We start from the raw sequence: 57,671 nt of genomic DNA on the forward strand, positions 1-57,671 counted from the left end.
GAAAGGGCATATATGGACCACTCCGATTCGGGTCAAACCCTTTTTGCAGTTTTGTGCGATTCAATTTCCGTCGGCATCTCCTGGCTCCACGGCCTCGGGGATTTCGGCCTGGTGCTAATGATCCTGCAGCAACCGCCCCAGCCCGGACACGCGGTCGTCGATCCCGCAGGCCCGTAGCGCATGCCAATAGGTCGCGGTGTTGATCGCGATCACCGGCTTGCCGCGCGCTGCTTCCTCTTCGGCCGCAAGATCGACCATCGACAGGTTGGTGCCCACCTGGACGATGGCATCGACGTCCGGCCCGTCGAGCTGGTCGATCACCGTGCGCAGCCGCTCGGGCGTTACCTTGGCGATATCGGTCCAGCACCGGCATTGCAGCGGAACGTCGCGCACCACGGTAAACCCTGATTCTTCGAGAAAGCGCCGGACCTCGGCATTGGCGACGGGGTAATAAGGCGAGACGAAGCTCACCCGCTTCACGCCGCGATAGGCGTGCAGCGCCGCTGCAATCGATTCGGCGCCGGTGCTTGCGCCGACACCGGCGACATCCTCGACCTTGCGTTTGAAATCGACCGATCCGCGCACCCCGCCATAAAAGGTGATCGCCGACATCCCCAGCACGAGGTAGTCGGGCCGGCAGGTCATCACCGACCGGACCGCGTCCATGGTGTTCTCGGCAATCGCGGTGGTGCCGGCGATGAAGTCCTCGTTCGACAGCGCGACCGGATCTTCGACATAGATTCGCGCAAAGTGATTGGTCACGCCATCGGGCCGCATCCGCTCCATATCGGGCTGCACCACGGTGTTGGTGGACGGTGCCACAACCCCCAGCAGCCGGCGCCAGCCCAGAACATCGCCCATGGCTCTTTTCCTTTCATGCAGCACCGGCCTTGCGGTGCCGTCAGTTGATCGCGCGCGCCTTGTCGAGGCTGTCGAACATCGCCTGCTTGAGCAGATAGGCCCGGCGCCGCTCGTCATCCTCACGGATCGCCGTCATCGCTTGCCGCCGCATCTCGTGCCCCTCGCCCGCGCCACCTCGGATGAAGGCCATGTTCTCGATTGTCTGCGCCTGAGTGAAAGCGTGCGTCACCTGCCGCCGCTGGCGGTCGAACAGCGCAAGCCCGCTTTCCGACGCGCCGCCTCTGAGCGCGGGCTCGAGCTTCTCGAACAGGTTGAACGCATCATGCAGGCCCGAGTTCATGCCGAAGCCGCCCAGCGGATTGTTGAGGTGCGCCGCATCGCCGATCAGCATCACGCGCCCTTCGCGGAAGGACTTGGCGACGCGCTGATGCACGCGGTACAAGGTGCGGTGAAAGGTCTTCACGCTCGCGCCGTCCCCCATCAGCCGGTCGAAGATCGCGTTCTTGCGTTCGTCCGAGCGCAGATCGTCGTCGCTGGCATCGCCATCGGTGGGCAGCAGCACCCGCCACAGCGACGGCACCTTCAACAGCACCAGCCATTCCTCGGGATCGGAGACATAGTTCACATAGGCGAGGTTCTGCAGATGCGCGGTCAGGTCCTCGTCGGTCGACAGACACAGGAACCGCTCAGGGTAGGTGAACCCGTCGAACTCGATTCCCAGCCATTTGCGCACCACGCTGTTGGCGCCATCGGCGGCAATCAGGAAATCGCAGCGGATCTGCTGGATCGCGGTGGGGCTTTCGACGAACACGGTGACGCCGTTATCGTCCTGATCGAACGACAGCAGGCGGTGGCTGAAGCGCACCTGTGCATTGGCATAGCGCGCCAGCCCCTCGGCCAGCGCCCGCGAGAGATGATACTGCTCGCACTGGATGCGGAACGGATACCGCGTGACATCGGCGAGCTCGCCAAGATCAAAGCCGATGACCTCGCCCGACTGCCGGTCGCGCCAATGGTACACCGGCGCTTTGAGCCCGCGCGCCAGCAGCATCGGAGTCACATCGACCTCGTCGAGCATTTCCAGCGTCGGCGGGTGGAAGGTGGAGGCGCGCAGGTCCTGCGCGCAATCCTCATTGGCCTCGAGCACGATCACATCCGCGCCCTGCTTGGCCAGCAAAGTCGCCATGGTCGTGCCCACCGGCCCCGCTCCAACGATTACAACCTGGCAACGTTCTGTTGCGGACATACGTCCTGCCCCTCATCTCGACTGTGATCTGGCTAGAAAACCCGCGCGCCCGCCGATGCCGGTTTGGCCCAAACTATCCACCGTGCGACCATCGGGCTGTGCAAGGACCTGCGGGCGCAGCGCCGCAGGTCGCGGGTTCGGATCAATCGTCCATTGGGCCGAAGCCCTTTTTCCAGATCAGCATCACCCGGGTGAATTCGCACACCACATCACCGGTCTGGTTCCTGCCGATGGTCTTGATGGTGACGATGCCCTGGGTCGGGCGCTTCTCGCTCTCGCGCTTTTCCAGCACTTCGGATTCCGAGTAGAGCGTATCGCCCGCGAAGACGGGCTTGAGCAGCTTGATCTCTTTCCAGCCCAGATTCGCGACCGCCTTCTGGCTGACGTCGGAGACGCTCTGCCCGGTCATGATCGCCACGGTCAGCGGCGATGCGACCAAAGGCTTGCCGAACTCGGTCTTGGCGGCAAAGTTGGCATCGCAATGCGCCGGATGCTGGTTCATCGTCAGCAGCGAAAACCAGATGTTGTCGTTTTCGGTAATGGTCCGTCCAGGACGGTGTTCATAGACATCGCCCACCGCGAACTCTTCGAAAAAGCGGCCATAGGTTTCGCGGTAACGCTGCGGCCCTACCTCGGTGACACCATCACGCATCGTTCATTCCCCTTGATTTGCATCGCGCCGCATGGAGCGGCCTTCGCCCCCTTGGTGGCAGCGTGGTGGCGAGATCATCGGGCGAGCGGGCGGTTATCCACCATGCGACCAGTTGCCGGCGGTGGTGGCTTTACGGTGCAAGGGATTGGGGTAATCGTCAGGCCATGCGTATCACCCGACACTATCTCACCCTCGCCGGACGGCGCGTCCACTACCGGATGTGCGGCGAAGGCCCGCCGGTTCTGCTGATCCACCAGAGCCCGCGATCGTCCGACGAATACCGCCAGGTCATGGCGCAATGGGGCGAACGCTTCACCTGCATCGCGCCCGATTCCCCAGGCTTTGGCCAGTCCGATCCGCTACCGATCGACCGCCCGACCACCGAAGACTTTGCCGACGCGATCCTGGCGTTCGCCGATGCGGTGGGCTTCCATGGCATCGCGGCCTATGGCTTCCATTCGGGCGGCATCTTCCTGATGAATGCGCTCAGACGGCACCCGGAGCGGTTCGTCGCGCTCGCGGTTGGCGGTTATCCGTGCTTCCGCCCCGAAGAGCTGGACGATGTCGGCGAGGCGTATCTGCCGCCCTTCGTCCCGTCAGCCTATGGCGAGCATCTGGTCTGGGCGTGGAACCGGATGCTGGAACAGGCCTGGTATTTCCCCTGGTTCAAGCCCGAACAGGCGCGCCGAATGGCCAACCCGCATGCCGATGCGCCAGCGCTGCATGCGATGGTGATGGACCTGCTGACCTCGGGCGATGCCTATCGCCACGGCTATCGCGCCGCGCTCAGCGCAGGATACGACGTTCCACCTGCGAGCGCCGATGTGCCGCCCGCGTTGCTCTCCAGCTATACGGGCGATCCGATGACAGCACATATGGCGCGCTTCCCTGCGCTGCCCGCCGGGTGGAGCACTGCCGAACAGCCCGATCCGGCGGCGCATTACAGCGCCAATGCCGACTGGCTGGCACAGTACCCCGCGCGTGGCTTTTTAGCCGCGCAGGACGATGACCAGGGGTTCGTGACCCTCCGCACCCCCGGATTCGACGGGCTGATCCACTGGCGCGGCCAGGGCGATGTGCTGCACCTGCCCGGTCCGGGGCGCTCGCTCGACCTGCTGCCCCAAGGCGTGCTGGCGATCGATCTGCCGGGCCATGGCCTGTCCGACCCATGGCCGGGCGAACCGCCGCACGACTGGGCGCACTGGCAGGCGGTGATCGATGCTGCGGCCGAGCATCTGGGCGCGCGCGAAACCCGCAGCGAGCCCCTGCTCCCCGGCGAGCCGGACCTGCTGTTTCCCGACCTTTCGCCCGATCGCTATGGCAACCATCTGGTCAACGGCTGGGCGCTGCTGCGCGCCGGCCACGCCTTTGCGCCCCGCTACGCGATCACGCGCGATACCATGGTGCCCATGGCACCAGGCGCGATGGACACCGAAACGCTGGCCCGCGAGCATCTGGCGCTGATGCGGTCGAGCGCCGCAACGGCACTGCATCGGGCGCGACTATCCACCAGGTGAACACTCCGCGCGGTTTGCGCTGGTGCGCGGACATGCGCCCGGCATAGTGTCGGCTTCGTTCAGCAGGAGGCCTGTCCCATGTCGCACCCGATCCTCACCGGCACCCGCCGCACGTTCCTCTCCGGAGCCGGCGCGCTGCTGGCGACGTCTGCGGTGGCGCAAACCGCAAAGGGTGGCGGCCAGCCCGAAAAGCTCGATGTCATCGTGGTCGGCGCCGGGCTTGCCGGGCTGAACGCGGCGCATGTGCTCGAAGGCCAGGGGATGAAGGTCGCGGTGGTCGAGGCGAACGACCGCGTCGGGGGGCGGCTGCGCACCGGCCATGCCGAGGGCTATACCGCAGAGCTGGGCGGCAGCGAGGTCGGGCCGCTGTATGGCCGGGTGCGCAACGCCTGCGACCAGTTCGCTGTCGGCCTGACCGATCAGGGCGGCAAGGCGACGCCGTTCGTGCTCAACATCGGCGGGCAGATGGTGCTTCCGCAGGACTGGGCAGGCTCGAACGTCAACCACACCATCGGGGCGGAGCGCGAAATCCTGCCCTTTCTGCTGCAGAACCGGCTGTTCTTCGACTGGCTGCCGTTCAAGGATCCGGCCGACTGGCTGGAGCCGAAATACTTCGAGCACGACATGTCAGCCGCAGCCTATATGCGGGCGCGCGGCGTTTCCGAGGCGGCGATCCGGCTGGCCGATGTCGATCTCAATGGCCCCAGCCTGCATTCGGTCTCCGCGATGAGCATCTTTCGCGACATGGCGCGGATCAAGGTCGAGGGCTATCGCGACCCGACCAAGCCGCAATATGGCGCGGGCAATGCCAACAAGAGCCATTATGTCGTCGGCGGATCGGACATGCTGCCCAAGGCGATGGCCGCCGCGCTCAAGGGCCGCGTGATGCTGAACAGCCCTGTTTCCGCGATCGACCAGACCACCGACGAAGTCGAAGTCCGGTTGATGGGCGGCGAGCGGATGCGCGCACGCTTCGTCGTGATGGCCGCGCCGTTCTCGGCGGTACGCTATATCAACTTCACGCCCGGACTGCCGACGGCGCAGGCAAATGCTGTCCACGGCGCGATCTATTCGGCCACGACCCAGTTCCATTTCCGCGTGCTGAAACCGTTCTGGGAGGCCGACGGCCTGCCGCCCTCGATGTGGTCGGACCGGTTCTTCGAACGCGCCTTCGTGATGGACAAGGGCGGCGAGCATGGATCGCTGATCGTGTGGATGAACGGCGACGGCGCGACCCGGCTCGACGCAATGGACCTGGCTGCGCAGCGCGCCTTCATTCTGGCGGAGCTGGCCGCCGCGCGCCCCTCGACCACAGGCGCGCTCGAACCGCTGTTCGAGTACAGCTGGGAGAAGAACCCGTTCGTCGGCGGCAACAAGCATTGCTTTGCCGCGGGCCAGGTCAGGATGTTCGCCCGCGAGATGGCGCTGCCGCATGGCCGGGTGCATTTCGCCGGAGAGCATCTGCGGCGGATGGAGCCCGGGATGGAATCGGCGATGGAGACGGCGGAAATCGCTGCGCTTGAGATCCTCGAGCGTGCGTAAGGCGTGCGCGCTTGCGGCAATAGCCCTGTTGGCCAGCGCTGCCACGCCCGACGATACCTATCGCGCGCGGTTCGAGGCGTTCATGGCCAACCCCGCGCAGTTCGATTACAGCCCGATGGAGGCCGTGCCCGGCGCGGCCAAGCAAACCCAGCTGCGCGTCGCTGCACAGCCGGCCATCGCCGCCGCCGCACTCGCTGAGGCGGTGCGCTATGCCGAGGCCAACCGGTCGAGCGCGCTGCTCGTCTGGCGCGACGGCGGTCTGGAAGCGGCAAACTACTTTGGCGACGCCACGCGCGACACGCCTTTGGTGGCCAAATCGCTCGCCAAGCCGCTGACCGCTATCGCCATCGGCCGCGCGATCATGCTGGGCAAGATCAAGGGGCTCGACCAGCCGATCGCCGACTTCATTCCCGAGCTGGCGGGCACCCCCAAGGCGGCGATCCGTATCCGCCATCTGCTCGACATGCGTTCCGGGCTGCTCGACCAGGGCTATTCGCCCGACCCCGACCATCCGTGGAACCGCGCCTATCTCGACCTCGATCATGGCGGCTATATCGTACGCGACTATCCGCTGACCGACCCGCCGGGCACGCGCTATGCCTATGCCAATGCGCCGAGCGAACTGATCGCTTTGGTGATCGAACGCGCGACGGGGCGGCGCTATGCCGAGTTCGTCAGCCGCGAAGTGCTTATCCCGCTGGGCGCGGCGGGCGGCGAGGTCTGGCTCAATCGCCCGGGTGGGCTCGCGCATTCGGGGTGCTGCATCAAGCTGCCCGCCGAGACCTGGATGAAGCTGGCGATCCTGCTGCTCGATGACGGCAAGGCGGGGACCAGGCGCCTGCTGCCCAAGGGCTATGTCCGCGAGATGCGCACCGGCACGCCGCAGAACCCGAGCTTCGGGCTTGGTATCTGGCTGGGCGAGCCCTATCGCGAACGCCGTGGCTTCGGCGCGGCGGGCACATTGGGCCCGCAGGTGCTGCATTCGGAGGCCTATCTCGACCCGGAGATGTTCCTGTTCGATGGCAACAGCAACCAGACCGTGCACATCAGCCCGCGCCATCGGCTTATCGTGCTGCGCATGGGCGAGACCCCGCCCAAGACCCCGGAATGGGACAACGCGAAATTGCCCAATCTGCTGATCCGGGGCCTGGGGCCGCGCTGACGCCTGGGCCTAGTTCTGGCGCGTATAGCCTGCTGTTTCGGGCGGAACCTGCTCGGCATAATGCTCGAGCGTGCCGATGACACCCAGATCGGGGCCGTCGACGGGTTCCTCGAACAGATCGGGCCGGTCGCGCTCGACCCGCATGCGCACCGCTGGCGGGACATCGTCCATGCCGCCGGTGATCTTGTAGGTGTGCATCCGGCCCATCAGCACGCCCTCGACCCCGCTCTGCCCCATCCGCATCCACGGCCACCACGGCGCCTGGCGCATGAACCCGCCGGTATAGGGCGCCGAGACCACATCGCGGTCGTCGATCGCCGCGCGCGGGGTGAACAAGGTGAAATGCTCGGACGGATTGACCCGCGTGCCGGTCGAGGCCCTGGGCCAGCCCGCAGGCGTCACCGGGTTGGTGTATTCGTGCGCATAGTCCCAGCCGAGCAGATACTGGTCGCCGATGGTCTGCCAAGGAAGGCGGTAAGGCTCTCCGGCGCCGCCCTTTCCTATGTCGTTGTTGACGGTCTCGCCATCGCCGACCTTGAACACCTTGCGTGTCAGCCCGAGCGTGCCGCGGAACTTGTCGTTGAGGAAGTTGAACACCTCGACCCGCTCGCCGGTCCACGGATTGTCCCAGTGATCGAGGATTTCGCCGGTGGCAAGGTCGGTGAAATAGCCGCACTCCTTGCCGATCACGCGCACCGAGCCATCGGGCTGGATCGCGTTGCGGATGTTGCCGAACCCCGCATAGCCGAACACCGGCTTGGCGCGCTGCTCGCCGACGATGGCATATTGCACGCCCTGATAGCCCGACAGCACCGCCGTATCGCCGATCGTCCCCCACATCTTGGCAAAGCCGTACAGGTTCTCGCGCGGGTCCAGGATGTCGAGCGGGCGGATATTGCCGCTCCTGGCCATCGCCAGCCCCGGCAGCGCCGCCGCGGTGGCGAGCCCCGCCACGCCGCCAAACAGGGTGCGGCGCGAAACGCTCGCGCAAACCGATTCATAGATCATGGCAGTGTTCCTGGTTGGGCAGCGGTCAGATGACCGCGCAGACGGTTTTCCATTCGAGATAGCTGTCGAGCGCCGCGCGCCCGCTGTCGCGGCCGTAGCCCGATTGCTTGATGCCGCCGATCGGCAGCGCCGCGTCGTACATCAGGTGGCAATTGATCCAGACGGTCCCGGCCTCGATGGCATCGGCCATGCGGTGCGCGTGGCTGAGCGACTGGGTCCACACGCTTGCGGCAAGCCCGTAGTCGCTGTCATTGGCTTCCGCGATCACCGCGTCGGCATCGTCGAACGTCTGCGCGACCAGAACGGGGCCGAACACCTCCTCGCGCACGATCGGCATATCGGGGGTGACATCGGTGATCACCGTCGGCTGGACGAAGGTGCCCGCATCGCCGAAGCGCTCGCCCCCGGTGAGCACCGTCGCGCCACCGTCGCGCGCGGCCTGGATGAAGCCCTCGACCCGCTCGGCCTGCGCACGCGAAACCAAAGGCCCCATCTGCGTCGAAGGATCGAGTCCGTGACCGGCAGTCAGCCCAGACGCGTACTTCGCCACGCCCGCGAGCAGTTCGTCGCGCACCGCTTCGTGCACATACAGCCGCGAGCCGGCGACGCAGACCTGGCCGCCATTGAAGAAGATCGCATTGGCAACGCCGGGGATGGCCAGTTCGAGGTCAGCATCGGGCATCACGATCATCGGCGATTTGCCGCCCAGCTCCAGGCTCACCCGCTTGAGGTTGCCCTTGGCGGCATCGATGATCGCGCGGCCCGTCTGGGTCGATCCGGTGAACGCGATCTTGTCGACCTTGGGATGCGCCGCCAGCGCTGCGCCCGCCTCGCCGCCCAGCCCGGTGACGATGTTGAGCACGCCTGCCGGAACGCCCGCCTCCATCAGCAACTCGCCCAGCCGCAGCGCAGACAGCGAGGTGTTCTCTGCCGGCTTGAGCACGATGGTGCAGCCTGCCGCGAGCGCCGGGGCCAGCTTCATCGCGGTGAGCACCAAGGGCGAGTTCCACGGCACGATCGCGCCGACCACGCCGACGGGCTCGCGCCTGGTCCAGGTCGCCATCTTCTTGCCCACGGGCTGATAGTCGATCGACGATTCGATCACCTGCCCCTCGATCGCCATCGCCTGGCCTGCGAAAAAGCGGAACTGGTTGACCGCGCCGGGAATCTCCGCCCAGCGCCCGACGAACAACGGCTTGCCCTGATCGAGCGTCTCGATCTCGGCGAGTTCGTCGATATGTGCCTCGATCAGATCGGCGGCAGCCCACAGGATTTTCGCGCGATTGAGCGGCGTAGTCGCCTTCCAGCCCGCAAGCGCCGCGCGCGCCGCAGCGACTGCGGCATCGATCTCGTCAGCACCGCCGCGCGGCAGCACACCGATCTGATCGCCCATCGCGGGGTCGAGCGTGGCGAACGTCTCGCCAGGGCCGTCCATCCACTCCCCGCCGATCAGCAGTCCGCGTCCGGCCCCTCTGCGGGCAAGGAATGCGGTGACGCTGGCGGACAGCGGGGGGCGGGTAATGGCCATGCGGATTGATCTCCATTCGGTATTGCAGCAACGCTAGAAATTCGTGCTCGCTATGTAATCATTACGCGACCATCAACCGCAAGGCGGATAAATCGGCAGTGTCCCGTGTCGGCCGCGCCGGGATCATGGTCGAACCGTCCTGACCAGCCAGGGAGCCACGAACAGTCTATGGGGGATGATATCATCGGTTTGCCGCAGGCCTTGACCCGCGCGCTTGGGGCAGCCCAGGTCATGACCGGGGCGGACCGGCTCGCGTTCTTCGCGCACGACGTCTTCACCGGGGGCGCAGAGGCGCTGTGCGTCGTGCGCCCGACCGATATCGCGGGCGTCCAGGCGGCGGTGCGGCTGTGTGCGCAAGCCGGGGTCGCGATGGTGCCGCGCGGCGGTGGCGCCTCCTATTCGGACGGCTATCTGATCGACCGCCAGCATGTGCTGTTCGATCTGTCCGCGCTGCAGGATATCGAGATCAACGAACGCGACGGCTTCGTCCGCGTCGGCGCGGGCGTCACCTGGGCGGCGCTCAAGGCCGCGCTCGATCCGCTTGGCTTGCGCACCCCGTTCTGGGGGCCGTTCTCCGGTATCGCCGCGACCATCGGCGGCAGCGTCAGCCAGAACACCATCAGCCATGGCAGCGGCGCGCACGGCATTTCCGCGCAATCCTTGCTGGGGATCGAGGTGGTGCTGGCCGATGGCACGTCGATGAACACCGGCGTCACCACCGGCACCCGGCATTACGGGCCCGACCTGACGGGCATGTTCACCGGAGATTGCGGCGCGTTGGGGCTGAAGGTCGCGGTGACCTTGCCCCTGATCGCGGCGCGGCCCGCGTTCGACACCGCAAGCTTCGCCTTTGCCGATTTCGCCAGCTACCACCGCTCGGTCAGCGCCATCGCGCGCGAAGGGCTGGACGAGGAGCATTTCAGCATCGATCAGGCGCTGTCGCAGGGCCAGATCGCGCGGTCGGAAGGCACGGCGGCGAAGGTTAACATCGCCCGCAACGTGCTGCGCGCCGCACCGAACGTGGCATCGGGGTTGCTTCAGCTGGGCAAGATGGCGCTGGCAGGCGAGGCCGAGATGCGCGAGGCGCGCTACAGCTGCCATGTCATCGTCGAAGGCGTCGACAAGGCCGATGTCGCAGCGCGGCTTGGCCGCATCCGGTCGATCATGACCGCAGAGGGCCAGGAGATCGCCAACACCGCCGCTGCCTTCGTCCGGTCGATGCCGTTTGCGCCCTTGTTCAACATATTGGGGCCAAAGGGCGAACGCTGGGTGCCGCTGCACGGCATCTTCCCGCACAGCGCCGCCGACGCGTTTCACGCTGCCTTCACCGCGTTCATCGCCGAGCAGCAGGCCGAGATGGACCGCCACGGCGTGTGGACCGGCACGATGTTCAGCAGCATCGGCGGGCACGGCCTGCTCTACGAAATCGCGATCTACTGGCCCGACACGCTCACGCCCTATCATCGCGAGATCCTCGGTGCGGACTATCTGGCGGGCATCCCATCCTATCCCGACAACCCCGCGGCCCGTGCCTATGCCCACCGCTTCAAGGCGGAGTTGGTCGCGCTGATGCAGGCGCACGGGAGCGCGCATTTCCAGATCGGCCGTGCCTACCCGTATCTCGAGCGGCTGGACCCGGCGGCGCGTGCGCTGATCACGGCGACCAAGGCCGCGCTCGATCCGCAGAACCTGATGAACCCCGGCGTGCTGGGCCTCTGACCCCTCCACCTGAAAAGGCAGACGATGGACTACGATTATATCCCGCTTCCCCAGCGCCAGCCGCTCAAATGGCCGAACGGCGCGCGCGTCGCGCTGATCCTGACGTTCAATCTGGAAACCTGGGACCTCACCAAGGATACCGACAAGCCCTATTATGCGGGCGGCCCTGCGATCCTGCCCGATGTGCTGCCGGGCAACACGCCCGATTTCCCCAATTTCACCTGGCGCGAATATGGCCAGCGCGTCGGCATCTGGCGGTTGTTCGATCTGTTCGACCAACTGGGCGCGAAGGCCAGCTGCACCACCAACGCGGTGACCTTCCAGCGGCGCAAGGCGATGACCGATGCGGTGCTCGAGCGCGGCTGGGAACTGCTCACCCACAATTGGGAGCAGGGCGAGTTGCTCAGCAACTTTGCGCATGCGCCCGAAAAGGAACGCGACATCATCCTGCGCTCGCTTGCCGAGTTCGAAAAACACACCGGGCGCAAGTCCAAGGGCTGGCTGTCGAGCTCGCTGCGCGGCACGATGCAGACTGCCGACATCCTCGCCGAGCAGGGCTGCACCTTCTACTGCGACATCATGAACGACGATCAGCCCTATCTGCTGCGCACCCCGCACGCGCCGATCGTATCGGTGCCCTACTCCAACGAGATCAACGACTTCACCTTCATCACCCGCAAGAACTTCACCACCGACCAGTTCGCGCAGGCGCTGATCGAGGAGCTCGATGTGCTGCATGAGGAAGGCGCGGTGACCGGGCGGATCATGAATGTCGGGCTGCACCCGCATGTCTCGGGCCGCGCGCACCGCATCCGCGCGATCCGCGAGTTCATCCAGCACGCGCAATCGCTGCCGGGCATATGGTGGGCGACGCGCGAGGAGATCGCCGCCTGGTATCTGGAAAACCACGAATCGCACATTCCGGGGCAGCTCGGATGAGCAAGCCTCGCGTTCTTATCGTGGGCGGAGGCATCGGCGGGCTGACCGCGGCGGCGGGGCTGGCACAGGCGGGCTTCCCGGTCACGGTGCTCGAGGCCGCGCCGGCGTTCGGCGAGATCGGCGCGGGCGTGACCCTGTCGCCCAACGCGATGCGCGGGTTCGATTTTATCGGCTGCATGGAAGAGGTCGCCGCCGCCGGGGTCGAACCGAAGCGTCAGCGGATCCAGCATTGGCAGGACGGCCGCGCGCTGCTGACGCTCGAGCGGGCGGACGCGCGCGAAAAATACGGCGCGCCCTACGTCTATATCCACCGTGCCGATCTGCACGCGATCCTGGTCGAGACCGCGCGCAACGCGGAGGTGACCTTGCGCGCCGATGCCGCGGTCGTCTCGAGCGAGGGCACCACTGTCACGCTGGCGAACGGCGAGGCGGTAACCGGCGATGTGCTCGTCGGCGCCGATGGCCTCAAGTCCGCGATCCGCGACCGGTTCGAGCCGGTCAAGGCGCACTTTACCGGCCATGTCGCGTGGCGCGCGGTGGTCCCGGTGACCGAGGCGCTGCGTCCGCTGGTCGACTGGCCCGGCATCCATATCGGCCCGGGCAAGATGATCACCCGCTATCCGGTGCGCGGGTCGAGCCTGCTCAACATGGTGTTTTTCGCGCGGCAATCCGGCTGGCAGGACGATGGTTGGACCATTCCGGCCGAGCCCGGCGAACTGCGCGCGCTCTACGCCGATTGGGAGCCCGATGTTCAGACGATGATCGCAGCCGCCGAAGCCGTGCCGCATTTCCGCTGGGCGCTGAACGCGCGCCAGCCGCTCAAGAGCTGGATCGCCGATGGGCGCGTGACCCTGCTGGGCGATGCAGCGCACGCGATGACGCCGTTTCTGGGCCATGGTGCGGCGTGCGCGATCGAGGATGCGGTGGTGCTGGCGCGGGCACTGGCGGCGAACGCCACGCCCGAAGCGGGACTGCAGCGCTATCAGGCCGCGCGGATCGAGCGCACGACGTTTATCCAGGCCGAATCGAACGCCAACGCCGACCGGATGCAAGGCCAGGAGACCGACCTTTTCGGTCTTGGCGAACTGCGCAACGAAGAGACTCTGGGTCTGTTCGACTATGACTGCCGCACGGTTGCGGTTTAAGGATTGCCGCTGATGACGACCGCTCCCCTGCCCTTTGACGGCCATCCGGTCAGCGACGCTGCCCGCGCTTTCCTCAAGCGCGACCACCTGCTGTTCATCGATGGCGCCTGGCGCGAAGCCAACGGCGATGGCTGGATGGAAACGCGCGATCCGGCCACCGGGCTGGTCGCGGCACGCTTTGCGGTCGGCGAGGCTGCCGACGTCAATGCCGCGGTGGTCGCTGCGCGCAATGCGTTCGATGGCGGCTGGGGGCGCTCGCAACCGGCCTATCGCGCCGCGCTGCTGCGCAAGCTGGCCGACCTGATGCAGCGCGACGCGCCAATGCTCGCCAAGCTCGAGGTGATCGACAGCGGCATGCCCTTGTTCATCGCTAGCCTGACGGTGAGCAACTGCATCGAGATGCTGCATTACTATGCCGGGCTCGCCGGCACCATCGAGGGCACCACGACCACACCGCCCGCGCATGTCACGCACGACGCCGAGGCGATCACCTACACGCTGCGCGAGCCGGTGGGCGTGGCGGCGCACATCATCCCGTGGAATTGCCCGCTCTCGATGGCGGTGCTCAAGCTTGCTCCTGCGCTCGCTGCCGGGTGCACCAACATCGTCAAGCCCAGCGAGGAGACGCCACTCACCGCGCTGGCGCTCGCCGATCTGATAGCAGAGGCGGGCTTTCCCGCAGGCGTGGTCAACATCGTCAACGGCACCGGCGCGACCGTGGGCGCGGCGCTCGCCGGGCATCCGGGGATCGACAAGGTGGCGTTCACCGGTTCGACCGCGACCGGGCGGCGGATCGTCGAGGCGGCGTTGGGCAACCTCAAGAAAGTGACGCTCGAGCTTGGCGGCAAATCGCCGGTGGTGGTGATGCCCGATGTCGACCTTGGCATCGCCATTCCCGGTGTCGCAATGGCGACCTATTTCCTCGGCGGGCAGAACTGCATGGCGGGGACCCGTATCTTCGCGCATGCTGACATCCACGATGCGCTGGTCGAGGGGCTGGTCGCGTTCTCGCAAAGCATGGTTGTCGATCACGGCCTTGCCCCCGGCTGCATGATCGGCCCGATGGTGTCCGAAGCGCATGGCGCCAAGGTGATGGGCTATATCGAGCGCGGCCTCAGCGAAGGCGCGGTCTTGCGCACCGGCGGCCAGCGGCTCGACCGACCGGGCAGCTTCATCACCCCCACGATCTTCACCGAAACCACGCCCGATATGGGCATCGTGCGCGACGAGATATTCGGGCCGGTGATGGCGGTGCAGCGCTTCGACACGCTCGATGTCGACGAAATCGCGCGGATGGCGAACAATTCGCCTTACGGCCTGTCGGGTAGCGTTTGGACCACGTCTTTGTCAGCCGCACACAAGATCGCCGCGCGCATCCGCTCGGGCCATGTCTCGATCAACTGCCATGGCGCGGTGGCGCACAACATCCCGTTCGGCGGCTATGGCCAGTCGGGCTGGGGGCGCGAGTTCGGGCGCGAGAGCCTCGACAATTATCTCGAGACCAAGGCGGTCACCACCAGGCTTTGACGATGTGGCCCTAGGCTGCGACCGGCTCGGCCACCGCCTTGTCGAGCGCCTCGCCGATGGTGCGGGCGGTGGCCAGCATCTCGGGCAGATAGCTCTCCAGCGCGTTTTCCAGCTTCAGCGCCGAGGCGAAGAACACCAAGGTCATCGCCGCCTCGAACCGACCCTGCTTGAAGATCGGCACCGCGATCGACGATGTCTTGCCCGGGGTGTGGTTGAAGTAGTTGCGCCCCTGCACCGCATAGCCGCGCGCGCGGATGCCTTCGGCGTTCAACGCCAGCTCGGCCGCCGCCAGATAATTGGGGTCGATATCCTGGTCGGCGCGCATCCATTTGAGGATCTGTGCGCGCTCGTCGTCATCGGCATAGGCCATCGACAGCTTGCCCGAGGCGCTGTCGAGCAAGGGCAGGGTGAAACCCGGATAATATTGCGCGAAGGTAAGCGAGGTGTTGGCGTGGGTCGAATCGCACAGCATCATGTTCTTGCCCACGCGGATCGCGATCGAGACCGGCCAGCCGACCTTGCGGGTGAGGTCGACGATCGGCGCGCGTGCGGCTTCCACCAGTACCCCGTCCTGCTGGTATCCGCTCGACAGGCTCTGCACCAGCAGCGTCGGGCGATAGCGTTTGCGTGCGGGCTCCTGCTCGATCAGGCCTTCATACAGCAACGTCTGCACGATGCGGTGCGCGGTGGGATAGGGCACGTTGGCGGCGCGCGAGATTTCCATCATCGTCATCGACCGGTTGCGGTTGATCGCCTTCAGCGCGGCAATCGCGCGGCTGAACGACTGGATCGGTACACCCTTCATGGAACAGCTCCCTTTCGCTGCGGGCCGCCCCTCAACGGTGCGTGCCCTCCCACGAATGCTGCGTCAAACTATCCGGATGGTGGCTGTTGATCCAGTTTTATCCGACTGACGGATATTTGCGGCCCCATACCGCAATGATCGCGGCGCCGGTGAGCGTGAGCAACGGCGGGATCAGCCCGAATGCCAGCCCGACGCCGAGCACGGCGCTCTCGCTCTGCGGCAGCCCTGCCACCGCGCGCGCGGCATCGAACCCGAAGGCCGACAGAACCAGCCCGGTGAGCAGAGTGCCACCCAAGGCGAAGGCGATCTTGTCCGCCGCGATCCAGGCCGCCGAATACAGCCCCGAATGCTCCAAATCGTCCGCAGCGATATCGGCCAGCATCGAAAAGCCGATCACGGTCCAGCCCGAATTTCCGATCGCGGCAGTGAACGCGAGCAGATAGGCGACCTCGATCGGCTGGTCGGCCAGCGCCAGCCACACCATGTAGCTCAGCGAATAGATCACCGATCCGGCGATGAACGCGGCGGGCTTGCCGAAGCGCCCCGCGGCCCACACCCACATCGGCTGGGCGGCGATGATCCCGACACAGGCGCACACGATGATGATCCCGATCACCTGCAGCGCGTCGCTGCGTCCCGATTGATAGGTGAGGAAATAGAGCATGGTCGCATAGCCCATGCCGCTACCGGTGAGCTGCAGGAAGTTGGCGGCGAACAGGCTGGCAAAGCGCCTTTTGGCAAACAGCCCGCCCATCGCACCGATGCGCAACATCGGCAGCGCCTGCCCGCCGCGCACGCCATCGGCTCTGCGGCCGATGCCGAAGAACGCCAGCAGCAGCGAGGCCGATGCGATCACCGAGAGCACCATCGCCATCTGCTTGTACCCGTTCGCGCCGCCGCCGAAATATTCAACCAGCGCCGGGGCGACCGCGCCCGCGGTCAGCACGCCGACCGCGGTGAACACCAGCCGCCACGCCATCAGCACGGTGCGCTGGCGCTCGTTCGACGCGAGTTCGCCCGCGATCGCCAGATAGGGCACCGAGAAGGTCGCAAACACCATCATGTAGAGGCTGAAGGTCATCACCACCCAGGCAACGCGCAGTGCGTTGCCGTCTTCGGGCACACGAAACAGCAGGTTGAGCGCCACAGGGGCCAGCACCGCGCCGATCAGCAGCCAGTAGCGGCGCGGCATCCGCGCCTTGAACCGGTCCGAAAGCATGCCCACGGCGAAGTCGCTGCCCACGCCGAACACCAATTTGGGCAGGAAGATCGCAGCTCCCGCCAGCGCGACATCCATGCCGGCGACATTGGTCAGGAAGAACAACAGCAAAAGCGAGGGAATGTCGCGGAAGATCTGCCCCGCGATCTGCCCCACGCCATAGCCCATCTGCCCGCCCAGCGACAGCCGGGCGCGTTCCGATGGCGCGGCGACCGCCAGTGCCTCGACGGGCGCCGTCACGGACGCGGCGGCGCAGGGGGAAGACTGGGCGCTGCGGGCGGCTGCGGCGGGGTCCAGCCCTGCGGGACCGGTGCGGGCTTCTGCGTCGTCTTGTAGTTCTCAAGGCTGGAGAGCGAGGGGCCGTAATCTTCGGTCGGGGCAGTCAGATAGCCCGGATCGATCTTGCGCGCGGCCTCGACCAGATCGGCGGGCAGATCGGCGATGCCATTGGTCATCGTGCCGAACGAGGCGAAATAGTTGATGAAACCGGGTGCCTCGCCCATCAGCATCCAGGGCAGCCACGGCGTGATCCGCGACCATGTGCCGGTGACCGGAAGCGCGGTGAGCTTGCGGTTTTCGATATCCGCCTGTTTCACGAAGAACAGGAAATGCTCGGACACGCGGTTGAACGCGCCCGCCGATTCGCGCGGCCAGTCCCTGGGCTGCAGCGAGGCGGGATAGAACAGGTCGATCCCAGTCTCGAGAATCAGCGTGCCTTTGGGCCCCTCGCTCCAATCGAGCAGAAACGGTTCGGGCGCACGGGTATCCTTGTTGAGCCCGCCATAGCTGGGCGGCTGCGGCTTGGTGTCGCGGATGTCGTAATTGAACGGATCGTTGGCGATCGGCACCACCTTCACGGTCTCGTTGGTGTAGGGGTTCACCCAGCTGTCCATGATCTTGCCGGTTTCCAGATCGCGGTAGAACACCACCTCCTTGAGCACGCGGCGCCAGTTGCCATCGGGCAAGCGCAGCGTGCGGACGACCGAAAAGCCGTCGATCTTGAACAATGGCCGCACCTTTTCATTGTCGCGCACGCCGTAGACGGTGCCGGTGATGCGGCTGACCTTCTGCTTCGACGTGTCGAGTTCGCCGTCGATCCGCGCATAGGTGTCGCGGTTCCAGATCGGGTCCTTGAGGTCGATCTTCGAGACGAAGTCGGGAGCCTTTGCGCTCGCCGGCCCCGTGGTGGCAGCAAGCCCCGCCAGCACCAACCCGCCAGCGACCAGGCCCAGCGAAAGCCGCCCGAAAAATCCCGAAGCCCTGCGTGCCATCCCATTCTCCTGTTAGCGCTGGTGCATAGCAACAGATTGATGGCAAACTGGCCAGACCCAGCAGAACTTGTGCACAACTATCCACCTGCCGGATATTCCAGACCAGCCGCGCTTGCCTTGAGAGGGCACAATCGGCGAAGCTGCGCCGCGATGGATAGCCCACTGGGCGCCTTAGGGAGATTGGCTTATGCTCAACTGCTTTCAGCAGGCGCACCATGCGATGCTGCCCGTGCCGACGCATGACGAGGCGTCGCGCCAGGAATTCGCCAAGAGCCTCAAGGGCTACATCCAATCGGGCCTGCTTCCGGGCCTGGCCCCGATCTATCAGGCGCGCGCTTCCAAGGCGTTCGAACGCGAACATGGGCGCCAGCCCGAAGACCGGCGCGACATCCGCAACGCGATGGTGCCCGATCCCTATTTCCAGCTCTATGCCTCGATCAACCGCATCGCGCAGGAGCTGTTGTGGGAGGCCACCAACCTCTCGGTCGAGCGCGAACTGCCCGAGCTGATCGAAAAGGCCAAGGCGCTGAGCGCCTCGACCAGCGCGCAGCTGGTCATGCCCGAAGGCTTCGTGCCGCCTCGCTATGTCACCGCGCTCGACATCCACTGCATGCCCGGCGGCTATGCCAGCGAGGTGTGCGAAGACGACGTGTCGGTCGGCGTGCTCTACGACCGCGGCGTGTTCCTGTATTCGATGGGCTATGGCGGGCCGCACAACGACGACATGGGCCGATCGGTGTGCAACTATCTCCGGCGCAACCGACCCGATTTTCAGCCGCGCCGGATTCTCGACATGGGCTGCACCGTCGGCCACTCGACCTTGCCCTACAAGGAATATTTCCCCGAGGCCGAGGTCTGGGGGATCGATGTCGGCGGCCCGTGCATCCGCTATGCCCATGCCCGCGCTGCGGCTTTGGGGCATGAGGTCAACTTCGCGCAGATGAACGCCGAGGAGACCAGCTTTCCCGATGGGCATTTCGACCTCGTCGTCAGCCACATCCTGCTGCACGAAACCAGCGGCAAGGCGATGCCGCGGATCTTCAAGGAAGCCTATCGCCTGCTCTCCCCCGGCGGGCTGGTGATCCACGCCGATCTGCCGCCATTCGACCTGATGGACCCGTTCACCCAGTTCATCCTCGACAACGAGACCTGGTACAACAACGAGCCGTTCTGGGGAGCGATGCGCGACATGGACCAGATCGCGTTGTCCGAAGCCGCCGGTTTTCCGCCGGGCGCCACCCAGTTCACCACCGCGCCGATGGCGATCATGGAGTTCATGGGCGACGGTTATGCGGCCGACGCGACCGAGAGCGTTGCCGATCGCGAATTCACCGCGGGCGAGTTCGCTCCCGGCGGCGGCTGGGAAGTGCTGATCGCGCACAAGCCGGTCGATCTGGCCGCAGCGGCCTGACATCAAGGAAAATCCCAATGACCCAACCCACCGATCGCCCGCACGTCATCAAAGACGCCAAGGGCAAGCGCCCGCAATTCTACAGCCAACCGGGGCTCGACCAGACGCTGTCGATGATCATGGTGCTGGCGGGCGAGGTGTGCATGCTGCGCGACCGGATGGACGCGCAGGAACGCGTCGCCAGGATGCACGGCATCAATCTGGCCGAGGGGATCGATGCGCTCAAGCTCGACGACGAGGCTCTGCAGGCGCGCGAGGCCTATCGCCAGGATTTCCTCGACCGGTTGTTCTATCTGGCGCGCAAGGAAGCGAGCGAAGCGGCGGCGCAGGAAAGCGACGAGAGCTATCGCGCGACGATCGCCGATATCGCAGTGAACTAGCGCCGCATCAGCGTCTCGCCGGGCCGTTCGCCGACCAGCGCGGCAAGGTGATCGCGCGCGGCGGCATCGTCGTGCATCCAGCCCCGCAGCATCACCAGCGACAACGCAGCCGCGCGGTCGAGCTGAGCTAGCTGCTTGGGGCCCGGCAGTTCCGGACGGCAGATCGCGCCGCCGAAATAATGGTCGACCCCATCGAGCACCAGACCGAACCGTTCCCCGGTCTTGGCCGCGGATTCGAATGCCAGCAGGTGGCTGTTCCAACCATCGGCCCCCGGCGGGATGTCGGCGGTGCCGGTCTGGATCAGCGCGGGGACGGCGAGCCCGGCATAGCCGGCAGCGTCAATCAGGGGAGCCATCGCTCCAGGCGGCGAGAACGCCAGCACCAATTTGGCGCGCGGATCACGAAGCGTCCCGGCGACCCCGTCGGGCAGCATCGGCCGCGCGCCGCCCAAAGCCAGCGCCGCAAGCCCGCCATAGGAATGACCGGCAGCGACATAATGCTTCCCCTCGATGGTCGCGGTGACGCCGCGCATATCCTCGATCCGCGCCGCCCAGCTCTCCAACCCGACGAACTTCGCGCGGTCGGGGTGATCGGTCGAATCGACGTGCAGCGGGGCGAGCACGCGATATCCCGCCTGCGTCCAAGGCTTGAAAAGCGCTTCGTATTTCCAGGGAGCCGAGGCCGCGCCATGGCCGAAGAGTACCGTTCCGCGCTGCTGCCCCACCGCGTCGTAGCGCCATGTGCGGCAGACCCTCCCCGATGGCAGGGCGACATCGAACACTGCCGGAGCCGACGGACTGGCCAGAGCGGGAATGCGGGCCGTCGCGCCGAGGGCAAGCGCCGCGCCGAGCAGGCTGCGCCGGGAAAGATCATGGTTCATCGCGCCATCCCATCATCGCCAGCCGCTTCGGGCCATACGGAGCCCAGTCCTATCCACACTGCGGACAAAGCGTGCATCTTCTGGCGCCGCCCGCGATATTGGGCAAGCATGGTGCTCAGGGATTACAGAGGGATCGAGCGATGAACAAGACTTTGAGCGCAATCGGTGCCGTCGCGGCATTGGCCGGCAGCACGGCGGGCGCACAGGCGCCGCAAAGCGCGCCGCCGCCGCCCGCCTTCGACAGCCAGCCGCAGCCGACCGCTCCAGATTACACGCAAGACCGCGCCTGGGCTGCGCTGCCAGAGGTCACAGGCCCCGCGCAGACCGTGCCGCAGGGCCGCAAAGCAGCCGCCGGAATGCAGGGGGTCGATGTCTTCTACGTCCACCCCACCACCTATCGCACCCCCGAGCGTTGGAACGCGGACCTGAGCGATGCCAAAGTCAACGCCTGGACCGACGCCAGCGTCATCGCGCGGCAGGCGGCGGTGTTCAATGCGTGCTGCAACGTCTTTGCCCCGCGCTACCGCCAGGCCTCGTTCCTCGCCACCCGCGACCGTTTCATGGAGGGCGATGGCGGCAAGGCTTATGCGCTGGCCTATGCAGATGTGCTCGCCGCGTTCGACCAATGGCAGGCCTCGCGCAACGCGGGCCGCCCGTTCATTCTCGCCGGCCACAGCCAGGGCGGCGAGATGCTGATGCGGCTGCTCGCCGACCGGATCGACGGCACGCCGCTGCAGCAGCGGATGATCGCCGCGTACGCGATCGGCATCGACTTTTCGGTCGGCTATTTCGGCACCCGCTATGCCACGCTCAAGCCCTGCGACACCCCGGTGCGCACCGGATGCGTGGCCTCGTGGAACGCGGTGACGACGCAAGCCGACCTCAAGATGCTCGGCGGATTTGCAGGGGCGCGCTTCGTGCATATTCATGGCCGCGAGGAAGGACGCGAGCCCCTGTGCATCAACCCGCTGACCTTCGACAGGACCAAGCCTTCCGCTCCCCGCTCCGCCTCAAAAGGTGCGGTGCCAGGCGAGCCGGGCGAGGGAGCGGTGCGCGCGCCGGTCGCGGGCAAGGTATCGGCACGCTGCGACAGCGGCTTTCTGGTGGTCGATGCCGATCCTGCGCTGGAACTGAAGGCCTTGCCGGGGGGCAGCCTGCACTATCACGAGTACGGCCTGTTCTACGCCGACATTCAGGCCAATGCAGAGCGCCGCATTCGCGCATGGCGCAAGCAGCGGTCGCGCTGAGCCACCGCGGACCTCAGGGCGCGGCGACCGATCCGGTTTCGCGCTTGAGGATATTGATCAGCGCCGCGCGCTCGCGTGCATCGGTGATGTTGCCCGACGAGATGATCATCGTCGTGCCCGGCGCAAAGGCATCGGGATCGGCGAGCAGCGCATCGAGCGCGGCGTCATCCCACACCTCGCCCTTCGCCCCGCGCGCCTGCAGCGCCTTGCCATAGGCGAAATTGGGGACGGATGCGATCTCCTGACCGAAGATGCCATAGAGATTGGGCCCGGCCATATGCGGCTCGCCCTTCTTCATCGCGTGGCAGAAGGTGCACCATTTGAAGGTCTTCAATCGCACCTCGCGCTCATAGGGCGTTTCGGGCGGCAGCGAGACGATCTGCGTAGGGGCTGCATGCGAGGTCACACCGGGAGGCCCGCCTGTGCTCGCTGCCTCGAACGGCGAAACACGAAACATCGCGTGCGGGCCATACAGCGCAACCGCGATCAGCCCTACGGCGAAGGCTGCGGGCCACGCAGGCGCACGCGCCACCACCGGCCTGTCACCGACAGGCGCGCGGCGCAACCGCGACAGCCCCCAGGCGAGCGCGCACAGCAGCCAGAAGCCGCCGACCATCGTCGGGCCGGGATCATAGGATTTGAAGGTGGAGAGCGCGAACACGCTGTTCGACATGCCGAGGAACGCCAGCCAGCCCATCGCGCGCGGGAAAGCGGCGATCAGCCCGGCGCGATAGCGCAGCAGCGTGTACAGCCCGGTGAGCACCATCGCCGCCTTGAGCAGCAGCATGCAAAAGCCGAGCGCGGCATGGAAATACGAAGAGAACAGCCAGACCGGGCGGTTGAGCACGGTGTGCGTGCCGCCCTCCTGGCCGGGCAGCATCGCCATGGTCCAGCCGGTGACGATGCCCAGCAAAGGGTTCAGCACCTGCATCAGCAGCACCGAAATGGTGAGCGCGGTGATCCAGCCCGTCACCGGCGAGGGCAGTGCCACCTTGCCGCGCTCGGATGCGCCGCGATACCAGCTCCACAGCCGCCACCCTGCCAGCACCAGCAGGATCACCCCCAGCACCATATGTGCGCTGCGCAGATCCCCGCGCAGGGCGCCGGCCTTGTCGGCACGGGGCATGAAGGTCGACATGACATCGAGCGCAACCGCCACGCCGAGCATCGCCCAGTCGCGAACTGCCGCCGCATCCAAGCCGTTTCCGCCGCGCGGCGTGGTCTGTGTCATGGGTGCTGTCATGTCCTTGTCATTGGCGATCCGCCGGGACAGGGCAAGACGCCCTGTCCCGGCAACTTCATCGTCAGAACTTCACGCCGGCCGTCACGCCGATGCGGCGGCCTTCGCCCAGATAGATTTCGGGGATCGAGAAGGCTGACGGGAACCCGGCGCGGGGCTGGTTGATCGAGTTCTGCACATAGGCCTTGTCGAACAGGTTGTTGGCCCACAACGCAAAGCTGTACCGGTCGCTCTCGACCGCCAGCCGGCCATTGACCAGGGTGCGCTCGCCGAAGCTGACCGTGTTGATCAGGTTGTTGAAAGACGGGCCGGTGTAATTGACATCCACCCGGCCACGCAGCGCCCACTCGTCCGACAGCGGAACATCGGCGGTGGCATGGACATTCCACTGTGTCTTGACCGAGCGCTGCGGGCGCAGGCCCTCGAGCGATGGCACGAACTGGGTGCCGCCATTGGCGGTGGGCACCGCGATGATCGCCGGGCAGCCATTGGCGCTGCCGAAGGTCGCAGGCGTGGTGCCGGTCCGGCACTGCGGAATCTGCGAGGCGTCATATGCTCCGGCCCGGAATTTGGGATCCGAATAGATGAAGCTGCCGCCGATCGCGAACATGTCGGTCACGTCGAACTCGGCCAGCATTTCGAAGCCCTTGGCACGCAGCGCGCCGGCATTCTGGACGATGCGCACCGGGTTCACCGCCGTGGGGTTCTGGGTGAAGGCAGAAATCTGCGCGTCCTTCCAGTCGACATAGAAGAACGCCCCGTTGAGTATCAGGCGCCGGTCGAACAGGCGGCTCTTGAAGCCGGCCTCATAGGTCCAGTTCGTCTCTTCCTCATACGGCACTTCGCTGGCGAGGATGCCGGTCGCGCTGACCGGGTTGCTGGTGTTGAAGCCACCCGAACGCACGCCCTTGGCGGCCGAGGCATAGAGCATGATGTCCTCGGTCGGGCGATAATCCAGCGTGAAGCGCGGGGTGAAGCTGTTGAACGTCCGCTTGAACCGTGTTCCTGCCACTGGGAACACACCCTGCGCCGGAACAGTCGTGCCATCGATCGGCTGGTTGACGTTTGGTGCGAAAGTCGGGTTGAGGATCGAGAAGACCTGCGCCTGCTTCACATCCGAATTGTAGCGGGCTTCGGCGTTGAAGCGCAGATCGCCCAGTTCATAGCCCAGTGCGCCGAAGATCGAGAAGGTTCTGGTACTCGCCGAGGAATAGCTGCTGAACAGCTGGCTGGTGTTGCTGTTGGGCACGAGGAAGAGGTTGCCGGTAAAATCATACGGTCCGACCCCGGTCGGCGCGGGTGTCACGAGCTGCGAGACCTGCACCAGCCGCTCGTTGGCGGCCAGCCCCGCGCCATCGGCGCCCAGGCCACCGGCGGCTAGCGGGATGCGCGAGTTGAAGTAATAGCCACCCATGATCCACTGGAACGGCGAGCTGTTGTCCGACTGGATGCGGATTTCCTGGCTGAAGGTGCGCACCCGCTCGACCGTGCCGATCGAGAAGTTGACATTGGTCAGCCGCGAATAGGGGGCGGCGCCGAAATTGGTGCCGCAGCTGGGATTGGTGGGGTTGCCAAGCGTGCACACACCGAACTGGGTGCCGCCCGAGGTGAGGTCGTAGTCGCTGGTCCCGCGATTGTCGGCCCAGGTGAGGCCGGTGATGCTGGTTGCCTTGACCCCCTTGATGCGGGCTTCGAGCAGCAGCGAGACTTGCGTGTTCTTTGCGACCGTATCCATCAGGCCGGGCGAGACGTCGTTGACCTTGCGCGGTTCGAGTTCGCCGCAGAACAGCAGGGGCAAGGCGGTCTGGGCGTTGACGTTGCCGCAGTTGAGATCGCGGATCGGCAGGCCATAGACCGGCGAGACCTCGGCCTTCGAATGGGTGTAGAAGCCCGACAGCAGCGCGCGGAAGCTCTCGCTCGGCTGGAATTCGAGTGCGCCGGAGATGGCATATTTCTCGAACCCGCCCAGATTGTCGCCCGGCGCCGCGGCATTCTTGCCGAAACCGTCATAGGTCACATAGCCCCCGGCGACGCGGGCCTTGAGGGTGTCCGAAATCGGAACCGAAAGCGCGCCGCGAATGCGGTAATCCTCGTCGATCCCGGCAGTGGCCTGCAGGCTGCCCGACAGATCCTCGGTGGGCTTGCCGGTGCTGATCGCCAGCGCGCCGGCAAAGGTCGACCGGCCGAACAGCGCGCTTTGCGGACCCTTGGCGATTTCGATCTGGCCGACATCGAGCACCGAGATGATATCGATGGTGTTGCGGCTGGTCTGGTAGATACCGTCGATGAACACACCGACGTTCGCCTCGACATTGAGGTCGTTGGCGGTGTTGCCCGGCGCGAGGCCGCGGATGTAGATCGTCTGGGTGTTGCCGCCCGCGATGTTGTTCATCACGACGCCGGGGGTCGAATTGCCAAGGTCTGCCAGGCTCTGGATGTTGCGTTCGGCCAGATCTTCGGCCGAATAGGCGTTGATCGCGATCGGGACCGACTGCACGTCTTCGTCACGGCGCCGCGCGGTGACGACGATCTCGGGCCGGCTGTCATCTTCCTGCGCCGCCATGTCCTGCGCGGCGAGCGGCGCGGCAACGGTGATGCTGCCCAGGGCAACGCTCGTGAACAGAACCGAACGGGCAAAGCCCGAAGCACGCATAGCTTTCATGATCTTGTATCCCCCAAATGTGACACCCGGCCGGGTGGCGCTGGCATTTTTCCGTCATGCGCCGCGCCACGGCGCCCGGATCGAATATTGCTGCCTGTCTCGTTGTCCGGACAGGCTTGCTCCTGACAGAATGATGAGCGCATGAACCCCGGCGTTCTTGCAAATCCACGGTGATCAACTATCCGCCTGGCGGTCATTAGCCCGTGCTTCCTGCGGCGGTAAGACCGCATGGCGGATATTCGCGCGGCCTGCGAGGGTGAACCGCACGCGCCATTGCATCGCGCAGCCCTCTGATGACCTTAAGGAAGGAATACCCCGCCATGGCCAATCCCATCTTGCGCGACAAGCTCGGTTCCGGGCAGTTCTTTGTTGTTCCGGGGATCCAGGACATGATCGCTGCGGTGATCGCCAACAAGGTCGGCTTCGATCTGGTCTATGGCACCGGCTATTGGCTCACAGCCTCGGCGCATGGCCTGCCCGATGCGGGAATCGTCACCTATACCGAGATGCGCGATCGCATGGCGACCTTGGTGAGGACCAGCAACGCCGCCGTCATCGCAGATGGCGACACCGGCTATGGCGGGCTGCTCAACGTCCACCACACCGTGCGCGGCTACGAGCAGGCGGGCGTCACCGCGATCCAGATCGAGGATCAGGAGTTTCCCAAGAAATGCGGGCACACCCCCAATCGCAGGATCATTCCGGTCGAGGACATGGTCGAGAAGATCAAGGTGGCAAGCGACGCGCGCGAGGACCGGGAGAACTTCCTGATCATCGCGCGCACCGACGCGCGGCAGAGCGAGGGCTTCGACGGCGCGATGCGTCGGATCGAGGCTTATGCCAAGGCGGGCGCGGACGTGCTGTTTCCCGAGGCGCTGGAAAGCGAGGAGGAGATGGCGCGCGCCTGTGCGGCGTTCGACACGCCGATGATGGCCAACATGTCGAACGGCGGATCGAGCCCGGTGCCGGTGGCCGATGTGCTGGCCCAAATCGGCTATGCCTTTGCCATCTACCCGTCGCTGACCTCGCTCGCCGCTGCCGCGGCAATGGAAAAGGCGCTGGTCGATCTCAAGAGCCAGGGCATTGGCCAGCCCGACGGATTGTTCAGCTTCGGCGAATTCTGCTCGCTGATCGGCTTCGAGGACGTCTGGGCGTTCGAACGCAAATGGGGCAAGGCTGCGGATTGAGCCGCGGTCAGTCGGCTTCGGGATAGAGCCAGGGCTGCTCGCCGCGTTGGCGTCGTTCGAATGCGTCGATCAGCGTGCCATCGCGCGCGAGGATGGCGGATGTCTCGTCCCATCCGTTGAGCAAGGCCTGACGCTGCGGCTCGGGGAGCACAAAGCCGATCACGGGCCGGCCGCCTGCCGCGATGGTGCAGGCCTGCAGATCGACGGTGAAGCTGTCGCCCGCCTGAGCAGCGCGGTGCAGAAGCGCTACCGTTTGCGAGTCCAGCGTCACCGGCAGCACACCATTGCGGATACAGTTGCCCAAGAAGATTTCGCCAAATCCCGCTGCGATGATGCAGCGTACGCCGCATCCCGATAGCGCCCAGACCGCCTGCTCGCGGCTCGACCCGCAGCCGAAATTGGAGCCCGCGACCAGCACCGGCGCGCCATTCGGCCGGAAGGCGCGGTCAGCAAAGGCATAGGCGCCAAGTCCCTCACGCGCGGTGATCGTGAGAAAGCGCGCCGGATAGATGACGTCGGTATCGATATTGTCTTCAGCCAGGCTCGCGGCACGCCCGACAACGCGGATGAAGGGTTCCATCGGCTCAGTCCGTCCCAGCCATCAGCGTGCGCACATCGGCGATGCGCCCGGTGATCGCGGCAGCCGCAGCGCTCGCCGGGCTCATCAGGTGCGTGCGCCCGCCCTGCCCCTGCCGTCCCTCGAAATTGCGGTTGCTGGTCGAGGCGCAGCGCTCGCCTGGCGCCAGGCGGTCGTCGTTCATCGCCACACACATCGAACAGCCCGCATCGCGCCACTCGAACCCGGCGGCGCGAAAGATATTGGCAAGGCCCTCGGCCTCCGCCTGCATTCCGGTCGCCGCCGATCCCGGCACCACCATCGCGCGAACGCCGCCCGCGACCTTGCGACCTTCCACGATGCCGGCGGCGATCCGCAGATCCTCGATGCGCGAATTGGTGCACGAACCGATGAACACGCGGTCGATGGGGATATCGGCCAGTGCCATTCCGGGGGCCAGCCCCATATAGTCGAGCGCACGCTTGATCTGGGCCTGCGCCTCAGGTGCGGCGCGGTCAGGGTCGGGAACATGACCCGAAACGGGCACGCCCTGATCCGGGCTGGTCCCCCAGGTCACATGAGGCTCGATCGCGGAGACGTCGAACGTCACAACGCGGTCAAAGGTCGCACCGGCATCGCTGCAAAGGCTGCGCCAATAGCCCACCGCGCGGTCCCAGTCGGCGCCCTTCGGCGCGCCGGCGCGGCCCTCCAGATAGGTAAAGGTGGTCTCATCGGGACCGATTAGTCCGACCCGGCTGCCCGCCTCGATCGTCATGTTGCACAACGTCATCCGCCCCGCCATGTCGAGCGCGGCGACGACCGGCCCGGCATATTCCACCGCAAAGCCGCGCGCGCCCTGCGCGCCGATCCGCGCGATCAGCGCCAGCGCGATGTCCTTGGCCGACGCCCAGACCGGAAGCTGGCCCTGCAGGTCCACCCGCATCGTGGCCGTGCGCTTCTGGACAAGGCACTGGGTCGCCATGACGGTGCCGCACTCGGTCGCACCGATCCCGAAGGCGAGCGCACCGAAAGCGCCGTGCGTGGTGGTGTGGCTGTCGCCGCACACCAGCGTGATGCCAGGCAAGGTGAAGCCCTGCTCGGGCCCGATGACATGCACGATGCCATGCCCGGCTCCGCTCAACGGGTGATAGCGCACGCCGAAATCGCGGGCGTTGCCTTCGAGTTCGGCGATCTGTGCGGCGGCCACGGGATCGGCGGCGGGGCGGTCGCGCATGCGTGTCGGCACGGCATGATCGGCGACCGCCAGATGGGTTGCGGGCCGTCTGAGATCGCGTCCGGTATCGGCCAGCGCGCGGAATGCCTGCGGGCTGCTGACCTCGTGGACCAATTGCCGGTCGATATAGAGCAGGTCTTCGCCGCCCTCGCCCGCCCTGACGACATGGCTGTCCCAGAGCTTGTCATACAGCGTACGGCGCATCGGATCAGCCAGCCGCTTCGGTCAAGGCACAGGCTTTTTGAGATAGACGATCAAGGCCTTGCGATCGGCCGGTTTCGCCAGCCCGGCAAAGGCCATCGACGTGCCGGGGACAACCGCCTGCGGCCGCTGCAGCCAGGCATCGAGCGTGGCCTCGTTCCACACCACAGCAGAGCTCTTCATCGCAGGCGAATATTTGAATGCCGCCACTGCGCCAGCCTTGCGCCCCACGATGCCTTGCAGATGCGGGCCGATCTTGGCCGGTCCGGCTGCCGTCATCGCATGGCAGGCGGCACAACGCAGGAACAGCCGCTTGCCCAGCGCTGCCTCGCTCGTGGCCGCAGGGGCTGCAGCCAAAGGCGAGCCGGTCAGGGGCAGTACGGCTGCAAACGCAATGGCGAGCATCACGGAGAAGACGGTTTTCATGGAGACCTCGCTCAGACGGATCACGATAACAGATCGTGCCGTGGTCGCAGCGTCTCGGCAAGAGAGCAGCCGGCGTCGCCATGGTATCCGCCAGCCGGATAACCCGGGGCTCTAGCGGACAGGCGTCAGGATGTCTTGCGCAGCGCCTCGGGCTTGTGTGCGGCCTTCTTGCCGGATTTCTCGCTCTTGACGATGAATTGCGGGTCGTCCTTCGATGCCGCCACCTTGTGACCCTTGATATGCGTCGGGCTGGTCTGCTTCTTTTCGACGACGCCACGGGTTTTGCCCTGGCTCGTCTCCCATTCGACATGATCGCCCTTGTGCAGGTCCTTCGCCATCGTCTTCTCCTATCACCGCAATAGCGCGAGCCGGGCCGCTTGGTTCCCCCGCCTGCCTGTTCCCGCCGCGCGGTCTCGACACGCTAGAACCGGAGGTTCCACGCGAGCGCAAAGGAGAGTCCATCATCCTGCAGATCGCGGTCGCCGCTGACAGGCGCATCGATCAAGGCATGGCCGTAGGTAAGGCGAGCAGAGAGCTGGGGCGACGGGGTCCAGCTCAACTGCGCGCCGATGCTGGCGATCTCGCCGGGAACGGGCTGGAAAGCCCGATCGGCGTTGCGCACCACCGCGCCATCGGCGAACACGGCGGGGGTGAAGGTGCCCCACCGCAGCCCCAGCGCGCCTTTTGCGCCTGTCCCCAGCACCAGCGGACGCGCCAGCTCCACCGACCCGGTGACCCCTCGGTCGGCGAGCAGCAGGCTCTCGCGATAGCCACGCACGCTCTGGCTACCACCGGCAACGAAGCGCTCGCCCGCATACAGCGCGCCTTCGCCATATTGCCCGGCGAGTCGCGCGCGCAGCTCGAAGCCGCTGCGGCCCAGTCGGCGCGCATGGCTGATCTGGCCCGTCCAGCTTCTGAAGTTGGGCGATGGTGCCGCGATGCCGATCACGTCCGAGCGGCTGCCCTCGAGCCCTTGCGTGAAGCGGACCTGCGCGATCCACACCGTCGCCGAGCTGCGCCGGGTCCAGTCTGCGCCAAGCCGGAGCGCGGTATATTCCGCCAAGCCGCGCACCGACCCCGGGCTGAATGAAAAGGGCTGGCCGAGCAGGAAGGTGCGGGTTTCGCGGTGAATGATCCCGGCGCGCAGCATCACCGCCTGCGCGCTGGCCTCTGCCTGCCCATCGCTGGAAGCGGGCGTCAACGGCCGCTGCCAGACGGTGAGGCCGAAGCCGCCTTCGACGAACCAGTCGCGCGCGCGAATATTGAGGTTGCGCAACGGCGCATCGACCACCGCCGCTCGGTTGTAGCCGGCGCGCAGGTCCAGCGTCATTGCAGGGTCAATGAACGGCGCGGCATAGTCCGCCAAGATGTCGGGCCGCCCGGCGGTGAGACCGGCGTCGAGCGCGATCCGGTCGCCCGGCATCAGCGCATTGCGCACACTGAACCCGGTGCCGAAGCGCAGCCCCCCGACGGCGGGCGAGCGGCTGTTGGCGATGCTCGCCTGCACCGCAAAGCGCGGCGCCGGATCGACCAGCAGCGACAGCCGTGCCTCGCCGGGTTGCGTGCCGGGCTGCAAATCGGCCTTGACCGTGGCGATGGCGTCATCGGCAGCGAGGCCGCGGAAATCGCGTTCGATGGCCAGGCCGTTGAGTGGCAGCCTGCGAATCGACGGCATGCGTCCGAGGACATAGGCCTCGCTCAGACCGCGGCTGTGGCCGTCCTGCCACTCGACCGCGGCACCGCCCGGTGCCAGCCCGCCGGCGACCAGGCGCAGCACCAGCGCCGAGCCATGTCCGGTCGCATCGGTCACAGGATCGATCAGCACGCCTGAATTGACAAAGCCGTTGCGGACATAGGCGAGGCTGATCTGCTGGACGACCGCCGCAATCCGGTCGAGCGGCACTGGCGCGCCGAGCAGGCCATTGGCGGCAACCTGCTGGCGCACCCATTCGGCGTCGAGCCTGTCGCCCTTGCGATAGCGGACCGCAAATCCGCCAAAGTCGAGACCATCGCTGTCCGCCGTCGCGATCGCGGTCACCGCCTCGTCGGCGCGCACCTCGACCGAGCAGAAGCTGACGATCCCGGATTCCGCCGACATCGGCGCAGGTTCGCACGGTGGCGCCACCGGGTGTGTCACCGGTTGCGCGGCCTGCAACGCCAGCATCAGGACGAAGTTCAACGGCATCCCCCGGCGACGCCATCGCCATTTTCCAGCGCCAGCGGGCCAACGGCATCGATCGCAAGCCGGCTGACCGATCCGCTGCTGCGCGCCGCGCGGCACTGGCCTGCAAGCACGCCTGCTGCGTCTCCGAAGCTGACGTCGGGCGTATCGATCCCGCTGCTGACATTGCCGACCTGGCTGTCGACCACCAGATCGCCATCGACCAGCAAGAGGTTGCTGTTGTCGGCCGAGCGGATGAAGAAATCGGTGGCAAGCTGCACGTTCGCCCCGCGCTGCTGCCCCAGCGCCTCGATCCGCGCGCCATCGGCGATCAGCGCATAGGGGCGGCTGATGCTGATCCGTCCGCCGGTGCCCGGACCCGACGAGGTGGCGATCACCGCCGGGTTCGCCCCGCCGGCCAGTCTGAGCAGGCCGGTGTCCGGCAGCGCCAGCTCGATCTGCCCCGCAGCGCCGAGCATCGAACTGGTGGTGATCGTGCCGCCCGGCCCCAAGGTGATGCGTGGCGCGGAGACGGCGATATTGCCTGCTGCCCCGCCTGTGCTGGCCATTGCGCCGTTGGTGCTGGCGATCTGGCTAGCGGTGACCGTGATGGAATCTTCGGCCAACAGCACGATATTTCCAGCGGTGATTGCGTTCTGCGAGCCGGTCGTCACCTGCGCCCCGTCGGCGAGCGCGATATCGCGTCCAATCAGCACCACCGTTCCGGCCTGCCCCGGCGCCAGGCTGGAGGCATCCGAGCTGATCCGGCTGCCCTGCCCCAGCATGATCCGCTCCGCCAGCAAGGTCACCGCGCCCGCATCGCCAAAGCCTTCGGTCGCTGTCGAGATCGTCCCGTCCGTGACTGCCAGCAACTGGCCTGCATCGATGGCAATCGTGCCCGCCCGGCCCGGGCCCGGCGTGACGATGAACGAGCCTCTTTCCTCATCGAACAGGTTGAGCGACAGCGCCGCCGATGAAATGCTGCCGCCATCCGCGATCGTCATCTGGTCTGCGCGAATGACGATGTCGCCGGCATTGCCGAAGCTGGTGGAAGAGGTCGAGATGCCGGTGCCCCTGCCGATGACATCGAGCTTCCCGGTTTCGATCAGGATCCGGCCCGCGGACCCTGTATAATCGTTGATGTCCTCGATTTCCTGGGGCCGCGGGATCCGTGTCTCGGACGATATCGTGGGGCCGCCGATATTGTTGATCATCCGGATCGCGCCTGCACGAATGGAAATCGCTCCCGCGTCGCCCAGCCCCTCGCTGATCGACTGGATGCCGCCAAAGCCATCCAGTTCGAGCAATCCGCCGACCGTGATGTCGATCGGCCCAGCCGCAGTCGCGGTTTCGGTACGCGTGGATATCCGACCCAATGTGATCTTCATCGAGCCAGCACGGATCGTGATCGATCCCGGACCAGATGCATTCGGGGCCTGATTTTCGGCCAGGATTAGCCCGGTGGTATCCATGAAAAGTCGACCAGCATCGATGACGATGTTGCCCGTCGTGCCCACGGGCTGCCCATCGGAATCGGACAGAGTGGTGCTGATCAGACCGATCTCGACGATCTCTACCAGATCTGCGCGGACGTGGATGTTCCCGACCGACCGGCCAGGTGCCGAGCTGCCGCGCGCCTCAATATTGCCGCCTTCGACCAGCAGATGCTGCGCGTTGAGCCGGATGGAACCGCCGCCACCTTCGATGGTGCTCACAATGCTAATGGAGCCCATTGGTCTAACAATGATCTGGTTCGCATCGATGTGCATGTCACCGCCGAGCTCGTCGACACCCGGCAGGCTGGCAACCCTTAGATCGCCGTCGACTACCTCAAGCCGGTTGGCCACCACCCGCAAAGCGGGGCTTGGCGATTGCTGCGCGAGGACCTCGATCGTTCCACGATCCGCGAGCAGGATTTCGCCAGCCGCTAGGTCAAGGCGACCGCCTCCCTCACCATCCGCGAGAATCGACCCGCCGAAAATCAGGATGCTGCCGCTCAAAGCCGTGGAGGTCATGCCTGGGCCCAATGGCAGATCGGTCACACCACCGCCCACAGCGGCGACAGACATCCGTTCGGCGGTGACGAAGGTATCGAACACGACGATGTCGCTGGCGCTGAGCGTCAGATGTCCAGCGCGAATGCCGAAGATGAAATCATCCGACGCGTCGAGCCTTGTGGTGAAAATCGGCTGGTTGTTGCCCAGAAACCCGAAGCGCGCAGGTGCTGCCATGCTGAAGGACGATCCCGATGCGGTGCCGCTGACCAGCACACTGCCATCGGCAAAACCGAGCTGGTGCGCGGTCGAGAAGTGCGCGGTGCCGCCGACATCGACAAAGGCGCCATCACCGAAGATGATGCCCGCCGGGTTCAGAAAGAAGAAATCCGCCCCCGGCATCGCGCTCGCATCGATCGTGCCGCCGATGAACGAGCCCTCGCCGCCGGTGACGCGGTTGATGACGTTGCGGATGGTGAGCGCATCGCTCGCGGTCCAGCGCGCGATATCGCCTTCGGCCAAGCTGAACCGGGCAAAGCTGTGAAAGAGATTGTCGCCAGCGCGTACCCCGCCGCCGATCATGGTGACCGCGCCGTCGGCAATCGCGGTTGTGCCGGTGCTGAGCGAGGCGAGGGTATCGGGGTGGATCGCGGTCTGGGTGTCGATCGCCTCCTGCGCGGCCAGCAGCCCGGCCTGCAGCGCCAGCGCCGACGCGAGCAAAGCGCGGTGGATCGGCCTCATCGCCAGCTCCCCACAAGCGTGAACGCACTCCAGATGCCCGGATCGGCCCATTGCCCGTCGGCCCCGCGCGCCAGATCGATCTGCGCCAGCTGCAGCGCGCGGGCACGGCCCACGCCTGCGCGATAATGCGTGTAGAACGCCTCCATCAAGGCCGCGGTGCCGGCATCATTGACCTCCCACAGCGACGCCAGCGCGCTTGCCGCGCCAGCCTCGACCGCCGCGCCTGCGAGCCCCATCGCCTGATCATCGTCGCCCACCGCGGTTTCGCAGGCGCTGAGCACCAGCAGCTGCAGCGCTTCGCCGCGAAGCTGGTTGGCGCTGAGCATCGCGCGCAGATCGGGCAAAGTGATCGCCTCGTTGTCGGCAACGATGAACGAGCGCTCGGTGCGGCCATTGAACGCGGCGTGAGTCGCAAGGTGCAGCACGCTCGCCGGACGCCGCGCCAGCGCACCCGCGAGCGATGCCCGCGTGAAATCGGTCAGCAACACGCCGTCGTCGCCCGCCGCCATCGTGGCTTCGGCAGCGGTGCCTTCCAGACGGGTGAAGCGCCCGACGGCCAGATCCATTTCCTTCTCGAGCGAGGCGGCGATGATCGAGGGGTCGGTGTCGCGCGTTCCTGGCGCGGCAAAGCTCAGCGCGGGGACGACCGCGAGTTGCACCTTTTCCATGAGGAAGGTGCCTTGGGCATCGATCAGCGCGGCAAAGCTGATCTGGCGCAGCGGCCCATCGGGGACGATGACCAGGGTGCCGCCGGGCTGGAGCTTGTCCGCGATCGGAGCGATCAGCGCGGCATACAGCGCTTGCGAAGCCGCCTCCCAGTCGTCGCTTTCGCCGCTCAGCGATGTCGTCATGCGCTGCGCCAGCGCGGCGATGCTCGCGCGATTGATGCTCCGATCGGGCGGCATCCGGCGATAGCGGCGTTCGCTTTCGCCGCCCGTGGCATAGAGCAATTCGACCCGGTCCTCGAGCAGCAGCGGGTAGAGCAGCACCTCGCTTGGCTGCAGGTCGGCAGGTGTCACCGGATTGCGCAACGGCACGCATTCGGCCCCCAGACTGTTCTGCAATTCGGCCGAACGATAGGCCTCGGCGATCCGCTGCGCCTCGCCCAGCGCCGCCGCGTCATCGCCCGCGCCGCCCAGCGTCGTGCCGATCGCGCGTTCGAACACCGGGCGGACGACCAGATCGAACCGGCTTTCCTCGGTCAGGGGATCGACCGGCATCAGCACGGTGCGAACCCGCTCCAGCGCGCGATAGGCGGCCAGCACATGCTCGCCCGCACGTCCAGGCTCGGCATCGGCCAGATAGAGCGAATATTGCGGCAGATGCTGCGGCAGCGGCTGTTGGCTTTCCAGGAACACCGCGCGGCGCAGCAGACCACGCGCAGCCTGTGCATCGCCGCGCGCCAGCGCAATGCGACCGCGAACCGCGGCAAGCGAGGCGCTGTCGTCCGTGCCCAACGTCGCTGCGAATGCGCGCACGCCGCTGTCGGCCGTCTCGCCGGCGCAAAGTCCGGCATCGCAGGCGAGCATCAGCAACCCGCGCTGCAGCACCGCACGCTCGGCCACGTCCTGCATTCTGGTGGCGGCGTCCAGTCCCCGCGCGATCGACCCTGCCGCATCGGCTTTGCGCGCCTTTTCCAGCCGCGCCAGCCGCAGCGCCGCCAGCGCGGTGAGCCGGGGATCGTCCGCCAGCACTGCCCGGTTGAGGGCGCAGGCGAAGGCGGCTTCCAGCCTGCGTGCCGAAGCCTCGATCGCGCCCTGTACGCCTGCACAACCGGGGATGGCGCGGGCCGCTGTCGAGCGCATTGCCCCCAAGCTGCCGCGCCGGACGCCCGATCCGCTCGGCGGAGCGCCACCGGCCAGTGCCAGCGCCCCCTCCCACGCGGCCCGCGCGGCGAGCGGCGCATCGCCCGCTGTGTCGGCGAGATCGAGCGCGGTCCGCAGAAACGCCAAAGCGCGTGCCTGGCTGCCTGCGCGCGCACGGCGCATCGCCTCGCCCGCGATCAGGCAATATTCGGCAAGCTGGCGCGTGTCGGCCGCAGATACCGTGGCCGCGTCGGCACCCGAACCCAGCAGCAGGTCCAGCGCGGCGTCCGCCCCATCTTCGCCGCTGCGCATCAGCGTGCGCGCGCCGGCGGCCTGGCCCTGCGGCAGCAGGGTGGCGGTGGTGGCAGTGGGCGGCGCGTCGCATACGACGACCATCTGCGGCATGGCGACGGCAGGCGCCGGGGGCTGCTGCCCGTTGAGCGCGAGCGCCAACATCCATGTCTGCACAATCGCCATCGCCCCGGTGCGCGCTCCCTAAACCGCTTGCAGACTAGCGGGTTTTACAAATCGAGAGAACGGCAAAAACCGAGCACCGAGCGCAAGCGCCTATTCGCCCAGCAGACCCTTGAGCCGGTACAGTTCCTCCAGCGCATCGCGCGGGCTGAGATTGTCGACATCGACCCCCGCCAGTGCCTCGCGCAGCGCGTCCTTCGCCTCGGGCTCCTTCGCCATTGCCGCTGCGAACAACGGCAGATCGTCGAGCCCCGCCGCCAGCCCACCGGTCGCCTGTCGTCCGGCCTCGAGCTTGGCGAGCACCGCTTTTGCGCGCGCCACCACCACAGGGGGAACACCGGCCAGCTTGGCGACGGCAAGGCCATAGCTGCGGTCCGCCGGCCCATCGGCAAGCTCGTGCAGCAGCACCAGATCGCCCTTCCACTCGCGCGCGCGGACATGGTGCAGCGACAGCGCATCGAGCCGGTCGGTCAGCCGGGTCAGCTCGTGATAGTGCGTCGCGAACAGGCAGCGGCAGCGGTTGGTATCATGCACCGCCTCGGCGATCGCCCAGGCCAGCGCGAGCCCGTCATAGGTGGATGTGCCACGCCCGACCTCGTCGAGGATGACGAACGAGCGTTCGGTCGCCTGGGACAGGATCGCCGCGGTCTCGACCATCTCGACCATGAAGGTCGAGCGGCCGCGCGCCAGATTGTCCGATGCGCCGACCCGGCTGAACAGCCGGTCGACGATGCCGATTTTTGCCGAGCGTGCGGGCACGAACGCGCCCGCCTGCGCGAGCAGCACGATCAGCGCGGTCTGGCGCAGGAAGGTCGACTTTCCGCCCATGTTCGGACCCGAGACCAGCCACAGCCGGTCTGTGCCCGAGAGTGCGCAATCATTGGCGACGAACGCCTGGCCCTGCTTGCGCAACGCCGCCTCGACCACCGGATGGCGCCCGGCCTCGATCGCGATGCACGGCTCGTCGGTAAGCGCGGCGCAGGTGAAATCACCCTCTGCCGCCATCGCGGCGTGGCCGGCGGCGACATCGATCCGCGCGAGCGCCGCGGCGGTGCGGGCGATCGCCTCGCGCGCGGCGACCACTTCCTCGCACAATGCCTCGAAATGCGCTTCCTCGGCCGCAAGCGCATGCCCGCCCGATTGCGCGATCCGCATCGCTTCGTCGTGCAGCGCGGGAGAATTGAACCGCACCGCGCCCGCCATCGTCTGCCGGTGCGCAAAGCCACTGTCGGGCTTCATCAGCGCATCGGCGCGCGCGGCGGGCACCTCGATGAAGTATCCGAGCACCGCGTTGTGGCGGATCTTGAGCGCCTGCACGCCGGTCGCGGCCTTGTAGTCGGCCTCGAGAGCGGCGATCGCGCGGCGGGCATTGCCCGAGGTGTCGCGGAGCGCATCGAGCGCGGCGTCGTAGCCGCGTGCAACATAGCCCCCCTGGTTGCGTTCGGTCGGCGGGCTTTCGACCAATGCGCGCTCGAGATGCTCGACCAGCGCACCATGGCCCTGCATGTCGGGGAGCAGCGCCTTGAGCAAATCAGGCAGGTCGTCGCCGCGCGCCAGCCGCTCGCGAAGCGCCCGCGCGGCACTCAAGCCATCGCGCAACTGCCCCAGATCGCGCGGGGACCCGCGCCCGGCCACCACCCGGCCCAGCGCACGCGCCAGATCGGGGATCGCCTTCAAGACATCGCGTACGCCGTCGCGGCGCAGCGAATCCTCGTGAAACCATTGCACCAGCGCCAGCCGGTCGCGGATCGCGGCGATATCGGTCAGCGGTGCCCCCAGATCGCTGGCGAGCAGCCGCGCGCCCGCGCCAGTCACTGTGCGGTCGATCGCGTGGATCAGCGATCCGGCGCGTCCGCCCTGCTGGCTGGTGAGGATCTCGAGGCTTTCGCGCGTGGCCGCATCCACCGCCATATGCTGCGCGATCTCGTGCCGGCGCGGCGGCGCGAGGAACGGCATAGTGCCGCGCGAGACATGCTCGAGATAGGCCATCAGCCCGCCGGCCGCTGCGAGTTCGGCGCGGCTGAAGCTGCCGAAGCCGTCGAGCGTCGCGACGCCGAAATGGGCCTTCAGGCGCCGCTCGCCCTCGATGCTGCTGAACGCGCCCGCTGGTCGCAGGATGGCATTGTCGGTGAACGGGTCGGTGCGGTCGGACTGGATCAGCTCGCTGGCCGACAGGCGCGCGATCTCGGCGGACAGATCCTCGGTGCTCGCCTGCATCAGCTCGAACCGGCCGGTCGAGATATCGCACATCGCCAGGCCATAGCCGCCGTCGGCGCTGGCGAGCGCGACCAGCCGGTTTTCGGCGCGCGAATCGAGCAGCGACTCCTCGGTCAGCGTGCCGGCCGTTACGAAGCGTACGATCGCGCGCGCGACCAGGGCCTTGGACCCGGCGCGCGCCTTGGCCTGCGCCGGGGTTTCGGTCTGCTCGGCAATGGCGACGCGGTGTCCCGCCTTGATCAGCCTTGCGAGATAGCCCTCGGCGCTGTGCACCGGCACGCCGCACATCGGCACGGGATCGCCGCCATGCGCCCCGCGCGAGGTCAGCGCGATATCAAGCGTCGCGGCGGCGGCCTTGGCGTCGTCGAAGAACAATTCGAAGAAATCGCCCATCCGGTAGAACAACAGGCAATCGGGCGCCTCGGCTTTGAGCGCATGATATTGCGCCATCATCGGCGTGGGGGCGCTGTCGGAGGGGGGCTGGCTCATCCGGGATCAACTAGCGGAGGCTGCACACCGGTGGAAGGGGTGAGCTCTTATTAAATCCTCCCCGAGCTCGTCTCGGGGAGGATTTGGAATACTAAGCCGCCACCATCGCCCCCACGCGCAGATCCTCGGCGACGAACGCCGCACATCGTTCGCCGATCATGATGCTGGGGGCGTTGGTGTTGCCGCTGACGATCTTGGGCATGATGCTGGCATCGGCGACATACAGCCCCTCGACCCCACGCAGTTTGAGCCTGGGATCGACCACGCTGCCTTCGTCCGAGCCCATGCGGCACGTGCCGACCGGGTGATAGACGGTGTCGGCGCGGCTGCGGATCAGATGGTCGAGCGCGGCATCATCGTCGAGGTCGACCGGATGACGGTCGACCGGCTCATAAAGCGACATTGGCGGGGTATCGAAGATGCGGTGCATGAAGCGGACGCCGGCGCGCAGCACCGCCATATCGCGTTCGTCGGCGAGGAAATTGGGGTCGATCCGCGGCGGCGCGGCAGGATCGGCGCTGGTCAGCGTCACCGTGCCCTTGCTTTCGGGGCGCAGCACGCAGGCGTGGCACGAAAAGCCGTGGCCCTTCACGTTTTCGCGGCCGTGATCCTCGAGCACCGCGGGCACGAAGTGGAACTGCACATCGGGCGCGGGTGCATCGGGCATCATCTTCCAGAACCCGCCCGCCTCGGCCCAGCAGGTGGTAAGGATTCCGGTGCGCTTGCGGCGATGCTCCAGCACCGCGCGCGCCATGCGCATGGTTCCGGCGAGCGAACTGCCGAAGCTGTCGGTCGCTTTGGTGGCAAAACCCGAGACATAATCGATATGGTCCTGCAGGTTCGCGCCCACCTCGGCGCGGTCGGCAATCACGTCGACGCCGTGCTCCTGGAGCATCCCGCCTGGGCCGATGCCCGACAGCTGCAGGATTTGCGGTGATCCGAACGCGCCGGCCGACAGCACCACTGCACCGCGCGCGAACACCTGAACCACCTTGCCTGCGCGCTCATATTCCACGCCGCGCGCACGGCCGTTCTCGATGATGATACGCCGGACCAGGGCATGGGTGCGCACATCCAGATTGGCGCGATCCTTGGCGGGTTCGACATAGGCGCGCGCAGCGCTCCAGCGCTCGCCGTTCTTCTGCGTGGTCTGGTAGAGCCCGAAGCCTTCCTGGCGTGGGCCGTTGAAATCGGTGTTCGTCGGAAGCTGCAGCCGTGACGCTGCCTCGATAAAGGCGAGGCTGCCGGCGTTGGCCCATTTCTGGTCGACCACCGACAACGGGCCCTCGCCGCCATGGTGCGCATCGAACTCTGCCGACGAGCCCGCGCGAGCATTGCCCTCGGACTTGCGGAACCAGGGCAGCACATCGGCATGGCTCCAGCCGGTGGCGCCAAGCGCCTCCCAGTTGTCGTAATCCCAGGCGTTGCCGCGGATATAGACCATCGCGTTGATCGCCGACGATCCGCCCAAGCCCCGGCCCCGCGGCTGGTACCCGGTGCGGCCATTGAGGCCGGGCTGGGGGACGGTGTCGAACTTCCAATTGGTGTTGGCCGGCAGGAACGGCATGAATCCCGGCGTCTTGACCCGTACCCCGTTGTTGCGCCCGCCCGCTTCGATCAGGCAGACCGACAGCCCCGCATCCTCGCTCAGCCGTCCGGCGACCGCGCATCCGGCAGATCCGCCACCGATAACGATGATATCGTACTCGTTCATGCTCTCTCCTCACGGGCTCTTTTATAGCGGCCCTATAGATTCAGCTCATTCGGCCCATTCATTCGGCAGGTGTCAGGCTCCCACCGGAATAAGGTTCCGCAGCGGGGCGCACCGGCTGGCGCGCGGCCCACGCCGCCTTTATCGAATCGCTGGTCTCGCGGCTGCCATCATGGCTCCAGCCCGGCGGGCGCAGCAGATAACCCAGCTTGTTGCGAAAACCCGGCGCGCTCCACATGTCGCGGGCGATGCCGACCCATTCGTGGAACGCTGCCCAGAGCAGGTTGAAGCTGCCCAACTGCTTGACGATGCCATAACGGATCGGCTCATCGGCGCGCTCGGGAACGAAGGTGCCGAACATCTTGTCCCAAATGATGAAGACGCCGGCGTAGTTCGAATCGAGATAGCGCGGATTGATCGCGTGGTGGACGCGGTGGTGCGAGGGCGTGTTCATCACCGCCTCGAACCAGCGCGGCAGCCTTTTCACCGCCTCGGTGTGGATCCAGAACTGGTAGATCAGGTTCAATCCGCCGCAGAAGGCCACCATCAGCGGGTGGAAGCCAAGCCAGAACAGCGGCAGCCCGATCAGCAGGCCGGGGGTGAAGAACCCGGTCCAGGTCTGACGCAACGCGGTCGAAAGGTTATAGTGCTGGCTCGAATGGTGGATGACGTGCGCCGCCCACATCCAGCGGACGCGGTGGCCCAAGCGATGGGCCCAGTAATAGGCAAAATCATCAAAGACAAAGGCGATGGGCCACGCCCACCAGACAAAGCCGATATCGAAGATGCGGTGTTCGTAGACCTGAAACGCGATCAGCAGCGCAAGCCCGCCGGTCAGCGCGCCGGCGACCGTGCTGCCAAGGCCCAACGCCAGCGATGTCAGCGTGTCGCGCGGCTCATAAGCCCTGCGATCGCGCCGCCGCACCCACCATATCTCGATCAGGATCAGCAGCACGAATGCTGGGATAGCAAGTTCGGTCGGGTTGGGCAGATCGGGCACCATGCGTGGCTGCTTACATCATTGTCAGCAGCTTGTCTCTATCCTGTTTTGACAGAGCGAGTGAAACTTGCCCAAACCGCGGGTCTCCGGTTTCGACCCTCCACTCTTCGCTGCAACGGTGCACACGCAGCGGCTTTTGCAGCACGCGCCCTGCACAGTGCGCGCCATGGCGCTTGAGGATCACGATGCGCCCGTCGGTCCCTTCGACCAGCGCCGCCTCGCCGTCACTCGACATCAGCACCGGACCGGATTCGAAGCCTGCGATCTGTTCCTCGGCGATGCGTGCGGCATCATCGGCATCGCCGATCCGGCTGTCGCCCATCTGCAGCAGCCAGACCAACCCCGCGACCGCAAGAATGGCAGCCAGTGGCGCGAACAGCAGCATCATGCTCATTGGCGATCGTCCCCGTGTCCAGCCGGGTCTATGCCCGGTCGTTGCCGCGATAATAGCACCCCGCGCGCGATAATGAAAACCATGGCTAACACCGGCAGGGGTTGATTTGTGAACGGCCCCGTGACTACGGCTCGCGCACGGAAATTTCACAAATGGGAAAATCGCACCGTGGCCGACGTTGAGCAGTTACAGCAGGACTATCTCGCGCAGATCGAAGGCGCAGATCTGGCAGGTCTGGAAGAAATTCGCATCGCTGCGCTGGGCAAGCAGGGCGCGATCTCCGGCCTGCTCAAGACGCTTGGGCAGATGAGCGCCGAGGAACGCCAGGAACAGGGTCCACGGATCAACGGCGCGCGCGAGGCGGTGACCCAGGCGATCGCCGCGCGCAAGGATGCGCTCGAAGGCGCAGCGCTCAACGCGCGGCTCGCTGCCGAGGCGATCGACCTCACTTTGCCCGCCACCGCCAGCCCGCAAGGCTCGGTGCATCCGGTCAGCCAGGTGATGGACGAGCTCGCCGAGATTTTCGCGGACCTCGGCTTTGCCGTCGCGACCGGCCCCGAGATCGAATCGGGCTGGTACAATTTCACAGCGCTGAACATGCCCGAAACGCACCCGGCGCGCGCGATGCACGACACCTTCTACTTCCCCGACCGCAATGCGCAGGGCGAAGAGATGCTGCTGCGCACGCACACCTCGCCGGTGCAGATCCGCACGATGATGGCGCAGAAGCCGCCGATCCGCATCATCGCGCCGGGCCGCACCTATCGCAGCGATTCGGACGCCACCCACACCCCGATGTTCCACCAGGTTGAAGGCCTCGTGATCGACAAGGGCATCACCATGGCGCACCTCAAATGGACGCTCGAGACCTTCGTGAAGGCGTTCTTCGAGCGCGATGACATCGTGCTGCGGCTGCGCCCGAGCTATTTCCCGTTCACCGAGCCCTCGGCCGAGGTCGATGTCGGCTTCACGGTCGATAAGGGCAAGCGCGTCATCGGTGGCGACCCCACCGGCCCCAATGGCGGTTGGATGGAGATTTTGGGCAGCGGCATGGTCAACCCCAAGGTCATCGAACATTGCGGGCTCGACCCCGACGAGTGGCAGGGCTTTGCCTTTGGCTGCGGCATCGATCGGCTCGCGATGCTCAAATACGGCATGGATGACCTGCGCGCGTTCTTCGACGGCGACCTGCGCTGGCTGAAGCACTACGGCTTCTCGTCGCTCGATGTTCCCACTTTGAGCGGAGGAGTCGGCGCATGAAGTTCACGCTAAGCTGGCTCAAAGAGCATCTCGATACCGATGCCTCGCTGACCGAAATCACCGACCGGTTGACCGCGATCGGGCTCGAGCTCGAAGGCGTAGAGAACCCCGCCGACGTGCTGCGCCCGTTCAAGATCGCGCGCGTGGTCGAGGCCGGGCCGCACCCCAATGCGGACAAGCTCCGGCTGCTCAAGGTCGATGATGGCTCGGGCACCCCCTGGCAGGTCGTCTGCGGCGCGCCCAATGCGCGTCAGGGCCTGGTCGGTGTGTTCGGCCCGCCCGGGACATACGTCCCCGGCCCCGCCTTCACGCTCAAGCCCGCCAAGATCCGCGATGTCGAGAGCTTCGGCATGATGTGCTCGTACCGCGAGCTCGAAATGGGCGAGGACCACGACGGCATCATCGAACTGCCCGAAGATGCACCGGTCGGCACCAGCTTTGCCGATTACGCCGGGCTCGACGATCCGGTGATCGACGTGTCGGTCACCCCCAACAAGCAGGATTGCATGGGCGTGCGCGGAATCGCGCGCGATCTGGCGGCATCGGGGATCGGAAAACTTCTCCCTCTCTCCTTCAGGGGAGAGGGCCGGGGAGAGGGGCCTGGTCAGCATGTTCCCCCCTCCCAACCCTCCCCCCTAAAGGGTGGAGGGCTTTTGCCTGGCCCCGACGTCCGCACCGACGATGCGGACGGCTGCCCGGCGTTCTACGGCTGCACCGTCACCGGCGTCACCAACGGCGCGGCGCCCGACTGGATGCAGGCGCGGTTGAAGGCCGTCGGCCAGAAGCCGATCTCCGCCTTGGTCGACATCACCAATTACGTGATGATCGATCTGGGCCGCCCCCTGCACGTCTATGACATGAGCACGCTGTCGGGCGGGCTGGTCGCGCGCAAGGCCAAGGACGGCGAGCAGGTGCTCGCACTCAACGGCAAGACCTACACGCTCGATGCCAGCATGACCGTAATCGCCGACGACGCCCAGGTGCACGATATCGGCGGGATCATGGGCGGCGAGCATTCGGGCGTGGCCGAGACCACCACCGATGTGCTGATCGAGTGCGCCTATTTCGACCCCGAGCATATCGCACGCACCGGGCAGAAGCTGATGCTGACGAGCGATGCGCGCCAGCGCTTCGAGCGCGGCGTGGACCCGGCGTTTCTTGACGATGGGCTCGCGATCGCGACCGCCTATGTCACGCAACTGTGCGGTGGCACGGCGAGCGAAGTGACGCGGGCTGGAACGCCTCCGGCCGAGGCGCGGACGGTGTCGTACGATCCGGCCTATTGCGCGGCTTTGGGCGGTATCGATGTCCCCGCCGACGAGCAAAAAGCGATCCTCGAGCGCCTCGGTTTCACCATCGACAGCAGTTCGACCCCTTGGACCATCACCGTCCCGACTTGGCGGCGCGATGTCGCGGGGAAAGCCGATATCGTCGAGGAAGTGGTGCGGATCACCGGGATCGATGCGATCCCCTCGACCCCGCTGCCGCGGCTGCCCGGTGTCGCCAAGCCCACCGCCAGCCCGGCGCAGTTGCAGGAACGCCGCGTGCGGCGTCTGGCGGCGGCGCGCGGGCTCAACGAGGCGGTCAACTGGTCGTTCATTTCGGACAAGGAAGCCGCGCCCTTTGGCGGCGGTGACTGGACGCTGGCCAACCCGATCAGCGAAGACCTCAAGGTCATGCGGCCCTCGCTGCTGCCCGGGCTGCTGTCGGCGGCCAAGCGCAACCTCGATCGCGGCGCGGGCTCGGTGCGGCTGTTCGAGGTCGGGCGACGCTATTTCAAGGCCGAGGATGGCACCAGCCTCGAGCGCGCGACGCTTGGCATCGTGCTGGCGGGCGACAAGGTGAGCCGCGACTGGCGCTCGGGCAAGGCGCAGGCGTTCACCGCGCACGACGTGAAAGCCGAGGTGCTGGCATTGCTCGAGGCCGCTGGCGCGCCTGCGGCCAAGCTGATGGACTTCGCGCCCGATAGCGCAGGCCCCGGCGATCACTATCATCCGGGCCAGGCGGCGACGCTGCGGCTCGGGCCCAAGAACGTGCTCGCGGCGTACGGCACGCTGCACCCCTCGACCGCCAAGGCGTTCGGCTTCAAGCCGGTGCACGGAGCGGTGATGGTCGCCGAGCTGTTCCTCGATGGCATCCCGCTCAAGCCCCGTGGCTCTGCGATGCGCGAGGCCTATGCGCCCCCCGCCTTGCAGGCCGTCACCCGCGACTTCGCGTTCCTCGTCGATGCCACGATGGCGGCGGGCGATCTGGTCCGCGCGGTCAAGGGCGCGGACAAGAAGCTGATCACCGATGTCCGGGTGTTCGACAGCTTTGCAGGCGCCGGCGTGCCCGAGGGCAAGCTCTCGCTCGCGATCGAGGTCACGCTGCAGCCGGTGGACAAGAGCTTTGCCGATGACGACCTCAAGGCCATCGCCGATGCCATCGTCAAGGCCGCGGCGAAGCTCGGCGCGGAATTGAGGGGTTGATTTTGAGTCGGTCCCCTGCGCAGGCAGGGGCCCATCTCCTGCCCTCGCGCCTGGATTCACCGTCCGAAGATGGATCCCCGCCTTCGCGGGGAAACGACACACTAGCAAAGCCGATACCATGACCGCCCTCAACCGCCGCACCTTCGCCATCATCTCGCATCCCGATGCGGGTAAGACCACGCTCACCGAAAAGCTGCTGCTGACCGGCGGCGCGATCCATCTGGCGGGCGAGGTCAAGGCACGCGGAGCAGCGCGGCGCGCCCGGTCGGACTGGATGAAGATCGAGCAGCAGCGCGGAATCTCGGTCACCTCGTCGGTGATGACCTTCGAACGCAAGGGCATCACCTTCAATCTGCTCGACACCCCGGGGCACGAAGACTTCTCCGAAGACACCTATCGCACGCTGACCGCAGTCGACTCCGCGATCATGGTGATCGATGCCGCCAAGGGGATCGAGCCGCAGACGCGCAAGCTGTTCGAGGTCTGCCGGTTGCGCAGCGTGCCGATCATCACCTTTGTCAACAAGGTCGACCGCGAGGGCCGCGACCCGTTCGAATTGCTCGACGAGGTCGCCGATGCGCTCGCGCTGGACGTGTGCCCGATGAGCTGGCCCGTCGGCATGGGCGGCCAGTTCGAGGGCGTGTTCGATCTCGCGCGCAACCGCCTGATGCAACCCACCGGGCCGTCGCGCGAGTTCGACGGATCGTTCACGCAAGTGACAGGTCTCGACGACCCCGCGCTGGCCGACAAGCTCACCGATCAGGCGCTCGAGCGTCTGAGCAGCGAGGCCGAACTGGCGCAGGGCGGCTATGCCAGCTTCGATCTGGAAGCCTACCGCCATGGCGACCTGACGCCGGTGTATTTCGGCTCGGCGCTCAAGCAGTTCGGCATCGAAGAGCTGATCAACGCGATCGCCGACCACGCCCCGCCACCGCGCGCGCAGCCCGCGCAGCCCGAGGCTGTCGAGCCGACGCGCAAGGACGTCACCGGATTCATCTTCAAGGTGCAGGCCAATATGGACCCCCAGCACCGCGACCGCATCGCGTTCATGCGGCTGGTGTCGGGAACGTTCAAGCGTGGCATGAAACTGGTGCCTTCGGGCCATGGCAAGCCGATCGCGGTGCACTCGCCGATCCTGTTCTTCGCGCAGGACCGCGAGCTTGCCGATGAGGCCTTGCCCGGCGACATCATCGGTATCCCCAACCACGGCACGCTGCGGGTGGGCGATACATTGTCCGAAAAGAACGACGTCCGCTTCACCGGGCTGCCCAATTTCGCGCCCGAAATCCTGCGCCGCGTGCAGCTCAAGGACCCGACCAAGACCAAGCAGCTGCGCAAGGCGCTCGACGACCTCTCCGAAGAGGGCGTGATCCAGGTGTTCTATCCCGAGATCGGCAGCCAATGGATCGTCGGCGTGGTCGGCCAGCTCCAGCTGGAGGTATTGATCAGCCGTCTGGAAGCCGAATACAAGGTCGAAGCGGTGCTCGAGATGTCCCCGTTCGACACCGCGCGCTGGATCACCGGACCGTCCGATGCGCTCGAGGGCTTCAAGCGCATCTCGATGAACAACCTTGCCAAGGACCGCGACGGCAACCCGGTGTTCATGGCGCGATCGGCCTGGGACATCGGCTATCAACAGGAAAAGAACCCCGATATCGCGTTCAGCGCCACCCGCGAGCGTTGAGGGACTTTTGCAACGGCGTGCGCCGCGCTAGAGCGAGCCATGCAGTCGCGCACCAAGGTCTCCCCTGACACCATCCGCCATATCGTCGAGGAGGCGAGCACAATAGCCATCACCGCGTTCGCGCGCGCAGGCGGCGACCTGCAGGTGTGGGACAAGATGCCCGGCGATCCAGTCAGCGAAACCGATCTGGCGGTCGACAATTTTCTGCGCGAGCGGCTGGGCGCGCTGGTTCCCGATGCAGGCTGGCTGTCCGAAGAGACCGCCGACGATGCCGGGCGGCTCGATTGCGGGCGCATCTGGCTGGTCGATCCGATCGACGGCACCCGCGATTTCGTGCGCGGGCGCACCGGCTGGGCAATCTCGGTGGCACTGGTCGAGGATGGCCGCGTCGTGATGGGCGTGCTCGCGGCCCCTGCGCGCAACGAATACTGGATCGGCGCGCGTGGACGCGGCGCGTTCCTCAACGGCAAGCGCCTCAAGTCGAGCCGCCGCACCAGCTTCCCCGGATCGCGGGTGCCCACCGACACCCTGCCCAAGGCCGATGTCGATTTGCAGGTTGTCGAAAAGCCCAACAGCATCGCGCTGCGCATGGCGATGGTCGCCGACGACCGCGCCGACCTGCTCGCGACCTTGCGCTGGTGCTATGAATGGGACATCGGCGCCGCCGCGATCATCGCCGAGGAAGCCGGCGCGCGCGTCACCGACGCGCTGGGCGGCGAACTGCGCTACAACAAGCCCCGCGCCAATGCCTTCGGCGTATTGTGCTGCGCGCCGGATATCCACGAAGCGGCGGTCGAACGGCTGCGCGAGCGTGCGGTGCGGTTGTCGGCAGGCGGGGGCTGAGCCTCCTCTCCCCTACCGCTTGCGGGAGGGGTGGTTGAGGCGTAGCCGAAACCGGGGTGGGCCTGAACAAATCCTCCCCTTTAAGGGGAGGGGGACCACGAAGTGGTGGAGGGGTGTCAGCCTCTCGCTGACGTGGACACCCCTCCGTCAGTCCTGCGGACTGCCACCTCCCCTTGCAGGGGAGGATTGGAAGTCGTCCTCAAATCGTCGCGATGCGCTTGACCACGCCTTCGTGGTCGTCGTCGACCGCTCCGGTGTTGAGATCACCGATGTCGATCCAGCACAGATCGTGATGGGTCAGCACGCGGCCATCATGCGCCAGGATCGAGATCGGCTGGATCGCGCGGCGATCGCGTTCGTCGACCAGCACCGGGTTGGAGGGCACGCCGCTCTCCCACTTCTCTCCCCATTGGCGCAGCGCAATCATCGTCGGCAGCAGGTCAAGCCCCTTGTCGGTGAGCCGGTACTCGATCTTGCGGCGATCATCGACGCACGGCGCGCGCTTGAGGATGCCGCTTTCGACCAGCCGGGTCAGCCGGTTGGAGAGGATGTTGCGGGCGATGCCCAGTTCCTCAAGGAACTCCTCGAAATGGTGCAGCCCGTTGAACGAGGCGCGCAGGATCATGAACGACCAGCGCTCGCCCATTGTCTCGAGCGCCTGCGGCAGGCTGCAGCAGGCAGCGATTTCAGCGAGCGGTTCGCGCAGTTTGGCGGGAGTGGGTTGGGTCATGGTCATCATATCCGGTTGCGGACTGCCATCTTTATCCAAAATCGCAGCAAAGCCAATGAAAATTCAGTTTCTAGTTGCAACTCGAAACCTATTTAAGTAAGTAGTGATTCGCAACTCAAATTACACCTGCCTATCTCCCTCCCCGGGAAAACATTCGAAAGGACACGACCATGACCCGCTTTGCCAACACCCTCACCCAGATCGCTTTCGTCGCTGCTGCCTCGCTCTCCAGCATGGTGATGCTGCAAGCCAGCACCGCCAGCGCCCAGACCCCGCAGACGAGCTACTTCAACGCCGAGCTGGCCAGTCCGGTCGAAAAGACCACCAAGATCATCCAGGGCGTGGTGTGGCAGTGCGAAGGCACGGTGTGCACCGGCTCAAAAGCCACCTCGCGTCCGATCAACGCCTGCACCCGCCTGTCTCGCAAGATGGGTGAAGTCACCTCATTTGCAACCCGCAGCGAGCCGATGGCGGGCGACGACCTTGCCGCCTGCAACGCCAAGGGCTGAGCCTTTCCCCTACCCCTCCGGCCGACGGATGGCGCTTTTGGTACTCCCACACTGAAGCTGCCCACCTGTCGGCAAACCTTGCGCGCCTGTGCCCTTCGGGTTCCGTGTCCCTTGCCCCGCCCTCAGACCCTTGGGCGAAACGGGACCCACCCCATTGCACAGGCGCGTTTTTCTGTTGCATTTGAAGGCAAAGCACCGACATTCAGCGGGTGTTGAGACAATATGAACTGGTCGAGCGGGTCAAGGGGTATGACCCGGATGCCGATGAGGCGCTGATCAACCGCGCCTATGTGTTTTCGGTGCAGAAGCACGGCAGCCAGAAGCGCGCCAGCGGCGACCCCTATTTCAGCCATCCGATCGAGGTCGCGGGTCTGATGACCGACCTCAAGATGGATGTCGAAACCATCATCACCGCGTTGCTGCACGATACGGTCGAGGACACGCTGACCACGATCGAGGAAATCGAGCGGATGTTCGGCCCCAAGGTGGCCGAGATGGTCGACGGTGTCACCAAGCTGTCCAAGATCGAAGCGCAAACCGAAAGCGAGCGCGCCGCGGAAAACCTGCGCAAGTTTCTGCTGGCGATGTCGAACGATCTGCGCGTGCTGCTGGTCAAGCTCGCCGACCGGCTGCACAACATGCGCACGCTGCATTTCATCTCCAGCGCGGACAAGCGCAAGCGTATCGCGCGCGAGACGATGGACATCTTCGCGCCGCTGGCCGAGCGCGTCGGCATGTACGAATACATGCGCGAGATGCAGATGCTGGCCTTTCGCGAGCTCGAGCCCGAGGCCTATGCGACCATCGTCGGGCGGCTGGACCAGATCAAGGCCAATGGCGAGAATCAGGTCGAGACGATCGCCGATTCGCTGAAAAGCGAACTGGGCGCACACGGCATCTCGGCAGACATCAGCGGACGCGAGAAGCACCCTTATTCGATCTGGCGCAAGATGGCCGAGCGCCACGTGTCTTTCGAACAGATGACCGACATCATCGCGTTCCGCGTGCTCGTCGACAGCATCGACGATTGCTATACGGCGCTGGGCCATATCCACCGCAAGTGGAAGATGATTCCCGGCCGGTTCAAGGACTATATCTCCACCCCCAAGCGCAACGGCTATCGTTCGCTGCACACCGCGATCATCCATGGCCGCTCGATGCGCATGGAAATCCAGATCCGCACGCATGACATGCACCGGCAGAGCGAATTCGGGCTGGCGGCGCACTGGGCCTACAAGCAGGGCGGGTCGCGCCCCGATGGCCAGGCCGGATGGATTCGCGACCTGATCGAAATTCTCGACACCGCGCAGGATGCCGACGAACTGCTCGAGCACACCCGCATGGCGATGTACCAGGATCGCATCTTCGCTTTCACCCCCAAGGGCGCGCTGCATCAGCTGCCCAAGGGCGCCACCGCGGTCGACTTTGCCTATGCCGTCCACACCAACCTGGGCAATCAGGCGGTGGGCGTGCTGATCAATGGCCGCAACGTTCCGCTGCGCACCGCTTTGTCCAACGGCGACATCGTGGAAATCCTCAAGTCCGAGGGCCAGGAGCCGCAGACCAGCTGGCTGGGCTTTGTCACCACCGGCAAGGCGCGCGCTGCGATCCGCCGCTATGTCCGCGACAAGGAGCGCGAGGAAACCGCCGCGATGGGCCGGGTGATCTTCGACGAGATCGCCGGGCGCCTGCCGGTCAAGATCGGCAAGAAGGCGCTCAAACAGGCGCTCGAGCGGCTGGAGATGGAGGACGAGACCGATCTGCTGGTGGCGATCGGCACCAACCAGATCACCGACCACGACCTGATGGATGCGCTGGTCCCCGGCAGCAGCAGCGAGCTCACCGCCTTGCGCGAGTTCCCCCGCCAGGACCGCGCGATCTCGATCCGCGGGCTGACGCCGGGCGTCGCCTTCCAGCTCGCCGAATGCTGCCACCCCGTCCCCGGCGACCGCATCGTCGGGCTGCGCCGCCAGGGCGAGCATATCGAGGTGCACACGATCGATTGCCTCAATCTGGTCAGCGGCGTCGATGCCGATTGGATAGACCTGTCATGGGAGAGCGATTCGGAAGGCGCGACCGCGCGGATACGGGCGATCCTCTACAACCGCCCCGGGACGCTCGCCGACATGGCGGGCATCTTCAGCCATCACAAGGCGAACATCGTCAATTTGAAGCTGACCAACCGCGACCAGCCGTTCCACACGTATGAGTCCGATCTAGAGGTACATGATGTCGGCCATCTGATGCAGATCATCATGGCCCTGCGCGCGTCCGAATCGGTGGCGAGGGCAGACCGCATATAGCGGCTGGGTCTAGCGGGGCCGTTCCACCACGCCGCCGCAGGTCACGGTGCTGACCCCCGACTGACGTACCGTGCAATCGGGCTTTCCACCCACCTCGACATCGGCGGGGCCGGTCACCGAGATGCGCGCCGGTCCATCCACGGTCAGCCGTGCGCGCACCGGACCTTCGCCGTAGAAATCGAGCGCAGCCAGCGTGAGATCACCGCCATCGAAAAGCCCGTCGCCCAGCATCACCGCGCGCGCACTGGCGGCTGTGCCGCCGACCTTGAGGCTACCGCTGCCGTTGACATTGAAGACCACCGCTTCGGCGGCCATCGATCCCACCTCGAGCGCTCCGTTGCCATCCATCGTGGCGTTGGGCTTGGTACCGGCCAACCTGTCGATCCGCGCGCTGCCATGGCCCAGCATGGTCAACGAATGCACAGCCCGCGCGCTCAGCCGGACCAACGGCAACGCATCGGGGGTCGCAGGGCGATTGCGCGCTTCGGTCGGGATGTCGCGCCGTGCGCGGCGGATATGCAGTGTGTTGCCCTGCACCCGGACGCTGAGCGCCTGAAGCGCACGCGGGTCGCCGCTGGCCAGCGCGAACGGCGCGGCATCCGAGGTGATCACGACCGCGACATCGCCCTCGATCCGCACCGTATCGAACGCCGGCAGGGTAAATCTGCGTTCGGCTGCCTGGGCTGCGCCCGATGCGGCAGCGCAGGCCAACAAGGCCGCCGGTATCATCGTTGCAGCCTTCATGCCCGTGCCTCTCCCATTTCAAGCCACCCCAGGAATCGGGGCGTCTTGGGCATATACTGGCTATGGCAATTGCTGAGGTGAAAACCTCGCGCGCGGAAGGAATCGCTCACCGGTCGGGTGAGATGGCACCCCCCGGCGATTTTCTTCCACATCGGCTCTATCCGCTGCTGCCAGCGTGCGGGGCCGCTGTCTGGTGCGGCGCCGTGTTCGAGAAACAGGATGGTTCCGCCAGGTCGCAACACCCTGCGCATTTCGCTCAGCACAGCCTTGGGATCCTGCACCGAGCACAAAGTGAAGGTGGTCAGCACGGTATCGAAGCTGGCATCGGCAAAAGGCAGCGATTCGGCCATGCCGGGACGAAAATCCGCTTCGAACCCGCGGGCCCGTGCCTTGGCGCGCGCGGTATCGAGCAGCTGCGGCGAGGGATCGACGCCTGACAGCGCGGTGACCCTGGCCCGGTCATAATGATCGAGATTGATGCCGCCACCACAGCCCAGTTCCAGCACATCGCCGTGGGCGCGCGGCACGATGCGGCCACGCGCCTTGGCAACCGCAGGCTGGCTGCAGCAGAAGGTGATCAGCCGGGGCATGATATTGCGGTCCCAGAAATTGGGAGCAACGCCATGCTGGCTGCTGGTTTGCGATGCGCTCAATTCGGCCTCCCCGGCGCGGCACCTGCAAGGCCGCTTCTGCCGGGACACTCTAGCAAGGTTGCGCCGCGCGCAACGGAATTTGCGACGGCAAGCCCGGCGCGCGACGTATCAACCGCAGGTCAGGCTGCCCGATCCCATCGCGCTGCTTTTGCACTTGGCGTTGCCCTTGATCGTGACATCGCCCGATCCCATCAGGCTGGCCTCGACCGAACCTTCGGATGCCATCGTCACATCGCCCGACCCGGCAATCGAGATATCGACGGTATCGCTGCGGAAACGTTCGCCGAGTACGCTGCCCGATCCGGCAATCGAGATATCCGCGGTTTCGGCAGTGCCGACCAGCCGAAGCGATCCGCTGCCGGCGATCGAGCCTTCGAGCTTTTTGGCGGTGATGCTCGCGACCGCGGCGTCGCCCGACCCTGCGACAGTCAGTTCGACATCGTCGCCGTCCATCCGATCGATCTTGGCCGACCCGGACCCGGCCAGCACCAGTGCGCGCAAGGCGGGCGCGCTCACCGCGATCGTCGCTTCGCCCGAATCGCCGAAGCTCCAGCCTGAAGATTTGCGCCGGATGCGCAGTTCGCCGTTGCGCACCTTGTATTGCAGCGCTTCGAGCGCCTTGGCATCGCCGGTCGCGCGGACGGCATGCGCGCCGTCGGTCACGAACGTGAGATCGTCAGGCCCGGCCAGCGTGATCCGGTCGAACGGCTCGCCCGACCAGCGCGCCGCCCAGCCCTCTCCGCCCCCACGTTCGCCAGACGATTCTTCCATGTCGGCTACGAAATCGAATTCGGCAGCATCCGACATCTTCCACGCGCCAATGGCGACGACTCCGACGATCAGGACAACTGCGGGCTTCCAGTTCAGGGCCATGATGGCGCCTCCCTCGTTGTGTATTGCTGTATTAATACACAGCAAGCCCGCAGATGCAAGCGGTTCGACCGCATGGTTCTTTGGCTCGACGGGAGCCAGACGAGCGATTAGACGTAAAACTGCCATGGGGGGCAAAGCATCGCGCAAGAAAGGCTCAGGTCATCAGCAAGATCGGGATGCAGGAACTGGCAGAGCTGGCCGGGGTATCGGTTTCCACCGTATCGCGGGCGCTGGCCGGGAAGACGATCATCAACGCCAAGACCCGCGAACGGGTGGTCGAGCTGGCCCGCGCGCATGGCTTCAAGCCCAATCAGGCCGCCCAGAACCTACGGCTGCGCCGCGCGCAGGCGATCGGGGTGGTGATCCCGATGGGCCACGAGATCGACCAGCACCCTTCCGATCCGTTCTTCATGACCATGCTCGGCCATCTCGCCGATGCACTCACCGAGCGCAATTTCGACCTGCTGCTGTCGCGGGTCATTCCCTCAGGCGATGATTGGCTCGATGATCTGCTGGGCTCGGGGCGAGTCGATGGCGCGATCGTCATCGGCCAGTCGGACCAGATCGCGGTGCTCGATGCGGCCGCCGCGCACCATCGTGGGCTGGTGGTGTGGGGTGCACAGGTGCCGGGGCAAAAGCACGTGTCGGTCGGCTCGGACAATGTGCGCGGCGGACTGATGGCCGGGCGTCACCTGATCGAGCGTGGCAAGCGCAAGCTGCTGTTCCTGGGCAACCCCAGCCCGCCCGAATTCGGGCAGCGCCAGCAGGGCTTTCTGCAGGCCTGCGCCGAGGCGGGGCTGGCCGATCAGGTCCACACTCTGCCGATCCACCTGACCTCCGAAGCCGCCTATGCGGCGGCCAGCGCGTTTCTGGACGACCACCCGGGAATCGACGGCATTTTTGCCGCGTCCGACGTGGTGGCGATGAGCGTGCTGCGGGCGTTGTCCGAACGCGGCATGGCGGTGCCGGGCGATGTCGCGGTGGTCGGCTATGACGATATCATGCTCGCCGCGCATACCAGCCCGCCGCTCACCACCATCCGTCAGGATCTGGAAAAGGGCGCGCGACTGCTGGTCGACATGCTGTTCCGCCAGATCGACGGCGAGACCTGCGTCTCGGTGCAACTCGAGCCCGAACTGATCGTGCGGGCTTCAAGCTGAGCTGCTCTCCCCTCCCGCTTGCGGGAGGGGAGAGGCGTGTTACGTGCCCGCAACTTCCGTCCGCACCCGCAATGTCGCGACCGCGCCGCACAGCATCAGCACGCCGGCCAGCAGGATCGCGTTGCGCGGGTCCGATCCCAGCAAGGGGGCGTAAATCAGCGGCATGGTCATCGTCTCGATCAGCATCGGCACGACGATGAACATGTTGAAGATGCCCATATAGACGCCGGTGCGCTCGGGGGGGATGCAATCGGCGAGCATGACATAGGTGTTGCCCATCATGCCCGCCCAGCCCAGGCCGATGCCGATCATCGGCACGAACAGCGCCACGCGCGAATCGAGCATCGGCAGCGCCAGCATCGCCAGGCCTGATGCCACCAGACACACCGCGTGCACCGGCTTGGCGCCCAGCCTGCGCACGACGGGGATCAAGGCCAGCGCGGCGACGAACGCCACGGCGTTATACGCAACCCCCATCTGCTGCGCGGTCAGCGAGGCCGAGATGAAGTCCGCGTTGTTGCCGCGCGCGCTGTCCGGAAACAAGGTGCGCGAGACCGACAGCGCGATGAACTGCCAATAGACGAACATCGCGTACCATTGGCACAGCATCGCCCAGGCCAGCTGACGCATCGGCTGCGGCATGGCGATGAAGGCATCGCGGATTTCGGCCAGTGCGGCGGTGGCGCCCATCGGCTTGGCTGCCATTTCGGCGACCTGGGCCTCGGTGAGCTTGAGCTCGGGCACGCGCACCACCGACCAGACGATGGTCGAGATCGACAGGATGGCGCCGATGACGAACGCGATTCGCACGATCACCGGAATGCCGTTCAGGTCGACCAGGTTCTGGCTGATGCCGAACCCGACCAGCAGGCTGGGCGTGGCATAGGACAGGCACTGGGCCAGCCCGGTAAACGCGCTCTGCACCAGAAAGCCCGCGGGTCGCTGCTGCGGCTCGAGCCGGTCGGCGATATAGGCGCGGTAAGGCTCCATGGTGATGTTGTTGCCCGCATCGAGCAGCCACAGCAGGCTGGCCGCCATCCACAATGCGCTCGAATAGGGCATCAGGAACAGGCACAGCGAACAGATCACCGCGCCGACGAGAAAATAGGGCGTGCGCCGACCCAGCCTGGAGTGCGTGCGATCGGACAGCGCGCCGACGATCGGCTGGATGATCAGCCCGGTCATCGGCCCCGCCAACCACAAGAGCGGCATCGTCGCTTCTTCCGCGCCCAGAAAGGTGTAGATCGGCGTCATGTTGGCCTGTTGCAGACCGAAGCTGAACTGCAGCCCGAAAAAGCCGAGGTTCATCTCGACGATGCGCAGCAGCGACAGGCGCGGCGGCCTCGCCATCATGGCAGACGTTCCGGATGCTGATGCATGAGTAGCGCTGGTCATGGCCCAATCCTCGATCCTGATGGCGTCTTACCGTGCGCCTTGACGATGATGCTAGGCGGCCCGGCGATGCTTTGGCAAGCCTTTTTGCAAACGATTGCAGTTTTAGCTTGCAAACGATTGCGGGGTTCCATAGCCTCCAGCGCTGAAGCCGGAGTACCGGCCAGTTCAGGAGAGGTATCATGTCGATTTTGAAGGCCCTGCGCGTTCGCAGCGCATATGCGGCACTGGCCGTTGCCACCGCCACCATCACCCCTGCAGCCTTTGCCCAGGACGCATCCGCGCAGGATGGCGCACAGGATGACCTGCAGTCCGACGACGTTATCGTCGTCACCGCCGTTGCGCGCGGCGCCAATGTCCTCGACAGCTCGATCTCGGTCAGCTCCTTGAGCGCCGATCAGATCGCCACCACCGCCCCGCGCAGCGCGGCGGAAATCTTCCGCAACATCCCCGGCATCCGCTCCGAATCCTCGGGCGGCGAAGGCAACGCCAACATCGCG

Annotated in this window: 46 protein-coding genes (1 of these 46 running past the window's edge); 19 read left to right on the top strand and 27 right to left on the bottom strand. The window is 65.9% G+C overall.

From position 1 onward, the window contains the following. Nucleotides 1–114: 114 nt before the first annotated feature. The 3 genes from QUV11_RS05710 to QUV11_RS05720 all read right to left on the bottom strand — a co-directional run bounded on the left by QUV11_RS05710 (nt 115) and on the right by QUV11_RS05720 (nt 2,759). Nucleotides 115–861 (bottom strand): arylmalonate decarboxylase, encoded by a 747-nt coding sequence (locus tag QUV11_RS05710; protein WP_300881010.1) that lies wholly within the window; start codon nt 859–861, stop codon nt 115–117. Between the two features lie 40 nt (nt 862–901). Continuing rightward, a complete protein-coding gene (locus QUV11_RS05715) occupies nt 902–2,107 on the bottom strand; it encodes an FAD-dependent monooxygenase (RefSeq protein WP_300881011.1) in 1,206 nt (401 codons plus the stop codon). A 142-nt stretch (nt 2,108–2,249) separates the two neighbouring features. Further along, nucleotides 2,250–2,759 carry a MaoC family dehydratase gene (locus tag QUV11_RS05720; protein ID WP_300881012.1) on the bottom strand — a complete coding sequence of 170 codons (510 nt, stop codon included), beginning with the start codon at nt 2,757–2,759 and terminating at the stop codon, nt 2,250–2,252. Between the two features lie 164 nt (nt 2,760–2,923). Here QUV11_RS05720 and QUV11_RS05725 point away from each other — a divergent pair, with 164 nt between their 5' ends. The 3 genes from QUV11_RS05725 to QUV11_RS05735 all read left to right on the top strand — a co-directional run bounded on the left by QUV11_RS05725 (nt 2,924) and on the right by QUV11_RS05735 (nt 6,980). Continuing rightward, nucleotides 2,924–4,276: an alpha/beta fold hydrolase gene (locus QUV11_RS05725; RefSeq protein ID WP_300881013.1), complete on the top strand. Its 1,353-nt coding sequence runs from the start codon at nt 2,924–2,926 to the stop codon at nt 4,274–4,276. A gap of 78 nt (nt 4,277–4,354) precedes the next feature. Beyond that, on the top strand, nt 4,355–5,818 hold the full coding sequence (locus QUV11_RS05730) for an NAD(P)/FAD-dependent oxidoreductase (protein ID WP_300881014.1): 1,464 nt from the start codon (nt 4,355–4,357) through the stop codon (nt 5,816–5,818). Continuing rightward, complete coding sequence (locus tag QUV11_RS05735) at nt 5,811–6,980, top strand: serine hydrolase (RefSeq protein ID WP_300881015.1); 1,170 nt, start codon at nt 5,811–5,813, stop codon at nt 6,978–6,980. Before QUV11_RS05730 ends, QUV11_RS05735 begins: the two co-directional genes overlap by 8 nt. A gap of 9 nt (nt 6,981–6,989) precedes the next feature. Here QUV11_RS05735 and QUV11_RS05740 read toward each other — a convergent pair whose 3' ends face one another. Both QUV11_RS05740 and QUV11_RS05745 read right to left on the bottom strand, forming a co-directional pair. Then, nucleotides 6,990–7,988 (bottom strand): DUF1838 family protein, encoded by a 999-nt coding sequence (locus QUV11_RS05740; protein ID WP_300881016.1) that lies wholly within the window; start codon nt 7,986–7,988, stop codon nt 6,990–6,992. A gap of 25 nt (nt 7,989–8,013) precedes the next feature. Continuing rightward, a complete protein-coding gene (locus QUV11_RS05745) occupies nt 8,014–9,516 on the bottom strand; it encodes an aldehyde dehydrogenase (RefSeq protein WP_300881017.1) in 1,503 nt (500 codons plus the stop codon). 168 nt (nt 9,517–9,684) lie between these two features. Here QUV11_RS05745 and QUV11_RS05750 point away from each other — a divergent pair, with 168 nt between their 5' ends. The 4 genes from QUV11_RS05750 to QUV11_RS05765 are packed head-to-tail and all read left to right on the top strand — an operon-like array spanning nt 9,685 to nt 14,846. Then, nucleotides 9,685–11,235 carry an FAD-binding oxidoreductase gene (locus QUV11_RS05750; RefSeq protein ID WP_300881018.1) on the top strand — a complete coding sequence of 517 codons (1,551 nt, stop codon included), beginning with the start codon at nt 9,685–9,687 and terminating at the stop codon, nt 11,233–11,235. 24 nt (nt 11,236–11,259) lie between these two features. Then, complete coding sequence (locus QUV11_RS05755) at nt 11,260–12,174, top strand: polysaccharide deacetylase (protein WP_300881019.1); 915 nt, start codon at nt 11,260–11,262, stop codon at nt 12,172–12,174. Beyond that, a complete protein-coding gene (locus QUV11_RS05760; protein WP_300881020.1) occupies nt 12,171–13,319 on the top strand; it encodes an FAD-dependent monooxygenase in 1,149 nt (382 codons plus the stop codon). Before QUV11_RS05755 ends, QUV11_RS05760 begins: the two co-directional genes overlap by 4 nt. 12 nt (nt 13,320–13,331) lie before the next feature. Continuing rightward, nucleotides 13,332–14,846 (top strand): aldehyde dehydrogenase family protein, encoded by a 1,515-nt coding sequence (locus QUV11_RS05765; protein WP_300881021.1) that lies wholly within the window; start codon nt 13,332–13,334, stop codon nt 14,844–14,846. A 10-nt stretch (nt 14,847–14,856) separates the two neighbouring features. Here the strand turns inward: QUV11_RS05765 and QUV11_RS05770 are convergent, their stop codons facing one another. The 3 genes from QUV11_RS05770 to QUV11_RS05780 form a co-directional block, all read right to left on the bottom strand. Next, nucleotides 14,857–15,651, bottom strand: a complete 795-nt coding sequence (locus tag QUV11_RS05770; RefSeq protein ID WP_054135899.1) for a helix-turn-helix domain-containing protein — start codon at nt 15,649–15,651, stop codon at nt 14,857–14,859. A gap of 97 nt (nt 15,652–15,748) precedes the next feature. Beyond that, on the bottom strand, nt 15,749–17,110 hold the full coding sequence (locus QUV11_RS05775) for an MFS transporter (RefSeq protein ID WP_300881022.1): 1,362 nt from the start codon (nt 17,108–17,110) through the stop codon (nt 15,749–15,751). Next, nucleotides 17,107–18,141: a DUF1838 family protein gene (locus QUV11_RS05780; protein WP_300881023.1), complete on the bottom strand. Its 1,035-nt coding sequence runs from the start codon at nt 18,139–18,141 to the stop codon at nt 17,107–17,109. The genes QUV11_RS05775 and QUV11_RS05780 overlap by 4 nt, the downstream gene beginning before the upstream one ends. A gap of 187 nt (nt 18,142–18,328) precedes the next feature. Between QUV11_RS05780 and QUV11_RS05785 the strand changes: the two genes are divergently transcribed. Together QUV11_RS05785 and QUV11_RS05790 are read left to right on the top strand one after the other, a co-directional pair. Further along, the gene (locus QUV11_RS05785) at nt 18,329–19,552 is read left to right on the top strand and encodes a class I SAM-dependent methyltransferase (protein WP_300881024.1); all 1,224 of its coding nucleotides are present in this window, start codon (nt 18,329–18,331) and stop codon (nt 19,550–19,552) included. A 17-nt stretch (nt 19,553–19,569) separates the two neighbouring features. Further along, nucleotides 19,570–19,932 carry a hypothetical protein gene (locus QUV11_RS05790; RefSeq protein ID WP_300881025.1) on the top strand — a complete coding sequence of 121 codons (363 nt, stop codon included), beginning with the start codon at nt 19,570–19,572 and terminating at the stop codon, nt 19,930–19,932. Here QUV11_RS05790 and QUV11_RS05795 read toward each other — a convergent pair. Further along, on the bottom strand, nt 19,929–20,813 hold the full coding sequence (locus tag QUV11_RS05795; protein WP_300881026.1) for an alpha/beta hydrolase: 885 nt from the start codon (nt 20,811–20,813) through the stop codon (nt 19,929–19,931). The genes QUV11_RS05790 and QUV11_RS05795 overlap by 4 nt on opposite strands. 140 nt (nt 20,814–20,953) lie before the next feature. Between QUV11_RS05795 and QUV11_RS05800 the strand changes: the two genes are divergently transcribed. Further along, a complete protein-coding gene (locus tag QUV11_RS05800) occupies nt 20,954–22,060 on the top strand; it encodes a DUF3089 domain-containing protein (protein ID WP_300881027.1) in 1,107 nt (368 codons plus the stop codon). Between the two features lie 13 nt (nt 22,061–22,073). Here QUV11_RS05800 and QUV11_RS05805 read toward each other — a convergent pair whose 3' ends face one another. Next, a complete protein-coding gene (locus QUV11_RS05805; RefSeq protein WP_300881028.1) occupies nt 22,074–23,291 on the bottom strand; it encodes a hypothetical protein in 1,218 nt (405 codons plus the stop codon). A gap of 73 nt (nt 23,292–23,364) precedes the next feature. Next, the gene (locus tag QUV11_RS05810; protein ID WP_300881029.1) at nt 23,365–25,962 is read right to left on the bottom strand and encodes a TonB-dependent receptor; all 2,598 of its coding nucleotides are present in this window, start codon (nt 25,960–25,962) and stop codon (nt 23,365–23,367) included. A 320-nt stretch (nt 25,963–26,282) separates the two neighbouring features. On the opposite strand from QUV11_RS05810, the gene QUV11_RS05815 reads away from it, so the two are divergent. Further along, the gene (locus tag QUV11_RS05815) at nt 26,283–27,149 is read left to right on the top strand and encodes an isocitrate lyase/PEP mutase family protein (RefSeq protein ID WP_300881030.1); all 867 of its coding nucleotides are present in this window, start codon (nt 26,283–26,285) and stop codon (nt 27,147–27,149) included. 7 nt (nt 27,150–27,156) lie between these two features. Here the strand turns inward: QUV11_RS05815 and QUV11_RS05820 are convergent, their stop codons facing one another. The 11 genes from QUV11_RS05820 to QUV11_RS05870 all read right to left on the bottom strand — a co-directional run bounded on the left by QUV11_RS05820 (nt 27,157) and on the right by QUV11_RS05870 (nt 42,552). Further along, nucleotides 27,157–27,729: a 3-isopropylmalate dehydratase small subunit gene (locus QUV11_RS05820; protein WP_300881031.1), complete on the bottom strand. Its 573-nt coding sequence runs from the start codon at nt 27,727–27,729 to the stop codon at nt 27,157–27,159. A gap of 4 nt (nt 27,730–27,733) precedes the next feature. Next, nucleotides 27,734–29,143 (bottom strand): 3-isopropylmalate dehydratase large subunit, encoded by a 1,410-nt coding sequence (gene leuC / locus QUV11_RS05825; RefSeq protein ID WP_300881032.1) that lies wholly within the window; start codon nt 29,141–29,143, stop codon nt 27,734–27,736. A 21-nt stretch (nt 29,144–29,164) separates the two neighbouring features. Continuing rightward, entirely contained in the window at nt 29,165–29,566 is a 402-nt protein-coding gene (locus QUV11_RS05830; RefSeq protein WP_300881033.1) for a c-type cytochrome, read from the bottom strand. A 125-nt stretch (nt 29,567–29,691) separates the two neighbouring features. Continuing rightward, on the bottom strand, nt 29,692–29,904 hold the full coding sequence (locus QUV11_RS05835; RefSeq protein ID WP_300881034.1) for a DUF2945 domain-containing protein: 213 nt from the start codon (nt 29,902–29,904) through the stop codon (nt 29,692–29,694). Between the two features lie 83 nt (nt 29,905–29,987). Beyond that, the gene (locus QUV11_RS05840; RefSeq protein WP_300881035.1) at nt 29,988–31,745 is read right to left on the bottom strand and encodes a ShlB/FhaC/HecB family hemolysin secretion/activation protein; all 1,758 of its coding nucleotides are present in this window, start codon (nt 31,743–31,745) and stop codon (nt 29,988–29,990) included. After that, nucleotides 31,742–34,462, bottom strand: a complete 2,721-nt coding sequence (locus QUV11_RS05845; protein ID WP_300881036.1) for a filamentous hemagglutinin N-terminal domain-containing protein — start codon at nt 34,460–34,462, stop codon at nt 31,742–31,744. Before QUV11_RS05845 ends, QUV11_RS05840 begins: the two co-directional genes overlap by 4 nt. Further along, entirely contained in the window at nt 34,459–36,735 is a 2,277-nt protein-coding gene (locus tag QUV11_RS05850; RefSeq protein WP_300881037.1) for a CHAT domain-containing protein, read from the bottom strand. Before QUV11_RS05850 ends, QUV11_RS05845 begins: the two co-directional genes overlap by 4 nt. A 99-nt stretch (nt 36,736–36,834) precedes the next feature. Further along, entirely contained in the window at nt 36,835–39,411 is a 2,577-nt protein-coding gene (gene mutS, locus QUV11_RS05855; RefSeq protein ID WP_300881125.1) for a DNA mismatch repair protein MutS, read from the bottom strand. Nucleotides 39,412–39,538: 127 nt separating this feature from the next. After that, nucleotides 39,539–41,161: a GMC family oxidoreductase gene (locus tag QUV11_RS05860; protein ID WP_300881038.1), complete on the bottom strand. Its 1,623-nt coding sequence runs from the start codon at nt 41,159–41,161 to the stop codon at nt 39,539–39,541. Nucleotides 41,162–41,219: 58 nt separating this feature from the next. After that, complete coding sequence (locus QUV11_RS05865) at nt 41,220–42,158, bottom strand: sterol desaturase family protein (RefSeq protein ID WP_300881126.1); 939 nt, start codon at nt 42,156–42,158, stop codon at nt 41,220–41,222. 13 nt (nt 42,159–42,171) lie between these two features. Beyond that, nucleotides 42,172–42,552 (bottom strand): hypothetical protein, encoded by a 381-nt coding sequence (locus tag QUV11_RS05870; protein WP_300881039.1) that lies wholly within the window; start codon nt 42,550–42,552, stop codon nt 42,172–42,174. Between the two features lie 168 nt (nt 42,553–42,720). Here QUV11_RS05870 and pheS point away from each other — a divergent pair, with 168 nt between their 5' ends. The 4 genes from pheS (at nt 42,721) to QUV11_RS05890 (ending at nt 48,807) form a co-directional block, all read left to right on the top strand. Then, nucleotides 42,721–43,812, top strand: a complete 1,092-nt coding sequence (gene pheS, locus QUV11_RS05875; RefSeq protein ID WP_300881040.1) for a phenylalanine--tRNA ligase subunit alpha — start codon at nt 42,721–42,723, stop codon at nt 43,810–43,812. After that, entirely contained in the window at nt 43,809–46,280 is a 2,472-nt protein-coding gene (pheT, locus tag QUV11_RS05880; protein WP_300881041.1) for a phenylalanine--tRNA ligase subunit beta, read from the top strand. Before pheS ends, pheT begins: the two co-directional genes overlap by 4 nt. A gap of 118 nt (nt 46,281–46,398) precedes the next feature. Further along, nucleotides 46,399–47,964, top strand: coding sequence for a peptide chain release factor 3 (locus tag QUV11_RS05885; RefSeq protein ID WP_300881042.1), 1,566 nt, complete (start codon nt 46,399–46,401; stop codon nt 47,962–47,964). A gap of 39 nt (nt 47,965–48,003) precedes the next feature. After that, nucleotides 48,004–48,807, top strand: coding sequence for a 3'(2'),5'-bisphosphate nucleotidase CysQ (locus tag QUV11_RS05890; RefSeq protein WP_300881043.1), 804 nt, complete (start codon nt 48,004–48,006; stop codon nt 48,805–48,807). A 199-nt stretch (nt 48,808–49,006) separates the two neighbouring features. On the opposite strand, the gene QUV11_RS05895 is transcribed toward QUV11_RS05890, so the two are convergent. Next, a complete protein-coding gene (locus tag QUV11_RS05895) occupies nt 49,007–49,537 on the bottom strand; it encodes a helix-turn-helix domain-containing protein (RefSeq protein ID WP_300881044.1) in 531 nt (176 codons plus the stop codon). A gap of 170 nt (nt 49,538–49,707) precedes the next feature. Between QUV11_RS05895 and QUV11_RS05900 the strand changes: the two genes are divergently transcribed. Both QUV11_RS05900 and QUV11_RS05905 read left to right on the top strand, forming a co-directional pair. Further along, nucleotides 49,708–50,046, top strand: a complete 339-nt coding sequence (locus QUV11_RS05900; protein ID WP_300881045.1) for a hypothetical protein — start codon at nt 49,708–49,710, stop codon at nt 50,044–50,046. Nucleotides 50,047–50,255: 209 nt separating this feature from the next. Next, on the top strand, nt 50,256–52,349 hold the full coding sequence (locus tag QUV11_RS05905) for a bifunctional (p)ppGpp synthetase/guanosine-3',5'-bis(diphosphate) 3'-pyrophosphohydrolase (protein ID WP_300881046.1): 2,094 nt from the start codon (nt 50,256–50,258) through the stop codon (nt 52,347–52,349). A gap of 9 nt (nt 52,350–52,358) precedes the next feature. On the opposite strand, the gene QUV11_RS05910 is transcribed toward QUV11_RS05905, so the two are convergent. The 3 genes from QUV11_RS05910 to QUV11_RS05920 form a co-directional block, all read right to left on the bottom strand. Next, a complete protein-coding gene (locus tag QUV11_RS05910; RefSeq protein WP_300881047.1) occupies nt 52,359–53,093 on the bottom strand; it encodes a DUF2807 domain-containing protein in 735 nt (244 codons plus the stop codon). Further along, on the bottom strand, nt 53,090–53,746 hold the full coding sequence (locus QUV11_RS05915) for a class I SAM-dependent methyltransferase (protein WP_367279842.1): 657 nt from the start codon (nt 53,744–53,746) through the stop codon (nt 53,090–53,092). The genes QUV11_RS05910 and QUV11_RS05915 overlap by 4 nt, the downstream gene beginning before the upstream one ends. A gap of 108 nt (nt 53,747–53,854) precedes the next feature. Beyond that, complete coding sequence (locus QUV11_RS05920; RefSeq protein WP_300881048.1) at nt 53,855–54,619, bottom strand: head GIN domain-containing protein; 765 nt, start codon at nt 54,617–54,619, stop codon at nt 53,855–53,857. A 176-nt stretch (nt 54,620–54,795) separates the two neighbouring features. Between QUV11_RS05920 and QUV11_RS05925 the strand changes: the two genes are divergently transcribed. After that, complete coding sequence (locus tag QUV11_RS05925) at nt 54,796–55,779, top strand: LacI family DNA-binding transcriptional regulator (protein WP_300881049.1); 984 nt, start codon at nt 54,796–54,798, stop codon at nt 55,777–55,779. 39 nt (nt 55,780–55,818) lie between these two features. Here QUV11_RS05925 and QUV11_RS05930 read toward each other — a convergent pair whose 3' ends face one another. Beyond that, a complete protein-coding gene (locus tag QUV11_RS05930; protein ID WP_300881050.1) occupies nt 55,819–57,174 on the bottom strand; it encodes an MFS transporter in 1,356 nt (451 codons plus the stop codon). A gap of 179 nt (nt 57,175–57,353) precedes the next feature. Between QUV11_RS05930 and QUV11_RS05935 the strand changes: the two genes are divergently transcribed. Further along, nucleotides 57,354–57,671, top strand: partial view of a TonB-dependent siderophore receptor gene (locus QUV11_RS05935; protein ID WP_300881051.1) — the 5' portion only. It continues 2,172 nt past the right edge of the window; only the first 318 of its 2,490 coding nucleotides appear in the window; it begins with the start codon at nt 57,354–57,356; the stop codon falls past the right edge of the window.

Origin of the sequence: Blastomonas sp. (assembly GCF_030373265.1) — a bacterium.
In the GTDB taxonomy this organism is placed as follows: Bacteria; Pseudomonadota; Alphaproteobacteria; order Sphingomonadales; family Sphingomonadaceae; genus Blastomonas.

Excerpts from the sequence above, each read along its gene's own strand:
- QUV11_RS05710 (WP_300881010.1), bottom strand. The coding sequence starts at position 861 with ATGGGCGATGTTCTGGGCTGGCGCCGGCTGCTGGGGGTTGTGGCACCG.
- QUV11_RS05715 (WP_300881011.1), bottom strand. The coding sequence starts at position 2,107 with ATGTCCGCAACAGAACGTTGCCAGGTTGTAATCGTTGGAGCGGGGCCG.
- QUV11_RS05720 (WP_300881012.1), bottom strand. The coding sequence starts at position 2,759 with ATGCGTGATGGTGTCACCGAGGTAGGGCCGCAGCGTTACCGCGAAACC.
- QUV11_RS05725 (WP_300881013.1), top strand. The coding sequence starts at position 2,924 with ATGCGTATCACCCGACACTATCTCACCCTCGCCGGACGGCGCGTCCAC.
- QUV11_RS05730 (WP_300881014.1), top strand. The coding sequence starts at position 4,355 with ATGTCGCACCCGATCCTCACCGGCACCCGCCGCACGTTCCTCTCCGGA.
- QUV11_RS05740 (WP_300881016.1), bottom strand. The coding sequence starts at position 7,988 with ATGATCTATGAATCGGTTTGCGCGAGCGTTTCGCGCCGCACCCTGTTT.
- QUV11_RS05745 (WP_300881017.1), bottom strand. The coding sequence starts at position 9,516 with ATGGCCATTACCCGCCCCCCGCTGTCCGCCAGCGTCACCGCATTCCTT.
- QUV11_RS05750 (WP_300881018.1), top strand. The coding sequence starts at position 9,685 with ATGGGGGATGATATCATCGGTTTGCCGCAGGCCTTGACCCGCGCGCTT.
- QUV11_RS05755 (WP_300881019.1), top strand. The coding sequence starts at position 11,260 with ATGGACTACGATTATATCCCGCTTCCCCAGCGCCAGCCGCTCAAATGG.
- QUV11_RS05760 (WP_300881020.1), top strand. The coding sequence starts at position 12,171 with ATGAGCAAGCCTCGCGTTCTTATCGTGGGCGGAGGCATCGGCGGGCTG.
- QUV11_RS05765 (WP_300881021.1), top strand. The coding sequence starts at position 13,332 with ATGACGACCGCTCCCCTGCCCTTTGACGGCCATCCGGTCAGCGACGCT.
- QUV11_RS05770 (WP_054135899.1), bottom strand. The coding sequence starts at position 15,651 with ATGAAGGGTGTACCGATCCAGTCGTTCAGCCGCGCGATTGCCGCGCTG.
- QUV11_RS05780 (WP_300881023.1), bottom strand. The coding sequence starts at position 18,141 with ATGGCACGCAGGGCTTCGGGATTTTTCGGGCGGCTTTCGCTGGGCCTG.
- QUV11_RS05785 (WP_300881024.1), top strand. The coding sequence starts at position 18,329 with ATGCTCAACTGCTTTCAGCAGGCGCACCATGCGATGCTGCCCGTGCCG.
- QUV11_RS05790 (WP_300881025.1), top strand. The coding sequence starts at position 19,570 with ATGACCCAACCCACCGATCGCCCGCACGTCATCAAAGACGCCAAGGGC.
- QUV11_RS05795 (WP_300881026.1), bottom strand. The coding sequence starts at position 20,813 with ATGAACCATGATCTTTCCCGGCGCAGCCTGCTCGGCGCGGCGCTTGCC.
- QUV11_RS05800 (WP_300881027.1), top strand. The coding sequence starts at position 20,954 with ATGAACAAGACTTTGAGCGCAATCGGTGCCGTCGCGGCATTGGCCGGC.
- QUV11_RS05805 (WP_300881028.1), bottom strand. The coding sequence starts at position 23,291 with ATGACACAGACCACGCCGCGCGGCGGAAACGGCTTGGATGCGGCGGCA.
- QUV11_RS05810 (WP_300881029.1), bottom strand. The coding sequence starts at position 25,962 with ATGAAAGCTATGCGTGCTTCGGGCTTTGCCCGTTCGGTTCTGTTCACG.
- QUV11_RS05815 (WP_300881030.1), top strand. The coding sequence starts at position 26,283 with ATGGCCAATCCCATCTTGCGCGACAAGCTCGGTTCCGGGCAGTTCTTT.
- QUV11_RS05820 (WP_300881031.1), bottom strand. The coding sequence starts at position 27,729 with ATGGAACCCTTCATCCGCGTTGTCGGGCGTGCCGCGAGCCTGGCTGAA.
- leuC (WP_300881032.1), bottom strand. The coding sequence starts at position 29,143 with ATGCGCCGTACGCTGTATGACAAGCTCTGGGACAGCCATGTCGTCAGG.
- QUV11_RS05830 (WP_300881033.1), bottom strand. The coding sequence starts at position 29,566 with ATGAAAACCGTCTTCTCCGTGATGCTCGCCATTGCGTTTGCAGCCGTA.
- QUV11_RS05835 (WP_300881034.1), bottom strand. The coding sequence starts at position 29,904 with ATGGCGAAGGACCTGCACAAGGGCGATCATGTCGAATGGGAGACGAGC.
- QUV11_RS05845 (WP_300881036.1), bottom strand. The coding sequence starts at position 34,462 with ATGAGGCCGATCCACCGCGCTTTGCTCGCGTCGGCGCTGGCGCTGCAG.
- mutS (WP_300881125.1), bottom strand. The coding sequence starts at position 39,411 with ATGATGGCGCAATATCATGCGCTCAAAGCCGAGGCGCCCGATTGCCTG.
- QUV11_RS05860 (WP_300881038.1), bottom strand. The coding sequence starts at position 41,161 with ATGAACGAGTACGATATCATCGTTATCGGTGGCGGATCTGCCGGATGC.
- QUV11_RS05870 (WP_300881039.1), bottom strand. The coding sequence starts at position 42,552 with ATGAGCATGATGCTGCTGTTCGCGCCACTGGCTGCCATTCTTGCGGTC.
- pheT (WP_300881041.1), top strand. The coding sequence starts at position 43,809 with ATGAAGTTCACGCTAAGCTGGCTCAAAGAGCATCTCGATACCGATGCC.
- QUV11_RS05885 (WP_300881042.1), top strand. The coding sequence starts at position 46,399 with ATGACCGCCCTCAACCGCCGCACCTTCGCCATCATCTCGCATCCCGAT.
- QUV11_RS05890 (WP_300881043.1), top strand. The coding sequence starts at position 48,004 with ATGCAGTCGCGCACCAAGGTCTCCCCTGACACCATCCGCCATATCGTC.
- QUV11_RS05895 (WP_300881044.1), bottom strand. The coding sequence starts at position 49,537 with ATGACCCAACCCACTCCCGCCAAACTGCGCGAACCGCTCGCTGAAATC.
- QUV11_RS05900 (WP_300881045.1), top strand. The coding sequence starts at position 49,708 with ATGACCCGCTTTGCCAACACCCTCACCCAGATCGCTTTCGTCGCTGCT.
- QUV11_RS05910 (WP_300881047.1), bottom strand. The coding sequence starts at position 53,093 with ATGAAGGCTGCAACGATGATACCGGCGGCCTTGTTGGCCTGCGCTGCC.
- QUV11_RS05920 (WP_300881048.1), bottom strand. The coding sequence starts at position 54,619 with ATGGCCCTGAACTGGAAGCCCGCAGTTGTCCTGATCGTCGGAGTCGTC.
- QUV11_RS05925 (WP_300881049.1), top strand. The coding sequence starts at position 54,796 with ATGCAGGAACTGGCAGAGCTGGCCGGGGTATCGGTTTCCACCGTATCG.
- QUV11_RS05930 (WP_300881050.1), bottom strand. The coding sequence starts at position 57,174 with ATGACCAGCGCTACTCATGCATCAGCATCCGGAACGTCTGCCATGATG.